Annotated in this window: 46 protein-coding genes (2 of these 46 running past the window's edge); 17 read left to right on the forward strand and 29 right to left on the reverse strand. The window is 53.2% G+C overall.

Annotated features, from left to right (window positions below):
• The 3 genes from ACYVAD_RS04100 to ACYVAD_RS04110 all read right to left on the reverse strand — a co-directional run.
• Positions 1-1,163: the 5' portion of a TolC family protein gene (locus tag ACYVAD_RS04100; protein ID WP_461138184.1), read on the reverse strand. It extends 169 nt beyond the left edge of the window; the window shows 1,163 of its 1,332 coding nt (coding positions 1-1,163); it begins with the start codon at positions 1,161-1,163; its stop codon lies off the left edge, out of view.
• Positions 1,164-1,169: 6 nt separating this feature from the next.
• On the reverse strand, positions 1,170-2,774 hold the full coding sequence (locus tag ACYVAD_RS04105) for a DHA2 family efflux MFS transporter permease subunit (RefSeq protein ID WP_461138185.1): 1,605 nt from the start codon (positions 2,772-2,774) through the stop codon (positions 1,170-1,172).
• A 96-nt stretch (positions 2,775-2,870) separates the two neighbouring features.
• Positions 2,871-3,983 (reverse strand): HlyD family secretion protein, encoded by a 1,113-nt coding sequence (locus ACYVAD_RS04110; RefSeq protein ID WP_461138186.1) that lies wholly within the window; start codon positions 3,981-3,983, stop codon positions 2,871-2,873.
• A gap of 195 nt (positions 3,984-4,178) precedes the next feature.
• Here ACYVAD_RS04110 and ACYVAD_RS04115 point away from each other — a divergent pair, with 195 nt between their 5' ends.
• Positions 4,179-4,658 (forward strand): MarR family winged helix-turn-helix transcriptional regulator, encoded by a 480-nt coding sequence (locus tag ACYVAD_RS04115; protein ID WP_461138187.1) that lies wholly within the window; start codon positions 4,179-4,181, stop codon positions 4,656-4,658.
• Positions 4,659-4,707: 49 nt separating this feature from the next.
• Complete coding sequence (locus ACYVAD_RS04120; RefSeq protein WP_461138188.1) at positions 4,708-6,090, forward strand: NAD-dependent succinate-semialdehyde dehydrogenase; 1,383 nt, start codon at positions 4,708-4,710, stop codon at positions 6,088-6,090.
• A gap of 124 nt (positions 6,091-6,214) precedes the next feature.
• Here the strand turns inward: ACYVAD_RS04120 and treY are convergent, their stop codons facing one another.
• Complete coding sequence (gene treY, locus ACYVAD_RS04125; protein ID WP_461138189.1) at positions 6,215-8,935, reverse strand: malto-oligosyltrehalose synthase; 2,721 nt, start codon at positions 8,933-8,935, stop codon at positions 6,215-6,217.
• Positions 8,928-10,793, reverse strand: coding sequence for a malto-oligosyltrehalose trehalohydrolase (treZ, locus tag ACYVAD_RS04130; protein WP_461138190.1), 1,866 nt, complete (start codon positions 10,791-10,793; stop codon positions 8,928-8,930). The genes treY and treZ overlap by 8 nt, the downstream gene beginning before the upstream one ends.
• A gap of 229 nt (positions 10,794-11,022) precedes the next feature.
• Here treZ and ACYVAD_RS04135 point away from each other — a divergent pair, with 229 nt between their 5' ends.
• Genes ACYVAD_RS04135 through ACYVAD_RS04145 form a run of 3 tightly spaced genes read left to right on the forward strand, consistent with a single transcriptional unit; the run spans position 11,023 to position 14,774 of the window.
• On the forward strand, positions 11,023-11,544 hold the full coding sequence (locus ACYVAD_RS04135; RefSeq protein WP_461138191.1) for a (2Fe-2S)-binding protein: 522 nt from the start codon (positions 11,023-11,025) through the stop codon (positions 11,542-11,544).
• Positions 11,545-11,547: 3 nt separating this feature from the next.
• Positions 11,548-12,543 carry an FAD binding domain-containing protein gene (locus ACYVAD_RS04140; protein ID WP_461138192.1) on the forward strand — a complete coding sequence of 332 codons (996 nt, stop codon included), beginning with the start codon at positions 11,548-11,550 and terminating at the stop codon, positions 12,541-12,543.
• On the forward strand, positions 12,540-14,774 hold the full coding sequence (locus ACYVAD_RS04145; protein ID WP_461138193.1) for a xanthine dehydrogenase family protein molybdopterin-binding subunit: 2,235 nt from the start codon (positions 12,540-12,542) through the stop codon (positions 14,772-14,774). Before ACYVAD_RS04140 ends, ACYVAD_RS04145 begins: the two co-directional genes overlap by 4 nt.
• 69 nt (positions 14,775-14,843) lie before the next feature.
• Here ACYVAD_RS04145 and ACYVAD_RS04150 read toward each other — a convergent pair whose 3' ends face one another.
• Together ACYVAD_RS04150 and ACYVAD_RS04155 are read right to left on the reverse strand one after the other, a co-directional pair.
• Positions 14,844-15,713 carry a methylated-DNA--[protein]-cysteine S-methyltransferase gene (locus tag ACYVAD_RS04150; RefSeq protein WP_461138194.1) on the reverse strand — a complete coding sequence of 290 codons (870 nt, stop codon included), beginning with the start codon at positions 15,711-15,713 and terminating at the stop codon, positions 14,844-14,846.
• Between the two features lie 281 nt (positions 15,714-15,994).
• A complete protein-coding gene (locus tag ACYVAD_RS04155) occupies positions 15,995-16,291 on the reverse strand; it encodes an SCP2 sterol-binding domain-containing protein (RefSeq protein ID WP_176564720.1) in 297 nt (98 codons plus the stop codon).
• 123 nt (positions 16,292-16,414) lie between these two features.
• Between ACYVAD_RS04155 and ACYVAD_RS04160 the strand changes: the two genes are divergently transcribed.
• Entirely contained in the window at positions 16,415-16,867 is a 453-nt protein-coding gene (locus tag ACYVAD_RS04160) for a hypothetical protein (RefSeq protein ID WP_461138195.1), read from the forward strand.
• Here ACYVAD_RS04160 and ACYVAD_RS04165 read toward each other — a convergent pair.
• Complete coding sequence (locus ACYVAD_RS04165; protein WP_461138196.1) at positions 16,864-17,487, reverse strand: HAD family hydrolase; 624 nt, start codon at positions 17,485-17,487, stop codon at positions 16,864-16,866. The two genes, ACYVAD_RS04160 and ACYVAD_RS04165, sit on opposite strands and share 4 nt — an antisense overlap.
• Before the next feature lie 81 nt (positions 17,488-17,568).
• Here ACYVAD_RS04165 and ACYVAD_RS04170 point away from each other — a divergent pair, with 81 nt between their 5' ends.
• The 5 genes from ACYVAD_RS04170 to ACYVAD_RS04190 all read left to right on the forward strand — a co-directional run bounded on the left by ACYVAD_RS04170 (position 17,569) and on the right by ACYVAD_RS04190 (position 22,646).
• Positions 17,569-18,507: a hypothetical protein gene (locus tag ACYVAD_RS04170; RefSeq protein ID WP_461138197.1), complete on the forward strand. Its 939-nt coding sequence runs from the start codon at positions 17,569-17,571 to the stop codon at positions 18,505-18,507.
• Between the two features lie 107 nt (positions 18,508-18,614).
• Positions 18,615-18,986, forward strand: coding sequence for a BlaI/MecI/CopY family transcriptional regulator (locus tag ACYVAD_RS04175; protein ID WP_461138198.1), 372 nt, complete (start codon positions 18,615-18,617; stop codon positions 18,984-18,986).
• A complete protein-coding gene (locus tag ACYVAD_RS04180; RefSeq protein ID WP_461138199.1) occupies positions 18,983-20,428 on the forward strand; it encodes a carboxypeptidase-like regulatory domain-containing protein in 1,446 nt (481 codons plus the stop codon). The genes ACYVAD_RS04175 and ACYVAD_RS04180 overlap by 4 nt, the downstream gene beginning before the upstream one ends.
• Positions 20,425-21,894, forward strand: a complete 1,470-nt coding sequence (locus tag ACYVAD_RS04185; protein ID WP_461138200.1) for a M56 family metallopeptidase — start codon at positions 20,425-20,427, stop codon at positions 21,892-21,894. Before ACYVAD_RS04180 ends, ACYVAD_RS04185 begins: the two co-directional genes overlap by 4 nt.
• A 74-nt stretch (positions 21,895-21,968) precedes the next feature.
• Entirely contained in the window at positions 21,969-22,646 is a 678-nt protein-coding gene (locus ACYVAD_RS04190; RefSeq protein WP_461138201.1) for an energy transducer TonB, read from the forward strand.
• A 21-nt stretch (positions 22,647-22,667) separates the two neighbouring features.
• Here the strand turns inward: ACYVAD_RS04190 and ACYVAD_RS04195 are convergent, their stop codons facing one another.
• Positions 22,668-23,171 carry a phosphoglycerate mutase family protein gene (locus ACYVAD_RS04195; protein WP_461138202.1) on the reverse strand — a complete coding sequence of 168 codons (504 nt, stop codon included), beginning with the start codon at positions 23,169-23,171 and terminating at the stop codon, positions 22,668-22,670.
• Between the two features lie 297 nt (positions 23,172-23,468).
• Here ACYVAD_RS04195 and ACYVAD_RS04200 point away from each other — a divergent pair, with 297 nt between their 5' ends.
• Positions 23,469-24,170 carry a redoxin domain-containing protein gene (locus tag ACYVAD_RS04200; RefSeq protein ID WP_461138203.1) on the forward strand — a complete coding sequence of 234 codons (702 nt, stop codon included), beginning with the start codon at positions 23,469-23,471 and terminating at the stop codon, positions 24,168-24,170.
• Positions 24,171-24,244: 74 nt separating this feature from the next.
• A complete protein-coding gene (locus ACYVAD_RS04205) occupies positions 24,245-24,673 on the forward strand; it encodes an RrF2 family transcriptional regulator (RefSeq protein WP_461138204.1) in 429 nt (142 codons plus the stop codon).
• 142 nt (positions 24,674-24,815) lie between these two features.
• On the opposite strand, the gene ACYVAD_RS04210 is transcribed toward ACYVAD_RS04205, so the two are convergent.
• Positions 24,816-24,962: a hypothetical protein gene (locus ACYVAD_RS04210; RefSeq protein ID WP_461138205.1), complete on the reverse strand. Its 147-nt coding sequence runs from the start codon at positions 24,960-24,962 to the stop codon at positions 24,816-24,818.
• Positions 24,963-25,575: 613 nt separating this feature from the next.
• Here ACYVAD_RS04210 and ACYVAD_RS04215 point away from each other — a divergent pair.
• Positions 25,576-31,794 carry a beta strand repeat-containing protein gene (locus ACYVAD_RS04215; protein WP_461138206.1) on the forward strand — a complete coding sequence of 2,073 codons (6,219 nt, stop codon included), beginning with the start codon at positions 25,576-25,578 and terminating at the stop codon, positions 31,792-31,794.
• 91 nt (positions 31,795-31,885) lie between these two features.
• Here the strand turns inward: ACYVAD_RS04215 and ACYVAD_RS04220 are convergent, their stop codons facing one another.
• The 13 genes from ACYVAD_RS04220 to ACYVAD_RS04280 all read right to left on the reverse strand — a co-directional run bounded on the left by ACYVAD_RS04220 (position 31,886) and on the right by ACYVAD_RS04280 (position 49,718).
• A complete protein-coding gene (locus ACYVAD_RS04220) occupies positions 31,886-33,310 on the reverse strand; it encodes a phytoene desaturase family protein (protein ID WP_461138207.1) in 1,425 nt (474 codons plus the stop codon).
• 55 nt (positions 33,311-33,365) lie between these two features.
• A complete protein-coding gene (soxC, locus tag ACYVAD_RS04225) occupies positions 33,366-34,589 on the reverse strand; it encodes a sulfite dehydrogenase (protein WP_461138208.1) in 1,224 nt (407 codons plus the stop codon).
• An 18-nt stretch (positions 34,590-34,607) separates the two neighbouring features.
• The gene (locus tag ACYVAD_RS04230) at positions 34,608-35,057 is read right to left on the reverse strand and encodes a c-type cytochrome (protein WP_461138521.1); all 450 of its coding nucleotides are present in this window, start codon (positions 35,055-35,057) and stop codon (positions 34,608-34,610) included.
• Positions 35,058-35,374: 317 nt separating this feature from the next.
• Positions 35,375-36,250 carry a DUF1684 domain-containing protein gene (locus ACYVAD_RS04235; protein WP_461138209.1) on the reverse strand — a complete coding sequence of 292 codons (876 nt, stop codon included), beginning with the start codon at positions 36,248-36,250 and terminating at the stop codon, positions 35,375-35,377.
• A 65-nt stretch (positions 36,251-36,315) separates the two neighbouring features.
• A complete protein-coding gene (locus ACYVAD_RS04240; protein WP_461138210.1) occupies positions 36,316-37,920 on the reverse strand; it encodes a hypothetical protein in 1,605 nt (534 codons plus the stop codon).
• Between the two features lie 12 nt (positions 37,921-37,932).
• Complete coding sequence (locus ACYVAD_RS04245) at positions 37,933-39,360, reverse strand: DoxX family protein (RefSeq protein ID WP_461138211.1); 1,428 nt, start codon at positions 39,358-39,360, stop codon at positions 37,933-37,935.
• A gap of 11 nt (positions 39,361-39,371) precedes the next feature.
• Positions 39,372-40,658 (reverse strand): O-acetylhomoserine aminocarboxypropyltransferase/cysteine synthase family protein, encoded by a 1,287-nt coding sequence (locus ACYVAD_RS04250; protein ID WP_461138212.1) that lies wholly within the window; start codon positions 40,656-40,658, stop codon positions 39,372-39,374.
• A 204-nt stretch (positions 40,659-40,862) separates the two neighbouring features.
• Positions 40,863-41,789: a cyanophycinase gene (locus tag ACYVAD_RS04255; protein WP_461138213.1), complete on the reverse strand. Its 927-nt coding sequence runs from the start codon at positions 41,787-41,789 to the stop codon at positions 40,863-40,865.
• 10 nt (positions 41,790-41,799) lie between these two features.
• Positions 41,800-43,146, reverse strand: coding sequence for a RagB/SusD family nutrient uptake outer membrane protein (locus tag ACYVAD_RS04260; RefSeq protein WP_461138214.1), 1,347 nt, complete (start codon positions 43,144-43,146; stop codon positions 41,800-41,802).
• A gap of 70 nt (positions 43,147-43,216) precedes the next feature.
• Positions 43,217-46,264, reverse strand: a complete 3,048-nt coding sequence (locus ACYVAD_RS04265; RefSeq protein WP_461138215.1) for a SusC/RagA family TonB-linked outer membrane protein — start codon at positions 46,262-46,264, stop codon at positions 43,217-43,219.
• Between the two features lie 133 nt (positions 46,265-46,397).
• Positions 46,398-46,691: a hypothetical protein gene (locus ACYVAD_RS04270; RefSeq protein ID WP_461138216.1), complete on the reverse strand. Its 294-nt coding sequence runs from the start codon at positions 46,689-46,691 to the stop codon at positions 46,398-46,400.
• A gap of 705 nt (positions 46,692-47,396) precedes the next feature.
• Complete coding sequence (locus tag ACYVAD_RS04275; RefSeq protein WP_461138217.1) at positions 47,397-48,203, reverse strand: 3-keto-disaccharide hydrolase; 807 nt, start codon at positions 48,201-48,203, stop codon at positions 47,397-47,399.
• 111 nt (positions 48,204-48,314) lie between these two features.
• Positions 48,315-49,718, reverse strand: coding sequence for a glycoside hydrolase family 30 protein (locus ACYVAD_RS04280; RefSeq protein WP_461138218.1), 1,404 nt, complete (start codon positions 49,716-49,718; stop codon positions 48,315-48,317).
• Positions 49,719-49,949: 231 nt separating this feature from the next.
• On the opposite strand from ACYVAD_RS04280, the gene ACYVAD_RS04285 reads away from it, so the two are divergent.
• Positions 49,950-50,555 carry a hypothetical protein gene (locus ACYVAD_RS04285; protein WP_461138219.1) on the forward strand — a complete coding sequence of 202 codons (606 nt, stop codon included), beginning with the start codon at positions 49,950-49,952 and terminating at the stop codon, positions 50,553-50,555.
• A 14-nt stretch (positions 50,556-50,569) separates the two neighbouring features.
• Here ACYVAD_RS04285 and ACYVAD_RS04290 read toward each other — a convergent pair whose 3' ends face one another.
• The 3 genes from ACYVAD_RS04290 to egtB all read right to left on the reverse strand — a co-directional run bounded on the left by ACYVAD_RS04290 (position 50,570) and on the right by egtB (position 53,339).
• A complete protein-coding gene (locus ACYVAD_RS04290) occupies positions 50,570-50,962 on the reverse strand; it encodes a response regulator (protein ID WP_461138220.1) in 393 nt (130 codons plus the stop codon).
• 191 nt (positions 50,963-51,153) lie between these two features.
• Positions 51,154-52,122, reverse strand: a complete 969-nt coding sequence (egtD, locus tag ACYVAD_RS04295; protein WP_461138522.1) for an L-histidine N(alpha)-methyltransferase — start codon at positions 52,120-52,122, stop codon at positions 51,154-51,156.
• A gap of 44 nt (positions 52,123-52,166) precedes the next feature.
• A complete protein-coding gene (gene egtB, locus ACYVAD_RS04300; protein ID WP_461138221.1) occupies positions 52,167-53,339 on the reverse strand; it encodes an ergothioneine biosynthesis protein EgtB in 1,173 nt (390 codons plus the stop codon).
• Positions 53,340-53,566: 227 nt separating this feature from the next.
• On the opposite strand from egtB, the gene ACYVAD_RS04305 reads away from it, so the two are divergent.
• Positions 53,567-54,088 (forward strand): putative immunity protein, encoded by a 522-nt coding sequence (locus ACYVAD_RS04305; protein ID WP_461138222.1) that lies wholly within the window; start codon positions 53,567-53,569, stop codon positions 54,086-54,088.
• A 10-nt stretch (positions 54,089-54,098) separates the two neighbouring features.
• On the opposite strand, the gene ACYVAD_RS04310 is transcribed toward ACYVAD_RS04305, so the two are convergent.
• Genes ACYVAD_RS04310 through ACYVAD_RS04320 form a run of 3 tightly spaced genes read right to left on the reverse strand, consistent with a single transcriptional unit; the run spans position 54,099 to position 57,490 of the window.
• The gene (locus ACYVAD_RS04310; RefSeq protein WP_461138223.1) at positions 54,099-54,362 is read right to left on the reverse strand and encodes a UBP-type zinc finger domain-containing protein; all 264 of its coding nucleotides are present in this window, start codon (positions 54,360-54,362) and stop codon (positions 54,099-54,101) included.
• Between the two features lie 44 nt (positions 54,363-54,406).
• Entirely contained in the window at positions 54,407-56,068 is a 1,662-nt protein-coding gene (locus ACYVAD_RS04315; RefSeq protein ID WP_461138224.1) for an FAD-dependent oxidoreductase, read from the reverse strand.
• A gap of 6 nt (positions 56,069-56,074) precedes the next feature.
• Positions 56,075-57,490 (reverse strand): ATP-binding protein, encoded by a 1,416-nt coding sequence (locus ACYVAD_RS04320; protein ID WP_461138225.1) that lies wholly within the window; start codon positions 57,488-57,490, stop codon positions 56,075-56,077.
• Positions 57,491-57,574: 84 nt separating this feature from the next.
• Here ACYVAD_RS04320 and ACYVAD_RS04325 point away from each other — a divergent pair, with 84 nt between their 5' ends.
• On the forward strand, positions 57,575-57,671 hold the beginning of the coding sequence (locus tag ACYVAD_RS04325; protein ID WP_461138226.1) for a ChaN family lipoprotein. 797 nt of this gene lie beyond the right edge of the window; the window shows 97 of its 894 coding nt (coding positions 1-97); the start codon lies at positions 57,575-57,577; the stop codon falls past the right edge of the window.

Consider the following 57,671-nt stretch of genomic DNA (forward strand, 5'->3'; position numbering starts at 1 on the left):
TGCAACGCCTGACGAGATTGCAGCACCTGCGTTTCCAGGTTAGCCAGCCGCGTCTGATTGCTACGGATATCCGCGTTCAACTGGGCGATAGTCTGGCGGAGCTGCGCGTTGGCGTTCTCGACGGCGTAGCGGCTGGCGTTCAGGTTAAGCTGAGCCGCCTGGTTCTGCAACTGATAGCGCTTTCCCGAGTAGATGGGAACGTTCAGCGCTACTCCGGCTGCTACGTTGAATCTAGGCGTATTGATCTCGGGCAAATAGCCGTTCCGATATCCCGCTGATCCGGTAAAACTCAGGCTCGGGCGACCAGCCAGGTTGTTAACGATAATATCTGTTTCGGCCTGCCGAACGCGATCCTGTGCCAATAGGACATCTTTGTTTCCCACAAGCCCAGATACGTCGCCAGTCAGACTGTAAGGCTGCGTTGGGCTGCTGCCCGTTGCTTCCAGATTAAACTGACTCGTTGCCTGGCTGACATCGGGGTTTTCGCTGCCGGTCAGGTACTGCAACTGCGCCAGCTGACGCTCTAACTGATTCTGGATTTCAATCTTACGGTTCTGAGCCGCCTTTACCCGCACCTGCTGCGTCAGTACGTCGTACTGGAGCGCGTCGCCATTTTGCAACCGGGTACTTAGCAACTGGACGTTGGCACCCGCCGTTTTGATCACCGAATCCTGAACGGCCAGACTCTGCCGCAGAAACCCGATTCCATAATACGTAGCAGCAACCTGGTAGGCCAGAGTCTGTTGCGTAATTTCCTGCGTCCGGCGCAGCACCTGTACGTTATCTTCAGCCTGCTTTACGGCGGCATTGGTCCGGCCCCAGTCGTAGATCGTCTGCCCGATGCCGACGTAGGCGTTAACGTTATGGTTTGGCTGGAACTGCAACGTCCGAGGAACCCCATCAACGGGCAGCGTTGCTTTCGCGACCGGATTCAGGTATTGGTACGAGGCATTCCCATTGATATTAGGGCGCAAACTCGCCCGGGCAATATCGGACCGTAACTCACCGGCCTGAATCTGCTGTTGCTGCTGTTTCAGCACCGGATAGTTCGCGTTGGCCTGCTGCACCAGCGCCCGCAGGTTGCTGGAAACCGGGGCCGGTTGCTGCGCCTGCGCAACACCAGCCACCAGCAGTGATATAAGGATTGAAATGGTTGATTTCATGTCAGATTAGTGAGCGGCATCGGCAACGGCTTTGGCCGTAGCAGCGTCCATTTTTTTGCTTTTCAGTAAGAACAACAGCGGGAACGAGACAACGAAGAACAGCGCTGCCAGCCGGAACGTATCCAGGTACGACAGCATCAGGGCCTGCCGCGAAACAATCCCGTCAAGAACTTTATAAGCCCCCGATACGGCATCCATGGCGTTAACCCCCTTGGCAATCAGTCCCTGCGTCAGTGCCGTTACCCGTTCGTCGGTGATCATGTCCCCCGTCTGTATATTCGATACCAGTTCGGTACGGTGGTAGGCTGTGCGCTGGGTCACGTAAGTATTCGTAATCGCTATACCAAAGGCGCCCCCCAGTTGCCGCATCATGTTCACCAGGGCAATACCGGTGGGAAGCTGACGAGGTTCCAAGGTTGACACCGACTGGTTGATGAGGGGTACGTTTGTGAAAGCCAGCCCCGCCCCGCGAAGAATAAGCGCTACGGCAAAGAAGGTGCCCGCCGTTTCCGCATTGAAGGTCGACATCACCATACAGAACGCAGCAAACGCTACGTATCCCGCCATCACAAGTATCCGGGGCGACACGCCCTTGGCCAGCAGCCGCCCAACGATAGCGAACATCGGCAGCATGGCCAGACCACCCGGAATCAGCAGCTGCCCCGTGATGGTGGCCGTGAAGCCAACGATCCGCTGCGCAAACAGTGGGTACAGCAATACAGAGGTGAACAGACCGTACCCGACGACCACGATCAGCAGAGAGCCGACAGTCAGGTTTCGATTTTTCAGTACCCGTAGGTCCACCACCGGGTCTTTCGTGCCCCGTAGTTCCCACCAGATAAAGAGCGGAATGCAAACGGCCGCAAATCCTGTCAGCCAGCGGATGATACTGTCATCAAACCAGTCATCGGCTTCCCCCCGTTCCAGTACGTATTGTAGGCTGCCAATGCCGACGGCTAGCAGCAGAATACCAAACTGATCGATTGGAATCGTGCGCCGGTCGATGTTGTACTCTTCCGGCTTCTTATCGATAAATGACAGGCTCAGAAGCACGGCGATAATACCAATCGGTACGTTGATGTAGAACATCCAGCTCCAATGGTAGTTGTCGATGATGAAGCCCCCCAGCACCGGGCCCAGCGTTGGTCCCAGTACGATACCCATACCGAACAGGGCCGACGCCAGTGGGCGCTGCTCAGGCGGAAAGGCGTCAAACATCAAGCCCTGCGAGGTCGACAGCAAGGCACCACCGCCTACGCCCTGCAGGAAACGAAAAGCAACCAGTGTCCATAAATCATCGGCAAATCCGCAGCCGTACGAGGCCAGCGTAAACAGAATAATGGACCCGATGTAGTAGTTTTTCCGACCGAAGTAACGCTGCAGAAAACCCGTCATCGGAATGACGATTACGTTCGCAATGGCGTAGGCCGTTACCACCCAGGAAACGTCTTCGATCGTTACACCCAAGTTACCCGCAATATCGGTTAGTCCAACGTTGATGATGGACGTATCGATCAGCTCAATAATTGCCGCCGAGATGGCTGTGATGACCACAATCCACCGGCGAAAGCCCGTTGGCACGGCCGCAGGAGCCGCTATTTGAGTTGCCATAAATTAAAAGGGAGATAAGAATGAAAGTGGACTGAAGCCAGGGCGCTACCGGGCTCAGCCCTCCGCCTTGTGTCCTTACCTGCTTTCTTCCTTGAATTAGTTCGCCACCCGCACTTCAGCGTCAACGCTCAGGCCCGCCCGCAGTTGATTTTTGTATTTTTCCGGATTGATGATATCAATCTTCACCGGAACGCGTTGGGTGATCTTCACGAAGTTACCCGATGAGTTGTCGGGGGGCAGCAGCGCAAACCGGGCGCCCGTAGCTTCCGACAGGGATGAAACCTTACCTTTGATCGCCAGATCTGGATAGGCGTCTACCTTGATATCAACTTCCTGTCCTAGCTGCATTTTTTCCAGCTGCGTTTCTTTGAAGTTGGCCACGATCCAGAACGTCGAGTCGGCAACAATCGTCATCAGGTTCTGGCCCGGCTGGACGTACTGACCAACGACAACGTTTTTCCGACCAAGTTTTCCGGAGATTGGCGCTACCAGATTGGCGTAACCCAGGCGCAGTTTGGCGTTATCGATAACCGCCTGTTTCACCTTCAGAACCGCCTGAATTTTCTGGATGTTCGACTGAGCTTTAGCGATGCCCGCCTGCGCCACATCCTGCGACGTTTTCGCCAGATTAATCTGCGCTACGTTAGCTGTGTACTGACGAGCCTGCACGTCGGCTACATTCCGCGAATCCTCCAGTTGTTTCTGGGTCAGCGACTGGGCTGCGTATAAGTTCTGATCCCGTTTCAGGTCGTTTTGTGCTTTATCCCGACGGGATGCCTGCACCTCGGCATTCGACTGGGCAACGCGCAGGTTCTGCACGACGTTGCGGGCGTTTGCCTGAGCATTCTGTAAGTCAGCCTGGGCGGTGGCCAGATCGGCTACGGTTTGCTGATAATCGGCTTCGGCCTGCGCCAAGGCTACATCGTACTCCTGCGGATCGATCGTCACCAGCGTCTGCCCCTGCTTTACCGTTGCGTAATCATTGACGGTTACTGATTTTACGTAGCCCGCTACGCGAGCCAGGACCGGTGCGGTATTGCCTTCAATCTGTGCGTTGTCCGTTGATTCATACTGCTGGCTGTGGCGAAACGCTTTGAAGCCAAAATAGCCGCCAACGATCAGTACGAGACCAATAATGATGCGGGGTAAGTACGTACTAAGTGCGCTTTTCTCTTCCATTACTTGCTGAGTTGCCGTAGTCGTTGCCATTTTTTTTATGGTTTTCAGGCAATTTGTTACTGATAAATGTTTGTAAATAATCGGGGATTATAACCCAGCTCTGGTTTTTTCGAAACCGGCTCGCAAAAGTAAACTAGGTTGACTATAAAGTCAAACAAGTTGACTATATTTGTACAAAATTCAGTTATCAATTGTTTCTTAATAATTGGTCTTTGCTTTAGAATCGTGGAAATAGATAAGAAGCCCTTTGATTTTGAACAATACCGCCTGAATCGGGAGCGGGCAGTTGGTCGACTCTTCTGGCGGTTAAAGCGTTACGTTAACAATGCTGTGGAGCCAAAGCTGCATGAGCTCGGTTACGAGAACTTTAAAATGAGCTATCTGATGCTGCTATCTCACATCGAGGAAGAAGGCACCACCAATAACGAACTGGCCAAACGGTCGGGGGTGAGCAAGCAGATGATGAGCAAAATCGTCGGCCTACTGGAGAAGGATGGCTACATCTACACGCAGAAGAACCCCAATGATTCTCGATCCAGCATTATTTTCCTGAATGATCGCGGTAAAGAGCTGTTCGTTGCGCTAAAGGACTGCATGCAGCAGGTACGCGAAAAGTTCGATAACATTGTCGGACACGCGGAGATGGAACAGGTGATCAGTACCATGGCCCGGTTATTATCCGAATTGGACAAAGAGGAACAGTAGACCCGGCCTGCTGGTTAATTACGTAGCTTACGTTTAACCAGTGCTTCCTATGCCGTTTCAGTCCATTAACCCGTTCACGCAGCAGCCTCTCGAAACGTACCCAGCTGACAGCGACGAAACCATCGAGCGAAAACTTCAACAAGCCGACCGGGCCTTTGCCGACTGGTCGGCTTTGTCTATTCGGGAGCGAATAACTTACCTCTTACGCGTGGGCGAACAACTCACGGCCGATAAAGAACAGCTGAGTGAGCTGATTACGGCCGAGATGGGCAAAACCCGGAAGGAAGCGATTTCAGAAGTTGAGAAGTGTGCCGACTGCTGTACCTTCTACGCTGAACACGCCGAGCAATTTCTGGCGGACCAGACTATTAAGTCGGATGCGCTTCGCAGTTACGTTTCGTATCAACCGTTGGGCCCCGTACTGGCCATCATGCCATGGAATTTTCCGTTCTGGCAGGTTTTCCGGTTTGCCATTCCTGGTCTGATCGCGGGTAATGTTGGTCTGCTCAAACACGCTCCTAACGTATTTGGCTGTTCGCTGGCGATCGACGACGTATTCCGAAAAGCGGGGCTACCGGATGGTGTTTTTCAATCATTACTCATCGACGTAGCGCCGGTCGAAGGCTTGCTCAAGGATAAGCGTGTTAAGGCGGTTACGTTGACAGGCAGCGGCCGGGCGGGTGCATCTGTAGCTGGTATTGCCGGTAGTCAAATCAAGAAATCAGTACTGGAATTGGGTGGATCGGATGCGCTGGTCGTACTGGCCGACGCCGATCTGGAAAAAGCTGCGGAAGTAGCCGTCAAATCCCGCATGCAAAATGCCGGACAAAGCTGCATTGCCGCCAAGCGATTTATTATTGACAAACAGGTGAAGGCACAGTTCACCGAGCTGGTTCTTCAGCACATTCAGCAAATTCGTCAGGGCGATCCGCTGGATGACGCTACTACGATGGGACCGATGGCCCGCATGGATCTGGCCGATTCGATCGAGCGCCAGTACCACGAGTCTGTCGCAAAAGGAGCCAAGTCCCTGGCGGGCGGGGACCAAACCAGTATTCGTCGCTCGGGGTGCAACGTTCAGCCGATACTTTTGGACAACGTAACGCCTGGTATGGTGGCTTTTGATGAAGAAACCTTCGGGCCACTAGCGGTTCTGATCGAAGCCAAAGACGAAGCCGATGCCATCCGACTCGCCAATCAGTCTGATTTTGGTCTCGGCTCAGCCATCTGGACGCAGGATTTGGAGAAGGGTGCTCGGTTAGCCAGCCAGCTTCAGGCGGGGTCAGTCTTTATCAATGGCCTTATGCGCTCCGATGCACGGGTTCCTTTCGGCGGCATCAAGCAGTCGGGCTTCGGCCGCGAGTTGTCAGAGGTTGGTATTCGGGAATTCGTTAACGTCAAAACTGTCTGGATCGACAAACCAGGCGCTTAGAGCAGTGAAGGATTTCGATCCAGCTCGGCTGATTCATACTTTTTGTCATTCCGACCGGGGCGCGTAGCCGGTCGGAATGACAAAACATTCTTGATTAACCGTTAAAAGAAGTCATAATCACCTTTTACCGGTTCGTCAGCAGCGCTACGGGTAGGGTCTCAAACAACGTTTTAACGGGCAGTACACCGCCGTCCGATTCAATGGCTGATTCGGCCAGGCAACGGGTCCACTGCGCTGGCGCGTCAGCGGGTAGCACCAACTGCGTATCCTGCCAATCCAGCTCCATAATCGTTGTCCCCTGCTGCTGGCAGAGTTGCGCAGTATGCAGCGGTAAGATTACAATATACCAGCTTGATTCGTAACGACGGGCAAATGCCAGAACGTGGCCCCGGTACGTCCCCTCAATGGTCAGCGGCAGGTATTCTCCCTTCGCGAAAACGTCTGCATGTTCGTCACGTTCCTGCAGCAGGAACCGGGTTAGCCACTGTTTGATACGTCCATCCCAGCGCTGCTCCCACAGATCTGCCCAGATACGTTGGTCGCCAGCCTCCTGCCGGGAAATCAGTTCGTCGAGGTCGTTGCAAAGCCGGTCGAAATTCACGGGCCGTCGGTTATCAGGATCGACCAGACTCAGATCCCAGTTTTCGCCCCCCTGATAAACATCCGGTACACCTGGACAGGTACATTTCAGCGTCACTTGTACCAGCGAATTCGTAATGCCTAAATCCGCGATCTGGCGGTGATAATGCTGGAATCGGGTCCAGAATGGACGCTCTTCGTCAAAAAGCCCATCGACAAAGGTCGACACGGCGTCAAAGTAGTCGGAGTCTATTTCATATCCCGTCGTATGGCGTTTGGCTTCCTGCAAGGCCTTTTCTACGTACTGTTGCATCCGGTTCGGAAAATCATCCTCGTCCTGCTTCGGCATGGGGTAAGCTCCCAGCAGATTCTGATAGATAAAGTACTCATCGTTCTTATCCAACCGGTTTTCCAGGTGCATATCCGCGTTAAGATCCTGCCAAACCCGTACTTCCTGTAACCATCCGTCGGCTAACTCGGTCAGTACGTTCAGCCGCGCCCGAACATCTTCCCCTCGTTTGGTATCGTGGGTAGCTGTTGTGCTCTGCGCCAGCGGCCACAGTTTCAGACGATCCTGCATGATCTGGTGAAACCCATCCGTCGATAACCCGAATCGTTCGGGCGAGTCACCCACCTCGTTGTGTCCCACGAAGCAGTTGTATGTATACAGCAAGGTATCTTCGACGCCCTTCGCCATCAGCGGGCTGGTAAACTGCATGAGCCGTTGGTAAAACAGTAACGCACGCGCGTTGTAACTGGCGTCGCCTTCCTGCGGCTGAATCAGCAGCGCTTTTTCCAGTGCATCCAGCGCGTCGTTGAGTTCAGGTTTTGTTTCTCGAATGGACGCAATCAGCCCAGTGATGATACCTGCCTCCTCAACGGGCAACGGCATTTCGTTGGCGTAGTAGCGATACACGGGACATTGAATCAGCAGCTCGCCGATGGCAACTTTCAGATTTCCGGTCTGAACACTAGCCAGCGCTTCGTCGTCAATTATGCGCTGAGCCATGAAATACTGGTACAAATTTTCCAGCTCCCCCCCCATCCGCTGGTAAAGCATATACGCCTTACGGTAAGCGATTCGCGTCCGCAGGTCCGTATCCGTTTCAATCAGCGCCTGGTAGAAGTCCCGGAAAGTCTGTTCGTTTTTGGCATCAGTGAGCAGGTTGTTGACGTGCGCCAGAAAATCGTAGCCACTTGTTCCTTCGATCGGCCAGTCGGTTGGCAACGGCTCGTCGACCTGCAGAATTTTCTCGACAGAAATGTAGGCTTCCGGTCCGAGTAAGGTCCGTAGGCGTTCGAGGTATTGCTTTGGATCATACAGCCCATCGACGTGATCCACCCGTACACCCTGAAAGACACCGTCTTTGACAAGTTTGTCGGTCAGCTGATGAACCGCCATGAAGACGTTCTCTTCCTGCGTTGACAGACAGATTAACCCGTTGATGGTAAAAAACCGTCGGTAGCTCATAATCTGACGACTTTCCGGTTCCATACAAAACCGGTAATACTGGCTGTCGGCAATTTCCTCCAGTAACGCGGGATCATTGTTTACAGCGTTAATAGCGGCTTGCAGGCGACTTTCGAACGTATCGTTTTTCATCAGCGACGTCAGCTGCTGCTGAAATTCACGCCAGGCCTGAGCGTTTGCAACGGGTTCGTCGATGCGGTGAACCTGGCCCAACTCATCCAGCAGAACCTTAATACTATCATCCGTTGCCCCGGCGGCCTGGAATACCCGCTCGTAACTGGCTAGCTTCAGCGGCATGGAGTTACCACTCACCTGCAATACCAGCCGACCCTGATCGTAGGCCAGCACCAGATCCCCGTTGGCAATGGTTTCATTCAACGGAGCAGGCAGAAAAGCGGCCATGATCCGACCCTGAAAGAACGAAGTCGCCAGCGCCGTATCGAAGTAATTCGCGTAGCAGGACAGGTCTCCTTTCTCAAACACATCCATCAGCCACGAATTATTGGCGTGGTAAGCCATGTGGTTGGGAACGATGTCCTGCAACCAGCCCATGCCAGCTTCTTTTAGCTGACTGCTGAGGGTCCTCAGTTGCTCCTCGGTACCTATTTCTGGATTGATCCGATTTGGATCAACGCCATCGTAGCCGTGCGTACTCCCAGGGGTAGATTCAAAAATCGGCGATGCGTAAACAGTTCGAATACCCAGCTTCTGCAAATACGGGATCAACGTATCGAGCTTTGCCAGGGGAAAATCTTTGTTAAATTGAAAGCGATACGTAGCAACTGGGTTATACATGATGACTTGTGTAGATTAAAATCGATTCAGGTTGTACTAATACGTTTGCGCCACTGATCAGTGTTTCGGGCGCGGCCATAGCGCCCAGCCATTTCGGATCGGCGGAATCGAATAATAGTGACCAGGTATGCCCGTCGTCGGGCACCATCATGAGTTGGGCGATGCTGGCAAAGTTCATCAGACAGATCAGAATCGTTCCGTCCGCCCCGTTGCCCTGGTGCTGCCGTTGTAGCATCAGCGTCTGATGTACGTCGTCCACAATAACGGCCACCGACTCCCGGTCTGGATGCCGCAGCGCCGACTCTTTCCGAAGTTTCAGCAGCGTCTGGTAATAGCGGAACATGACCTGATGCGTGGGCTGATCCAGGCGACTCCAGCTCAGTTTCGACTGCTGAAATGTTTCTTCTGCCTGCGGATCGGGGGCTTCGACCGTTGTTTGAAAGGCTGCGAACTCGGCTTTACGTCCCTCCCGAACGGCTTCGACCAAATCAGGGTCCGAATGGCTCACGAAATACATAAATGGATTTTGCTCGCTCCACTCCTCACCCATAAATAACATCGGCACATACGGACTACTGAGCACAGCTCCGGCCATTAGTTTCTGCATGGAGAAGCTAACTAGTTGGCTGGGCCGCTCACCCAGCATCCGATTGCCAATCTGATCGTGATTCTGCGAGAACACAACGAACTGCTGGCCGGGATACCCCTTCGTTGGGCTCCCTACGATGCATGACCGGCGGGGCATGTATAGGCCATCGTATACGTAAGCGTCCTTGTACGATTTTGCCAGGTGGTTGATACCATTGTAATCAGCGTAGTACCCGTGGCGCTCTCCCCCGGCCGTTACGCGCAGGGCATGGTGGAATTCATCGTTCCACTGCGCATCCATACCGTATCCCTGATTTTCGAGCGGGCTGATGTACCGGGTTTCATTGAGATCCAGCTCGACAATCAGGTGGTGCGGCTTACCCGTTTCCACCATCAGGATATCGACGTATTCCTTGATCTCACGCAGAATGTGTTTGTCACTCTCGTCGCGGATAGCGTGAACGGCATCCAGCCGTAACGTATCGATGTGGAAGTCCCGGAACCACATCAGCACGTTTTCAATTACATACCGCCGAACGCTGTCGCTGTAGTCGTCGTCGAAGTTGACTGCTTCGCCCCAGGGGGTCCGATACTTAGCAGTAAAGTAAGGGCCATAAGCGGGCAGATAATTACCTTCGGGACCAATGTGGTTGTAGACAACGTCGAGAATTACGGCCAGCCCTTTGCCGTGGCAGGCATTCACCAGGCGCTGCAAACCGGCGGCACCACCGTAGGAGTACTGTACCGCAAACGGAAAAACACCATCGTACCCCCAGTTACGTTCGCCCGGAAACTGCGCAACGGGCATAATTTCAATCGCATTAATACCCAGTTCTACCAGGTAATCCAGTTTGCTTTCAATACCAGCGAAGGTTCCTTCAGACGTGAACGTGCCCGTGTGCAGCTCGTAGAGCAGATAGTCCTTCAGGGGTATACCCTGCCAGGCGTCATCAGTCCACGCAAACGCGCTGGTGTCAACAACCTGCGAGGGACCATGTACCCCCTGCGGCTGGGCCATCGAAACCGGGTCGGGCAGGCTGCGATCCTTATTCAGAATAAACGTGTATAGATCTCCGACTTTGATCTGGCTGGTCGTTGTTTGCCAGTAGCCCGGCACTTTATTTTCGAGCGGAAGAATCAGATCGCCATCACGGAGCCGAATGTCCACGGTTTCGGCATACGGAGCCCAAACCAATACACGGGCTTCACCATCGGGCGCAAACGTAACGCCCAACTGACGCTGGTCAATTAGTTGTTCCAATTGTTGCATAAAACGGAATGGAGTTTCAGATTTTCAGTGATCCTCTAAAAAAAGAACCGATTGACAGCGCTTCTGTTAGGATAAAAACGGAAAAACTGGCTTACACCCTCTCTGAGCCACGAATGGCAGGCTGTCTACCTAGCCCCCTATTTCTCCACTAGGCCGCTGGATAATAATCACTTTTCCTACAGGCCCGTTCTACTGCATATCAGTTAAATAAAAAACCTGTTTGACCGATATGCTAGCTGAACCCAAAAGTTTTACCGATAAGATGGCTTCGCTGCCCGAAACCCGCGTGGTAACGCTAACCGTTAACGGCACCGAGCATCAAGTAAAAATTGCCCCCTGGACAACCTTATTGGACGCACTCAGGGAGTATCTCAATCTGACAGGCACCAAAAAGGGATGCGATCATGGCCAATGTGGCTCCTGTACGGTGCTGGTCGATGGCAAACGAATTAATTCCTGCCTGACGCTGGCCGTGATGAAAGAAGGCGCTGACATCACGACTATTGAAGGCCTGGCCGACAATGACACCATGCATCCCCTTCAAACGGCCTTCATCGAACACGATGCTTTCCAGTGTGGGTACTGCACACCCGGGCAAATCTGCTCGGCGGTGGGGCTGATCAACGAAGGACGTGTGCGTACCACCGCCGACATCCGTGAGCTAATGAGTGGTAATATCTGCCGCTGCGGTGCTTACCCGCACATTGTCGATGCCATTAACGAGGTGCTTCAAGTTCCTAAAAAAGCTTAACCCATGAATAGTTTCTCTTACTCAAAACCGGGTTCCGTGGCCGACGCCGTGGGCGAACTGACGACCGACGACCGGGGCAAGTTCATCGCGGGCGGTACTAACCTCATCGATCTGATGAAGGAAAACGTTGAGCGCCCCGACCGGCTGGTTGATATCAATCATCTCCCTCTAGCCGCTATCGAAGATACCGAAGACGGTGGCCTGCGCCTGGGGGCCCTGGTGACCAACGCGGATACGGCCTACCACGAGCAGGTCGAAAAACGGTATCCGCTGCTAGCGCAGACGATACTAGCAGGTGCCTCACCCCAGCTGCGAAACATGGCGACGAATGGTGGTAATCTATTCCAGCGTACCCGCTGTTATTACTTCTATGATACGGCGACGCCCTGCAATAAACGGGAACCGGGTTCAGGCTGCGGGGCCTTTCACGGCTATAATCGTATCCATGCTATTCTTGGTACGAGCAACCAGTGTATCGCTACGCATCCATCGGATATGTGCGTTGCGCTGGCAGCTTTGGACGCTACAGTACAGGTGTCGGGGCCCAACGGCGACCGTACCATTCCCATTGCTGATTTTCACCGCTTGCCCGGTGACGAACCCCAGTACGACAACACGGTGCAGCCTGACGAGTTGGTAACGGCTATCGACCTTCCAGCCAAAGGTTTTTCCGAATACCACACGTACCTGAAGTTACGTGATCGGGCCTCGTATGCGTTCGCGCTGGTATCGGTAGCCGCTGCGCTGGAACTGGATGGCGATACGGTAACCGACGCGCGTGTAGCCCTGGGCGGAGTAGCCCACAAGCCCTGGCGCAAACCCGAAGCCGAAGCGTTATTGATCGGCAAGACGGCGACGAAAGAAAATTACCAGCTTGTGGCCGAAAAACTGCTGGAAGGCGCCAAAGGCTTCGGACACAATACGTTTAAGATCGAACTGGCTAAACGCGCCATTGTCCGGGCGTTGGGAATAGCTGCTAAACAGGAACCAACCGAATGAGCAATCTAATAGGAAAAGGCGTTAGCCGCGTTGACGGCAAAGCTAAAGTTACTGGCGCGGCCAAGTACGCGGGCGAATTCAACGTGCCTGATCTGACGTACGGCTACGTCGTGTCGAGTGCAATTGCCAAAGGGCGGATTGTCCGGATTGACGATAGTAAAGCGATGGCGTTAGAGGGCGTTCTGAAAGTGTTTACGCACGAAAATCGACCTCAGACCGCCCGTTTTGACTTCCGTTATAACGACCAGGATGCTCCTCCAGGATCACCGTTCCGGCCGCTGTACGATGACGAAATCAAATTCAGTGCCCAGCCCGTAGCGCTGGTCGTTGCCGAAACGTTTGAAGTGGCCCGGTTCGCGTCTACCCTCATCGATATTACGTACGAAGAGGCCGATCACGACACGGATCTGCTCGTCAATCTGGAAAAGGCACACAAACCCAAGTCGGGGCTGGCTAGTCTGCTCAAGCCACCACCGCCAAAACCAAAAGGAGACTTTAAGCAGGCCTACCGGGAAGCCCCCTTCAAGATGGCGTCTACGTATGTCCACGCCGTTGAGCACCACAACCCCATGGAGTTGTTCACGACGACGATCACGTACGAACAGGGTGATAAACTGACTATCTACGACAAAACGCAGGGCGTCACGAACAGCAAAATGTACGTAACGCAGGTGTTTGGCCTGTCGGGCGACAAAGTTCGGGTTATGTCGCCGTACATGGGCGGTGGTTTTGGGTCCGGTCTGCGGCCGCAGTACCAGTTGTTTATGGCCACGATGGCGGCCCTGGACCTGAAACGATCGGTCCGGGTTACGCTGACCCGCCAGCAGATGTTTACGTTCGGGCACCGTCCCAATACGGTTCAGCATATCGCGCTGGGCGCAACGGACGAAGGAAAAATGAACGCCATTTTTCATGATGCCGTCGCCGAAACGTCGCAGATGGAAGATTACACCGAAGTTGTTGTCAACTGGGGTGGTATGCTTTATCCGGCCGAAAACGTGACGCTTGATTACAAACTTGTTTCCCTCGACGTGAACAGTCCGCTCGATATGCGGGCGCCGGGTGGGGTAACGGGTATATCAGCCTTAGAGTGTGCGGTCGACGAGCTGGCTTATAACGCTGGTATTGATCCGCTCGAGTTCCGGCTCATGAACTACGCCGAACGGAACGAGCTGGAAGACAAACCGTACTCCAGCAAGGAGCTTCGGGAATGTTTCCGGCAGGGAGCCGAGCGATTTGGCTGGTCGAAACGAAGCCTTGAACCTCGCTCCATGAAAGACGGGCATAACCTCATCGGCTGGGGGATGGCCACCGGTATCTGGGACGCCAATCAGATGTTTGCCAGTGCCGAAGCGACGCTTACCGTCAACGGCAAACTGCGGGTAACCTGTGCCACGGCTGACATCGGTACGGGAACGTATACCATCATGACGCAGATTGCCGCTCAGACAATGGGTCTACCCATGGACGATGTTATCTTCCGACTGGGTGACACCGACATGCCTTTTTCACTCATTTCGGGTGGGTCCTGGACGGCAGCTACGGTCGGCTCCGCGGTGAAGAAAGTTTGCGAAGAACTCAGCAAGAAGCTCTTCAAGCTGGCGAAGAATATGCCGCATTCCCCATTCGCCAAAGTGAAGTTTGAGGACGTTGTCTTCGTGGATAAAACCATGCGGTTAGCGTCAGATGCGTCAGTTGCTATTTCGTTACAGGCGATCGTCGATCAAAACGGCGGTCGGGCCGTAATGGAATCCGCTACGTCGCTGCCCAATTTGCTGAAGCAAAGCAAATTCGCCCGCTCTACGCACTCGGCGGTGTTTGTTGAGGTAAAAGTTGACGAAGACCTGGGAACAGTAAGCGTTACGCGGGCGGTCACGGCCGTTGCTGCCGGACGTATCCTGAACCCAAAAACCGCCCGGAGCCAGATTATTGGTGGCATGGTGTGGGGAATCAGCAAAGCGCTGGAAGAAGAAACCGTCCTAGATCACAACATCGGTCGGTTTATGAACCATAGCCTAGCTGAATACCACGTCGCCGTCAACGCCGATATTCACGATTTGGACGTCATCTTCGTGGAGGAGCACGATGAAATTATTAATCCGCTCGGCGTAAAAGGTGTCGGTGAGATTGGTATCGTTGGAATGCCAGCAGCCATTGCCAATGCTATTTTCCACGCAACCGGCAAGCGGATCAATGAGATGCCAATTACGCTGGACAAAATTATCGGCTAATACCTGAGGAAACACAACCGGTCGTTAACGGAGTAACGTATTGATGTTACTCCGTTAACGACCGGTTCTTTATTGACGATCTAGTTCAACGGCCAGGTTGGCGTATACTCTGGCAGACTCCCAGCCGATAATCGCTTCTTTTCGGGCGCTCCCCCAGTGATAGTTGCCCAGGTCTCCCGTGGCTTTAATTACTCGATGGCAAGGAATCAGGAACGCTACGGGGTTGCTCCCGATGGCCGTCCCGACAGCCCGATAAGCCGCAGGATTAGCTGTTTTGCTGGCAATATTGGCATAGGTAGCCAGTTGACCGGCCGGTACGTTCAGCAAGGCCTCCCAGACTTTCAATTGAAAGGGCGTTCCTTTAAGGTGTAATCTGACTGAGCCAGGGTCTTCCCCACCATGCTTAAACACGGCCAGTGCCGCTGTATGCATCGCGTCGGCCTCCCTGACAAACCGGGCGTTGGGAAACTTCGCCTGCAAACCCAGGAAAGCGGCTTCTTGCCCGGCATCGGCAAACACCAGATAACAAATCCCCTTAGGCGTTGATGCAACGATGACTTCCCCAAAGGGCGTGTCAACGAAGCTGTACTTGATAGTTAATGCTTCGCCCCCGTTCTTGTACTCACCGGGGGTCATGCCGTCAACTTTGACGAAAAGATCGTGCAGCCGCCCCGTTCCCGACAGGCCGGTTGCATCAGCCGCTTCTGCCAGCGTAGCCCGTTGTTTCAGAATTTTACGGGCGTGGTCAATGGTCAAGTATTCCAGGAATTGCTTGGGGGTAACACCGGCCCATTCTTTGAACAGACGCTGAAAATAAAAGGGACTCAGATTGACCTGTTCGGCCGCATGATCCAGTGAAGGCTGCTCCCTGAAGTTTTTCTTTAAATAGCTGATGGCCTCAGCTATTCGCTGGTAATTAATTGCCTGTTGCGTCTCCATAGCTGGCTTCGTTATGAAACCAAAAATACCATCGGACCCAAGTCTTCGAAACCCGTTTCTTGCTCAGTTAACTAGTCTTCACAGATACGTTTCGGCTTTCCGCTCATCTTGGGAAATAGACTTTCTACACTGTCCTCACTGGGTATCATGCGTGAGCAAACTACGCCGTATTACAGGTTAGTGGTAATCTATTAGCTAACCCGCTAACATAAAAGCATCCCTACCAATAGGAATGCTTTTATGTTAGCTCTGTAAGCACAGAGGCAACGAATACGTAACCCCTACGCCATAACCTGGCCCATTTTCATAGCGATACCCATATCGCCTTTAACTTTGAGTTTGCCCGACATGAAGGCCATCATAGGGTTCAGATTGCCCGTTCCCATTTTCACTAAATTATCCACACTAACGTGCAGATCACAGTCGGCGGGCTTGTCTTCGTTCGAAACGGTCACGGGCGACTGGGTAGCATCGATGTAAACAATTCCCTGATCGGTGACGAGTTTGGCAGTCGCATTTAGAGATTCAGCTTTAGCGGCTTTGGTACGGATCTGATCAGTTAATTCCTGTAAGGTCATATTATTTGGGGTTTGCTACATGAAACTATGTCGCTAAAATAAGGTTTTACCGGACCGCAGACAGGCACTAATTCAATAATAACCGACTTATTTTGCGTATTAAATCGGCTAATCGGCCTTACTATGCGCTCTCAATTTCTGACTATACTCTGCATCCTGACGTTTATTGGCTGTGCCATTAGCCTGGTCGATGCCATGGTTTCTCTTACGCAAACTCAGGCCGTCGCCGAAACCACGTATGTCAAGCCTAACTACACGCCCGAAGAACTCAAGAGCCGACCTAAGCAGTATTTTGAGGATCGTTCGTCTGGCGACCAGCCCATGCCTGAGGATACCGACGAGATTCGATCATTAGCTGTTGCGCAGTTGGTCTACGCTCTGCTGACGCTCGTTGGCGCCATTCTGATGTTTAATCTGCGCCGAATCGGTTTCTGGGTTTACGTAGCTGGCGTTGTCGTTGGTGCGATCCTGCCGATCGGTTTAGCCGGCATCGGGGCCATCAACACATCGTTTGGCGTTGTGTTCAGTTTTCTGTTCGTGGGACTCTACTGGCTCAACGTCAAGGACATGCATTAATCGGCCAGTGTTAGCCCCAGCGCGGCTAACTTACTCCGGGTCGTTACGTAGTCAGTGTGCTGAATACAGTGCATCCCCTGCGTCCGGGCCACCTGCACGAACATCAACCGATCGTCGATATAGGCCACCTGTTCCGGTTCGACCTGCGCAATGTCCAGGGCCAGCCGGTACAGATCGGCGTCGGGTTTGCGAAGATGGGCATAACAGGACGACACAAACGCATCGAAGAACGTATCGAGGCCAAATTTCCGGATTCGGTGCGCGTTGATTTCCCGTCCTTCGTTATTCACGGCCACTAGTTTCAAATTATGTTGCTGCCTGAGCTGCTTCATCAGGTCGATCATATCCGGAAACGGCTGCGACTGCTCCATGATGAAGCGAGTCAGTTCCAGCGGAGAAAAGGAGCGCTTTTCGTAAAAGACAATCCGCTTCAGGTAGTCATCCAGCGTCAGTTTACCGGACTCGTACGTATCAAATGTCAGATGGTGGCGTTCGTCGAGCTGCGCGTAATCCAGATTGAACAGCTCGGCCGCGCGCCGACGGGCGTGCCGGTCCCAGCCGTTCGTCAGCAGCACCCCACCAATATCCAGGAATAAGGCTTTGATTGGTTGATTATCCACTAGCAGTAGCGAAGATGATTTATTTCTTCAACCAAAAGTCATTGCTTAAGTTTTGCCTTTACTATGGCTATTCACTCGTTCATGAAACCACTTCTAGTTACTTCGGCCTTTTTCTGCCTGCTGATTCTGTTAAGTTCCTGTGGGAGCAATCGCTCCATTATACGGGGCAATCTAAGTGATAGCTTCTGCGACCCAGCACTGGCCTACACTTACGATTCGACGTATCTGCCCCGGCCCTCCATCCAGCCCTTCCTACAGGCCAACCCGATATTACGTCAGCGGTACAGCCAGCACGATCTGCTGCTGGCTAACGCAACAGGCACCTTGTCGCTTTTACGGGAATTGCACCAATTAGAAACGAACTCATCCGTCGATACGCAGCAGGAGCAACTCACGAAACGACAGCAGATTCTTCACCGATTACTTCTGGCCTCCACCGAGATCTCCAGTTTAGCCGCCGAACTGGACTGCGAAGGTGAACGCGCCGACCAGCTGGCCGAGTACCTGGACCAGCGCGATGACCGTCGGGTACGTCGGCTGACGATTCTATCGATTGTTGTCGGTGCCGTAACGACCGTAGTGAGTACGCTGATTCAGGCTGATACACCCGACAAGGTGATTGGTATTGGGGGCGGGGTAGCCAGTGCGGCCCTGGGTGGACTGGCGGCTTTTTCCTCGCAGCAAACGGTATCCTATCAGCACCCCCGCAATCTACTGACCGACGTCTGGAGGCAGCGTAAGGCCTCATCGGTCTACCCGCCTTTTGTCTGGTACGTGCTGAACGAACCCGCTTTCAGCAACAGTGGCCAGCGATCCATCAGCGCCAATATCCGGCAGCGGTGGCTTGAGTACGTTCTCCCCCAGCCCAGCCCAGAACAGGAAAAGCTTTTCTTCGGTACGGGCGGAGCTTACCAAGCCGACGATCTGCACACGCGGGCCAATATGCTGAATCAATTGCAGTCGTCCGTGCGCTCCATCGATCAGAACTTACAGGGACTTATCCTGACACTCTCGAATTAATTTCGGCCTGATCATCACTTATTTCTGACGAAATACCATTTACCGGAAACATAATAACTAATAGATTAGTTGTAAAACTAACACATTAGTAATACCTTGCTCCCACTATGGAACTTCGAGAACTTACCAAGGCTGAAGAAGAGATTATGCGTGTCCTCTGGCAGCTGAAAAAAGGCTTTGTCAAGGACGTACTGGCCGAACTGCCAGAACCGAAACCTGCCTATAATACGGTATCAACCATCATCCGGATACTGGAAAAGAAAGGCATGGTGGATTACACGGCTTATGGAAAAACGCACGAGTACTACCCGCTTATTACGGAAGAGGCTTACCGACGTTTCCAGACCGAACAGCTGATGAGCAATTATTTCGATAATTCGCTCAAAAAACTGGTCTCGTTTTTCGTGCAGGACAAAAACATCAGCCTGAACGAGGCCGACGAAATCATCAAGCTTCTTAACCACAAAAAAGACAAATGAACGCGCTCGACTATCTCCTAAAAGCCAACCTATACGGTCTGCTGTTCGCGGGCTGTTACATGCTGCTCCTGCGTCGGCATACCTTTTTTGGCCTGAACCGGGCCTATCTGCTCGCATCAGTCGTTCTGTCGCTGGTTTTGCCACTGGTAACCTTGCCCAGCCAGGCTCCCGAGACACTACCGATTCCGACGGGTGTGCTTACGCTTCCACCAGCGGCCGCACCCGTTGAAACCGGACCGGATTGGGGGGCTTGGGTGTACGCTGCCGTTTCGCTGATGCTTCTGGTAGTATTGGCAACCCGCGTTCTGGGTCTGTTACGGATCATCCGGCAATCGCCAAAAGTGAGTCACGATGGCTACACGCTGGCCTTACCGACCGATTCGACGATTCCGACTTTCTCCTTTTTTGGGTACGTTGTACTGAATCCCGCCGATCGCGATAATACGCTGATTCTTCGGCACGAACTGGTTCACGTTCGCCAGTGGCACAGCATTGACGTGCTGGCGCTGCAGTTGTTACGTGTTGTTTTCTGGGGATGCCCCGCACTCTGGTTACTGGAACGGGCGCTCCGGCAGGTGCACGAGTTTCTGGCCGATCAGCAGGCCTCGGCGCATGAACAGAATTACGCCCGTCTGCTAGTCAATTACAGTTTCGGGCTCCAACCCGTGTCGCTGGCTAATGGCTTCATCAACCCGTCGCTTCTCAAACAACGTATTCAGATGCTTCAGCAACGGGCGACTAGCCGCTGGGCGTTGGGCAAATACGTCCTGATTGCTCCGCTGGCGTTGAGTTTGCTGGCGATGACAACCGCGCGGGACGAGATAGCCGAAGTCGTCATCAGTCAAACGACAAGCAACGCGAAGGTTATATCCGGAAAAGTAGTCAGCGCCGTCGATGGGAAAGTCCTGCCGGGAGCCACGATCATTGTTAAAGGTGTAGAAAGGGGCACAACGACAGATGCAAAAGGCGAATACAAAATCAATACATCGCCATCGGAATCCCTGATTTTCAGTTTTGTTGGCTTCAAATCTCAGGTTATCAAAGTGGCCAATCGATCTGTCATCAACGTAGCCCTGGCGATGGAATCTCCGGCTTCCAATAAAAAGAAAATAACGACCGCTCCCGATACTAAGCAGTCTAAATTACGCACGCCTATCGCTTATGATAATAGCAAAAACGCTCGTTTCGGTCTCTACAACGATGCAAACCCTCGTACGTTTCCCCTACCCGATTCGATACGAAAAACAAAGGTCTCGGTGCATAACCTTTCAGGCGCAAAGCCTCTGTACATCATCGATGGCGTTGAGCAGCTCGGTCAGGGAATCGATGCGTTAGACAAGAATACGATTGAGTCGATTGACGTACTGAAAGGCGACCATACCGCTACGTATGGTGTAAAAGGTAAAGACGGAGTAATTCTTATAACCACGAAAAAGAAATGAGCCCCTTCCCTTATTTCCTGACCGCCAGCCTCTGCCTGGTTCTGTTCTACGGCTGCTACGTGCTGTTCCTACGCCGAAACACGTTCTTCGGCCTAAATCGTGCTTACCTGCTTCTTGGTATCCCGGTATCCCTACTGCTACCGCTGATCGAGCTACCGACCCAGGCCGCCAAATCCTTACCTATTGGTACCGTTACGTTACCTGTGTTCAATGTGGGTACGCACGAAGCGCCGGCAACGGATAGCTTTTCGCTGGATCAGTGGCTATGGCTGGTATACGGGATTGGCGTTGCCGTAATGCTCATTCGACTGGCCATTAATTTACGTAACGTTTTGGTGCTTATCCGGACGGGCACGGTTGAGTCATGGAATGGGCTCCGACTCGTTCAACTCCCTGACGATACGACGCCATCGTTCTCGTTTGGCCGGTATCTGGTACTGAATAAAAGCGATTCGATGTTCCGACCAGAGATGCTGTTGCGCCATGAGGTTGCCCATATTCAACAGCGTCATACCGCCGATGTCCTGTTCGTCGAGTTGGTACGTGCGGCCTTCTGGTTCAACCCCGTACTCTATTTCTACAAGCAGTCGCTTCAGGAAGTCCACGAGTTCCTGGCCGATCAGGCTGCCGTCGGCCGGGCGATTGATGCCCCCGATCCATCGTCCGACTACGCCCGACAACTGGTTGCTTACGCACTCCAGGTATCACCCAGTACGCTTATTACGCCTTTTGCCTCCTTATCAACTCTTAAACAACGTATCGTTATGCTACAAAAGCCCGCGTCCAATCGCTCTGCGCTGCTACGCTATGCGCTCGTGCTACCCGTTGCTGCCCTCCTCATCATGTGTACCCAGCCCGACAAGGAACTGGTTCAGGTAGAGAAAAAGAACGATGTCATCATCGACATTCCGAAGGCTAATCAATTTAAAGGTGTGCAGGGTGAAGTGTACACCGTCGTTGAAAATCAACCTGAGTTTCCAGGTGGTATGGCAGCACTTGGCAGCTACTTAGAAAAAAATCTGAAGTATCCAATGCCCGCTCAGCGTGCTAACGTTAGTGGTCGGGTATTTCTCAGCTTCATCGTGACAACCGCTGGCGAAATCAAAAATGTGGAAGTGCTGAAAGGCATTGGCTTCGGTACGGACGAAGAAGCCCTCCGCGTGGTAGCCGCCATGCCCCGCTGGAAACCAGGATCGCAAGATGGAGTACCGGTCAACGTCAAATATAACCTGCCTATCAACTTTGAACTGGAAGAAGGAGACACCGATCGCCGGATGAACGAAGATGTCCGGAAGACGTACACTTCATTCATTGTCAATGGTAAATCTGTTGGGTATGACGGTTACCAAAAGGCAATGCAGTACGTTACCGACATGGAAAAGAAGGGCTATAAGGTAGGCGTAGAAGGAAACTTCGACAGAAAAACCGGCGTCGCACAACTACAAGTTGATAAGTACAATCCTTGAGGATCATCATGCTTTATCCACCCTATTGAAACCTACAGTATTGATCCCCCTCAATCTCCAAACAACGTATTGCCATGAAACAAAATCACATTTCTAGTCGCTCGGCACTGTTACGTTATGTGTTCGCACTACCCGTTGCCGCCCTCCTTACGATGTGTACACAAGCGGAGAAGGATATTACTAAAGCCGACAAGAACAGTTCTCTGTCTGGCGATCAGGCCGTCCTGTCGTTCCCGGACAAGGTTCAGGGCGTTGACGGTACGGTGTATACCGTCGTCGAAGATCAGCCCCAATTTCCGGGAGGCATGCAGCAATTGGGAAGTTACCTATCGACTAATTTGAAGTACCCATCGGCCGCCGAAAAAGCCAACGTTGGTGGCCGAGTATTTGTCAACTTCGTTGTGACGAAAACCGGCGAAATCAAGGACGTCCGGGTGCTTAAAGGTATTGGCTTTGGCGCGGACGAAGAAGCCGTCCGTGTGGTAGCGGCCATGCCCCGCTGGAAACCAGGGTTACAGGGCGGCTCCCCCGTCAATGTGCGCTACAACCTGCCGATCAACTTTGCGCTCGAAGACGATAAATCTACTTCCGGAAAGAATCGCGCCGACGTAGATTTTCTGAAAGGCATTGATCATATCACGGTCAATGGCAAAGAAGTCACGAAGGAAGAGTTCAAAAAAGTAGATCCGAACGTCATTGTGCGGATGGACGTCAACAAAGACCAGGGCACCGTTGCCATTACAACAAAGTAAAGTGTCAACAGTCAGTTGCCATTACTTCGTCGGCGCGCCGTACGTCAGCTCAGTCAGCTTGACGGACGTACCAAATGGTTTGCGTTTAATACGTACCTGAAACAGGTTATCAAAATCATCCGATCCGATTTTCGTAAGCGAGGGCTGGGCATCCAGCCCTTTTACGATTTCCAGAATCGTGTTGCTGTGCCCAACCACCAGCACCGTTTTCCCCTTGATGACGTTGATACGCTGCGTGACAGCGCTGATTGGCTTGGCCGGGTAATCACGCATAGGAACCGATAAACGCTTGGCCAGTGGTTCAGCCGTTTGCCGGGTTCGTCGGTAGGGTGTTGTGAAAATGGAATCGATGGACTCGTTTCCCAATTTATCCGCCAGCGCTGCGGCCCGTGTGAATCCCGCCGGACTCAGATCCGTCGAGTCAGTTTCGGATACTTTCTCGGCATGACGTACTACATAGACAGTCGTGGTTGAACAGGCACTCAGACAGAGTAGAGAAAGCAGGCAAATGATAGATTGGCGCATAGGTAGCAGAGAAATGTTGGCAAGGTAGTTACAGTCCGGATACAATTTATCACGTAACATTTTTGCGTTTGTCAGGATCAATTACCAACTTTGCCTATCAATCTAGTAGCTTGATAGATATTTAACACCAGTACAGTAACAGCCGATTTGAGTTAATTCTTTACTAATCAGAGAATTTTCAACGAAATAGCCGGTGTGTGCGGTTAAATCTTCGCTAACACGATGTACCGATAACCCACTGTATTTGCCGCATCTATTAAACTACTAAGTCAATAGAATAAGTAAACAATGGTATTTATGACGCTCGAATTCACGAATGAACTAGGCGATATCCGCCCCGTCCAAGTAAAGCCTCGCCATAAATCAAACGCAGTTTCTCCATTAGTCACGGGCGACACGGCTCCATTTTTTAGTCTGTCGAGTGCCGGTGGAGAATGGCGTTCTTCCTTATTTAATCACGCTCAGCCCGCTACGTCGGTTTCGTTGCTGGGTCTGGTCGCGACCAAACCGGTAGTCGTTAGTTTTTACTGCCCTTGCTGGGGTGCTTACGCCGAACCCCATCTGGACGCCCTGATTCAGTTAAACGATGAGCTACAGAAAAGCGGAGCTGAGTTGATCGTACTGTCTAACGAGTCGCCCAAAGCGCTGCAACGCCAGGGCAAAGCAGTCGACTTTTTGTTTGCTTACGATGCCGATTGGCAGGTTGCGCGCCAGTTTGGAGTATATAGTGAAGACAACCCTATATGGGATCGGGTATCAGGGATTTCTGAAGAAGCTTTTGTTCCGGCGCTGTACGTCGTTGGGCCGGGTCGCCAGATTATCTACCATGAGATCGACGAAAACTTTGATTCGCTCCTGGATACGGAAGCCGTTCTGGAAGCTGTTGACTCCGTATCAGCAGCGACACCGGATTTGGTAGACACGGTCCCGTTTAATCCTTATTCGCTGGGATTTTTCGGTCTGTGGCTGGCAGGCCTGATTGCAGCGGTCGCTGCGTAGCCCGCCCCTATATAGCGTAAAGGCTTGCTAAAGCGAGCGCCCTGTTTTCCTTTTCTAAACTATGTAGCTATTTCATGATCTCGAAGAAAGCAAAATACGCGATGAAGGCCCTGAAAACCCTGACCGAAGAATACGGCCGGGGCCCGGTGTTGATTGCTCAGATTTCAGCACAGGAAAACATCCCCCGGAAGTTCCTGGAAATCATTCTGCTGGAACTACGTAATCACGGTATTCTGCAAAGTCAGAAAGGAAAAGGGGGCGGTTATATGTTACGCGTTGATCCCGAACGGATTACGCTGGCGCAGGTACTACGGGTTATCGATGGCCCGATTGCGCCAACCCCCTGCGTATCGCTCAATTTTTACGTTCGTTGCGACGATTGCGAAGATGAGATAACCTGCGCCATCCGACCAATTATGGAGCGGGTGCGCGACGCTAACCTGGCGGTTTACGAAAAAACGACGCTCAAGGCCTTTGTTCAACACGAACTAGTCCTCAACTAACCCGGCTTTTTTTGGGTGCTGACGCTGCCGTACGCAAAAACGTCCAAGCATTGGCCTTCGCTCAGCTATCTTTTGTTTTGTAAATCGAATTTGACCATAGCGTTCAGATTGGCTCATCCCCGACCTGAACGCTTTTTGATTTTTACTTGATTAGTTTACCCAGCCGGTGATCGAATGGCGTTTTGCTACCAGCATGTTTCGGCTGGTAATCACCCGTGATGAGCGGAATGCCATCACCCGTCGGCGGCTCTGAGCACCCGGATAAGAGGATTGTTCCACCCGATGCCATAAGCTTCCGTTGTGAATGGTCAATTCACCAGCTTGAATACCCCAGATTCTACACACTCAAGCTCCCGAAGAAAGAGCTGAACACCTTCCGGCTCAACAAATCACTTAAGCTGTATATATACATTTTTAGTAAAGAAAGCCACCTATTCGCAGTCAGAACGTCGTTTGACGACACGTGGAATTGAGACAACGCTATCATTCTTGATCTGTTTTCGGTGTTCAGCTCTCAAGAGTGCGAATCGAATACGTTACAGATAAAATATACAATCTACTAATTAAGTAGTTTGATAGCAATTAATAGTCAATACCTACTCTAATAATCTACTAGTCAGCTATTTACTGTAATCATATATCTCTGTAGAAGCCACATAAGAGAAGAACGTATGAAGGAAAAGTTCAAACGAATTTTCTCATATGATAACGCAAAATTTGTAACCATGGCCTAAATTTTGCTACCTAATAATCTGTATTTTTCTGTTAAAGGCTGCCTATCAATAGAAAACTGCTCCCGGCAATCCACCAAATACACAGTGGATTTCTACCTACTACTGACATCCGTGTATAGAGAGTACATGTCCACCGTATCACTAACTATCCTGAAAAAGCGTTCAGCTATGAACGTACCTTTCATGCCTCATATATGCCACAAGAAGCTTGTCGGCTTTCTACTTATTGTTTCATACTGGCTAAGTGCAAGCGTTGCAACCTGGGCGCAGACAGGATATATCTATCTACACAATAGATCTTTCAACGAAGAATCAGGCGTCAATTTTACGTACTCGGTATCGGGGGGGCCAACAACCGTTTCATCCCTTACGCTCAATGACCAGGCGACTACACTGACTCCGATCAGCGGACTGGGTGGAGGGGCCGGCGGTGGCCTGTGGGCACTGGCCGACGCAGCAGATGCCAACGGTAACTATGCCGTCTATTACCGCGCTCCCAATACAAGTGCCTGGGTATCCAGAACCGGACGTCTTTCCAACATTGATGGGGGGGCAACTGGTGCGCGGATTGGTATTGCAACAATTAGCAATCGTGGTTATATCTATTACGACAATGGAACGACTGAAACGGATGTAACTGGTAACTTATCAGTATCAGTTACCGATGTTTCTGACAACTGGCAGGGGATTCAATACGCGGTACTTAGCAATAATCAGGTATGGCGACGCTCTACCACCTCAACTAGCCCAGTCACTTGGACACTGGTTAGCGGCATTAGCGCACGCAGTGTAGACGCTATTCCCAATACAACAAATCAGTTCATTTATAAAAGTGTAACGACTGAAGACATCATTCGAGTTAACGGTGACGGGACGAGCACAAATCTTGGCTTTCCAGCTAATGCAGGGTCAGGAACTGAAATAGCGGCCACAGAGAACGGAACAATTTTCGCCAGATTTGGCGATTTTACGTACCGATATACGGGTACAGGCTGGGTTGTAGAATCAACGTCACAGCTCTTAGGTTTTTTGACAGGTGGCCCACTTTCGCAGATATGGGCCAGGCTACCTAATTTTGCGGGCGGCATGAGAGATCGGATATATTCACGCACAGAAACAGGTATTTTTCTGAGTGATGAGAACGTCCGAACCAGCCCAAATGACAACTCGGCGCTTATCGCTGTTGCCGCCGGTACCTATACGATAACAGAAGCTGCGGTACAAGGATGGGACCTTAACGGCATCACATTTTACGAAAGTCGCACGCCTTCTTCCTCTAATGTAGCCACAAATACAGCGTCGGTTGTAGTCAGTGCCGGAGAGGTTGTGCACGTAGTTTTTGAGAATGCTTTAGTGCAAACCACCCCTATCAGCAATGTGTGTAGCACGTCAGCTACGTTTACCGAAACGTTCGGTACAGGTACAGGATACGGAGGGCCACTGCTTGGGTTGACTGGGTACCACTATGCCTCTGGTGGATATGGTTTTGGCTATTACTCGCTGGCCAATACAACCTCGCTGATGGGTGGGTACGCGGGTAATTTCACAGATCATACTGGAAATACCAACGGACGAATGCTGGCAGTCGACGCTACCAGCGAACCAGGCGTTTTTTACCGGCGTCGATTCACAGGTCTGTTGACAGGTGGCGTTTATACGTTTTCAGCCTGGGCGATGAACGTTAACACACAGGGAGCTCCCGATCTCCCGAATATATCATTTGAAGTCTACGATCCCGATAGTGGTACACTAATCAGCTCAGGAAACTCCGGCAATATCAGTGCGGTCGGCGTCTGGCAACAGACAAGTCTGCTCTTTACGGCAAACCAGAGCATGGTCGATTTAGTACTACGTAACAACACCACAGGTACATCCGGTAATGACCTGGCTATCGATGATATCAGCTTTGGAGTTGCCATTCCTCAACCGACTGTTCAGAAAACCGACGCCACCTGCTCAACGGCAGGATCGCTTACTATTGCCTCACCAGTAAGCACCGGTTATGAGTATAGTATTAATGGCTCTACATATCAAACGAGTCCTGTCTTTACCAACGTGGCACCAGGTAGCTATTCAGTGACTGCTCGTTACACCAGTTCGACAGGTTGTGTGTCCCCCATCAGAGCCGTGACGATTGCCGTTACTAACCAGTCGTCTTTTACAACAGCGCTGACCAGCGCAACAATCACCAACGGCAACAGCGCGACGCTGACGACCAGCAGTAACGGCACCATCGGCAGTTATCGGTTCAGCACTGGCCTGACAAACACGACCGGAACGCTAATTGTCAGCCCGACAACGCTTGGTTCTAACCCATACTCAGTCACGGCAACCTCAAGTCAGGGTTGCTCGGCCACTGCCTCGGCGACGGTCACAGTTGTCGTAGCACCTGTACCAACCAGTTTGACTATCAGTGGGCAACCTAATCCCGGCGGCACCGTCGGCGTTGCTGTGCCGCCGATGAGCTTCACCGGCACCATTTCCAGTGGTACTATTTCTACCGTGCGCTACACCGAATTCCCCACCAACGTTAGTAGTATTACCATCGGCACGACCGTCTATACTAGTACCAATTTTCCCGCAGGGGGCGTCACGGCACCAGTTGGTACCAGTGTACTCATTGATCCCATTGATGGAGCGACAACAGCAACTATTCCCTTCCGCCTTATAAGCAGCGCTGGAGGAGAAAGTACGACTACCGGGACAGTTGGCGTACCCTTTTTAGTAGTAACCGACTTCTGCAACTCCCAGATTCTCTTCTTTAACGAAGACTTTGGCGCCGGAACCGGTTTTGGCCCGCCCTTTTCAACAACGGCGACGGTACCTGGCTATACATATAGGAATACGGATCCCATTAACGACGGACAATACGGCATTGTCAACAACCCTGACCAAGGAGACGACTTCGGTGGAGCTAGCAACAATGTATGGTTACATGGCCCTGACCACACAGGTAATCCTAACGGACGCATGCTGCTCATTAATGGGTCCAACCCTGGACAGACCGCTTACTCCCAGACTATAAACGGACTCACTATTGGGCGAGCTTATGCGGTACGTGCTTATATCACCAACCTTATTAATCCAGCTGTCATTCCTAACTCTGTCCTACCCAACCTCATCTTTCAAGTCACCAGTAGTGCATCGGCCAACAGTACTACCCTAGCCCAGAACAACACGGGTGATATAGCCACTACCAACACGCTAACCTGGATTCCGTACTCACTTAGCTTTACAGCCACTACTAATAGCGTCAATTTCCGACTTATTAGTAGTGCACCAGCCGCTAATGGTAACGACTTCGCCCTGGATGACATTCAGTTCTTTGAAGTCATCCAGCCCGTACTCAGCACGACGGCGATTACGTCGACTTGCCCCACTACCAGCGCCAGCCTTGCCGGTATAACAACCTCCAACCAGCCCGCATCCACCACACTCACCTGGCATTCTAGCGTCAGCGCCACCGCCGGAAACCGCATCGCCGACGTAACAGCTCTGACCTCGGGCACCTACTATGCGGCCTTCTTCGATGGCACCTGCTTCACTAAAACATCGCCCTTCGTGGTGCTCATCGTGCCCTGTGCCAATCCCGATGCAGGCTTGACCATCAGTGCGGGCACCAGCGGAACGGTCGTGGCCAACATCGCGGCCAATGATTTTGTCAACGGTCAACCTGCCACACTGGGCACTAACGGTAACGCCACAGTAGCTCAGATAGGTACCTATCCTACCGGCGTCACACTCAATACCACTACCGGTTCGCTTTCGGTAGCTGCCGGTACCACACCGGGTTCGTACACAGTAACCTATCAGCTCTGCGACAAGCTCAGCCCGGTTAACTGCACAACGGCCCTAGCTACCTTCACGGTTAGCCCGACCCTGTCTGGAACGGTCTACAACGATGGAAACGGATTGACCAACAACCTCATTGATGGTACCGGGACGAACGCAGGTGGCCTTTATGTCATTCTGACCAACTCAGCGTCAACGTCAGTGCTGGCCAACGCGCTTGTTAGCACCGCTGGTACCTACAGCTTCACTGGCCTTACGGCGGGTACGTACTCCGTACGACTGAGCACAACTTCCGCTGTCGTGGGTACTACTCCGCCCGCAGCGTCGATTCCTAGCGCTTATACTTTCGTCGGCGAAGGCACTGCTGCGGCAGGCGACGGTACGCCCAACGGTATTACTGCCGTGACCCTGACGGCCACGGCCAGCCTGACCAGTGTCAATTTCGGCCTTGATCAGATACCCGTTTCCACATCAATCACCCTCACATCTCAGATCAACCCAGGAGGGTTAACCAGCGTAACGATTCCACCAGCCAGCTTCACTGGCACCGACGCGGACGGTTCGATAACGACGATTCATTTCACGGCTTTTCCGTCCAATGCCAACAGTATCACCATCGGCGGCACTACGTACCTACTGAACATTGGTATTGGTATACCAGGAACACTGCTGTTTCCTACCAGTGGTGGTGTCACTGTCGCAGCAGGAACGGCAGTAAGTGTTGACCCCATCGATGGTAATGTGACTGTAGTGATCCCATTCCGGGTTATCGACAATGCTGGCGTGGAGAGTACCACAACCGGTGCCGTTTCGGTACCCTTTACCGGACTGTCCGTAACGGGTACTATTTTCAACGACGGTAACGGCTTATCCGACAATACGATCAGCGGTACAGGCACGAACGCCGGCGGCCTGTTCGTTAATTTGGTCAACACTTCGGGCAACGTAGTCGCCTTTCAGGCTGTACCTGCTACAGGCGTTTACAGCTTCACCGGCGTTGCCGCTAGCACCTACAGCGTTCGACTAAGCACCACCACAGCCGCTATTGGCAGCACCGCCCCAACGGTCAGCGTACCAACAGGCTGGACATTTACGGGAGAGGGAACCACGGCCGCTGGCGATGGCACGCCCAACGGTATCATTTCGGTCACAGTGGCCACGGCGAGTATAACAAACGCCAATTTCGGCCTCGATCAATTGCCCGTACCTACCAGCAGTACGCTGGCCGCTCAGGCTAATCCCGGTGGTACTAACGCCGTCAGCGTCCCCCCAGCCAGCTTCACCGGCACGGATGCCGATGGTACTATCAATGCGATTCGATACACTACCTTCCCTACCAACGTTACGTCATTGACTATTGGCACCACTACGTACACTTCCTTTCCGGCAGGCGGAGTAACTGCGGCCGCGGGTAGTGCGGTGCGTATCGATCCTGTTGACAGGGCTGTCACGGTCAGCATCGACTTCCGGGCCATTGATAATGCAGGACAGGAAAGTACAGCTACCGGTACAGTCAGTGTCCCGTTCACCTACGTCATAACGGCGAATCCCGACGCGGGCACCGTCAGCGCCGGCACGGGTGGTACGCCAGTAGCTAACGTAGCGGGCAATGACTTTGTCAACGGACAAGCCGCTAACCTGACTACCAATGCCACCGTCAGCCCGCTAGGCACCTATCCTACCGGCGTCACACTCAATACCACTACCGGTTCACTTTCGGTGGCTGCTGGCACCGCCCCGGGCTCCTACACGGTGGCCTATCAGCTCTGCGACCGACTCAGCCCGCCCACCTGCGCCACCGCACTGGTCAGCTTCACCGTTACGCCAGGTATTGGCGGTACCGTAGTGAATGATGTCAACGGGCTTACCGATAACACAATCAACGGAACCGGTACCAATGCCGGGGGCTTATTCGCCATTCTGATCAATAGTGCCAACACCGTCGTCGCATCGCTCAGCGTTTCGCCGGCGGGCCTCTACCGTTTCGACAATGTTGCTCCCGGCATTTACGGCGTACAGCTTAGCACCGCGGCAGGAACAATAGGTAGCGCCCCACCAGCCATTAGCCTTCCTACCAACTGGACCTCAACGGGCGAAGGAATAACCGCTGCTGGCGATGGTCTGGCGAACGGTATTACATCAGTCACCGTCGGTAGTGGCGAAGTCACTGGTGTCAACTTTGGGGTTGAGCAGTTACCTACGTCAATCTCGGCTACGTTGGCGGCTCAGGCTAACCCGGGCGGTACCAACGCTATAGCCATCCCTTCATCCAGCTTTGCTGGTACCGACCCCGATGGCACGGTCGTAGCGATTCGCTATGTAAGCTTCCCCACTAACGTCACCACGATGTACATCGACGGCGTTGCGTACACCTCGGTCACATTCCCACCCGGAGGAGTTACCGCAGCGACTAACGTCTCTGTTTATATAGATCCCGTTGATGGTACGGGGGGAGTGGTAATCCCAGTGATACCGTTCCGGGTCGTCGATAACGCGGGCATGGCAAGTGCTACAGTAGCTACGGTTACGGTACCGTTCACGTGTTACGTTGCTCTTTGCCCGCCAGTGACAGGTCAGAAAATAATGATCAGATAGCCCTGCTTAGCCAGTCATCAGCATACTAAAGCGGGATGCTCCAGATAGATTTACCTGGGGCATCCCGCTTTAGTGTAAGCTCAAATTATTTCTAGTGAAACAGATCGGCCATCGCCTGTTTGGCAGCATGGAAGCCACACATACCGTGTACTCCCCCTCCCGGCGGTGTCGACGACGAACAAACGTAGATTCCCTTGGCGGAAGTTTTGTACGGCGACAAACTTATAACAGGCCGGGTGTAAAGCTGGGTAATGTCGATAATACCACCGTTGATATCGCCCCCGATGTAATTTGGGTTGTACGCTTCGACTTCCTGGGTATTCATCGTATGCCGAGCTAAAATCAGGTCGCGGAAGCCGGGCGCAAATCGCTCGATCTGGCGCTCGATGGCTTCCGTCCGATCCTCGGTCGAACCATTCGGCACATGGCAATACGCCCAGGCCGTGTGCTTTCCGGCGGGCGCGCGGCTATCGTCGAACAGACTTTGCTGGGCCAACAGGACAAAGGGTTTATCGGGGTGTTTCCCGTCTGATGTCTGCTGTTCGGCAATCGTGATTTCTTCCAGCGTGCCGCCAATGTGGACCGTACCCGCCTGTCGGCACTCGGGCGCAGTGAACGGAATCGGTCCATCCAGCGCCCAGTCGATCTTGAACACGCCCATACCATAACGGTAGCGTTCCAGCTGTTTCCGGTAAACAGGCGAAAACCGATCACCTGCCAGCGCCAGCATCTGTTTGGGCGTTACGTCGAGTAGGATGGCTCGCGCGGGGGGTAACTCATTCAGCGATTTAACAAACCAGTTGGTGATGATCGTGCCGCCAATTGATTGAAAATACGACGCCATTGCATCCGCAATTTTAGTCGAGCCACCCAGCGGCACCGGCCAATTCTGCAAATGTCCAACTGCCGTTAGTACCAGCGCAATGGCTGAAGTTGTCAGATTCGTTAGGGGCTGAATGGAGTGAGCGGCCATACCAGCCAGGAGCGCACGCGCTTCAGGAGTTTTAAACCGCCTGGCTAGTAGCGTAATCGGTTGTAAGGCATTCAGTCCGAAAGCGGCCAGATCGATTGGGTGTTTTGGAAACCGTAGTGGTCCCAGTACGTCGGGAGCCAATCCCGGCCAGCTCTTGACCAGCGGCCCCAGCAAATTCGTATAAGCGTCCGCATCAATACCCAACGTCCGGGCCGTATCCGCAACCGATCCCTGCAAGGCAGCGGCCTTGCCCCCGTCTAGCGGATGCGCAGCGGCTACGGGCGGATTCACGAACGTCAGTCCGTATTCAGCGAGCGGTAGAGTTTTGAAAAATGGCGAGCCAGCCGCCATCGGGTGAATAGCGGAGCAGATGTCATGCACGAAGCCCGGCAGCATCAGTTCCGCTGAGCGCAGTCCTCCGCCAATCGTCGGCTTGCCTTCGATCACGAGAACCGATAGGCCCTGTTGCTGCAACGTAATGGCCGCGGCTAGGCCATTTGGCCCGGATCCCACCACCACGGCATCGTACGTTGATTGCCCCACTTTTCAATTGTGTTTAAGGATGCACCATTCATAACCCCAAACGATGCATCAATGATTAACTTTTTTCGGGCCGGTGCAGCACGCGGCCATCCTGTTTGATCTGCCAGGCTGTTACGGGATTCATGTGATAGCCGCTGTTGCCACCCCGCGCGTCGAGCAACTGCCGGAACGTTGGCTGCACGTACCCCGTACTATCAACAGCCCGACTCATGATTTCAGTTTCCGTACCGTCCCAATGCCACAACAGCCGAAACCGAGTGTGCGATTTGTCCATCACCGGCTGCTGAAGCGCGGCCATCTGCCAGCTTTTCCCCGCGTCGGTACTCACCTCAACGCGCTCGATGGTGCCCCGTCCGCTCCAGGCTAATCCACGAATCTCGATCCAGCCCCGCTGCACGGGTGCCGGATACGCCGGAAACGTAATGATTGACCGGGCGTCAATGTCGAAACTGAACTGCCGGATTTTTCCATCGCCCACGGCTTCCGTGTACTTCGACGTTTCTTCGCGGGTCATGTACGGCTGGTCGGACAGCTCGAGCCGACGCAGCCATTTTACACTGGTATTCCCCTCCCAACCCGGCAGAAACAGCCGTACCGGATAACCCTGTTCGGGACGTAACGCTTCGCCGTTCTGGGCGTAGGCAATGATGGCGTCGTCCCAGCCTTTTTGTACGGGGATGCTCCGTGTCATCAGGGCAGCATCGCCCCCCTCGGCCAGAAACCAGCGCGCACCGGGCTTAACGCCTACCTCCCGAAACAGCGTCGCCAGCGACACGCCCGTCCACTCGCTCTGGCTCGTCAGACCACAAATATCCTGCGGACTCAGTGTTTCCTTACCCGTTCGGAAATTGCCAGAGCACTCCAGAAAGGCGATGCGCGACACCGACGGAAAGCGTTTCAGGTCGGCGAGCGTAAACGTGAGCGGTTTATCGACCATGCCATGTATGATCAGTTCGTAGGTTGTCGGATCGATGGCGGGAACGCCGTTGTGGTGCCGCTCGAAATGTAGATCGGAAGGCGTCAGGATGCCGTGTAAATCCTGCAACGGGGTTCGGGACGACGTATCCGACGGACTTTTTAACAGCTTTTCAAACGGCGAACGCGTTCCGACCTGCCCCGGCGATACACCGGGCTGCTTTGTCGGATCAGCCGGGTCATCTTTCCAAAACCGTTCTATCGGAATGCCTACCTGAACTGCTTTCGCCGTAGCCGTCTGCGCAATGGCTACAGCGGCCGTTGCAGTTCCACTCAGCCAGGTTCGGCGATTTACTTTTTTCATAATCAGGAAACGAGTGGCTTACCGGATTTCGGGGCCACCCCGTCGATCATCCGGGATAAATAGTTTCTGGGCGGGCATGATCACTTTCGGCAACGTTTCCGCAGTCACGACGGCTTTCTCGTCGATGATCCCATTCGCGTGCAACAGGTAAGCCGTTAAGTTATAGACCTCCTCATTTGTCAGCGAACCGGGTTCGCTGAACGGCATAGCCCGGCGAATGTAGTCGAATACCGTTGTGGCGTAAGGCCAGTAGTTGCCGATCGTTTTTTCGGGTCGTTTACCGGCTATCACGGTCGTTGTCACCAGTGAACCGTTAGGACCTCCTACACCACCCGCTCCGTGGCAAACCGCACACTTGGTCGCAAAAATTGCTTTTCCGCGCACGGCCGTTCCTGTCCCGGCGGGAAGTCCTTCCCCATCGGGACGCACGTCGATATCCAGTCGGGTTATTTCAGCGGCTGTCGCCATTCGACCAAAGCCGAAGCGGGGTGGTGCGGGTATGGTATCGGCTGAACTCGTTCGAGGTGTGGTTGTGAGCCGTAACCGTACATTCGGGCGAAAACCAGCGGCCAGCCCGATCATACTTAGTAGAAAACCGGCCCGCCAATACGTTCTATTCATCAGTAAGTAGTTGAGCGAGTTCACCGCAGACTTTACATTAGCCTTTTATCATGCTGAGGTACGAAGCATCTTCGGTAATCGACAAAGGGTTGCTTCCGGAGATGCTTCGTACCTCAGCATGACAAAAAATAGTTAGTGTATTTACTTTCTTAGCAACAACCCGATTAGTGATCGCCTTTGTATTGCTCTCCCGCCCGAATGGCCACCGTCAGCCGGTTTTCTTTGGGGGGTGTTGGGCAGGTTGCGTAGGGCGTAAAGGCGCAGGGTGGGTTATAGGCTTTGTTGAAATCCAGATCGACTATCCCGTTCGCATCGGGGCCGTCGAGGTTCAGGAAGCGGCCACCACCGTAGGTTTCGTGCCGGGTCGTCTGGTCGGCAAAGACCACAAACAGGTGTTCCTTGTTACCCGTTGGAACCAGCACCTGCTCCTTTCCGTCCACGGTAAACACCAGCTTACCCGGCGAATCTTCCTGCGATACCCGCCCCGTAATATCGACAACCCGGATTTTCTCCCCCACTGTCGGCACAAACTTCGCTTTCACGCGCCACTGTTCGTTGATGGGAAAAGCCGGGATTCCCGCGAATGATTTTACGTCGGGGCTTTCCAGGTCGCGCAGCCGCACCGCGTACTGATCGCCCCGCTTAATCACGAACCAACGTAACGACTGGTGTTCCAGCACTACCGGTTTTGTGTACGGGAAGACCTCCTGTTTCGCTACCGGCTGCCCCGCCACCGATACCGCGGCATCGGGAGCCCCTTCGAACGTAACAGTACCTTTTTTCAGCACCAGCTTTCCTAATGACGCCTTGCTGTGATCGGAGGGGAAAACGATACTGTTTTTGTCGCTGCCCCCCAGCGTATTTACGCCTTCTTTGAGCCAGAACAGCCCAGCCAGATTCAGCCAGCCGTCTTCACTTTTCAGGATTTCAACCCGTTTTTTCTGCCAGGCCCGGATCGATTCTTCGTAGGGCGTGTCGGCGGTGAAGGCAAGCGCGGGCAGGAGAGCCAGCAGAAATGCAGATTTACGTAGTGATTTCATGGTTCGAATGGATTGATGCGTCCGTATGTCCAAATAGAGTATTTGCCTGACAACCAAGTTTTTACTCAATAAACCCCCGCATTGAGGGTACTTTCTGATAAAGCGTAATTCCGTTGTACGCGGTCAAGCACGACCCAGATCGAGTCGTTTATTTCGTTGACACCCGTCAATACGACCCGCGAACCGTCAGTGGTCTGGTAGCGTAGCACCATGTGCTTCCGTTTGCCGTCTTCCCGGTCGGCTTCCGATTTGATACCCTTGGTGCGTCGAGTGCTGCGGGCGATAGCGTCGATTTTACCGTCTTCCTCACCGATACGGGCGCGGGCGTCGGCGGGAATCCAGTCGGGTGCGGGCTTCTTCGCCTTTTTAGGTTTGTCCCGCACGAGATCTGCCGACAGTCGTTCGCTCCGGTCCAACTGCGGGCGGTATTTGTCCTGCAGATACAGTACGTGGTTCACCGAATCGGCATCGTAGTAGAATACCCGCTGCCCCCCGGCAACACCCGTCAGTTCGAACGTCCGATTGATGTCGCGCATGGGCGAGCCGCCCCCGTTCGACAGGTCGAGCGGGGTAGCGCGGTTGACTTTAAACGTCAGCGTCGACCAATTCTCGAACGTGGCTTCCTGCCAGCGTACCGTGTCCGACGGCGACTCCGGAATCAGCTGGTTATTCAACCGAAACTCCGTCACGGCGTAGTTGCCGCGCAGGTCGTGTACGCCTTTCTGGGCGGGTTGCTTGTACGGATCGTAGCGAAAATTGACGTATTGCACCCAACCCAGCAGCACCAGAAAAATACCGATCGCGGCCGTTTTCAGCGTAACGCGGCTTATCTGCTGCCAGCCGCTGAACCGGGGCGCGAAGTAGTGCGGCACCGTCAGCCGTTCCCGAATCAGCAGGTTGTAGAGATCGGGAACGTAATAAGCTAGCAGGAAGCCCGCCAGTAGCACGAAGTACGAACTGTAAACATGGACGCCCCCATCGTAGGCCAAGTTAACATATACAATGTCGGCCAGCGCACCGAACAGCAGCACCGCCCCCCAGAACGTCGTCGCCCGGAAGAACAGCAGCGCTCCGGCCAGCACCTCGACTACCCCGGCAAACACCTCGTACCAGGGCACAATACCGATGGACAGCCAGTAAATTTTCTGGGCCGTCAGATCGCCGAAGTTGGTATTCAGCAAACCCAGCGAGGGGTACGGCAACTGCGTCGGCATCAGTTTGGTGAAGCCAAAGCCGATGATGCCAATACCCGCCCGGTATCGTACCAGCACCCGCAGCCAATAATAGAGCGTTTCGTAGTTGGCGGGTTCCGCCTTACGTTGCCGGACAATGGCCGTCCAGATCAGACCGCCCACCGTAGACACCAGCAGCAGGAACACCCACTCGCCGTAACCCAACCAGACCGGCCACCACGACACGCGACCCAGGATGTTCGGCTGGAAGCGGGCAATGTCGTACAAGTCGCGGTAGTGCGGATGCAGCCAGTCGAAGGTAAACAGGTTTTTGTACCACTCCGCACTGGTCGGAACCGAGACAAGCACGAAGAAGATGAACGCAATGCGAAACACTATTTTCTGCGTCGACGTCCAGGATTGGCTCGTGGGGCTGGCTACCGAAACTCGTCGTTTATTTACCAAATTATCCGATCGATTTAGTGGAATAGTTGACATAAAAAAGATCAGTTAAAGCGTGAGTGCACCGCGTCGGCCTGCCTTGGCCGCTTCGTCGAGTAGGTATTTTTTTGCTTGTTTGTCCAGGACAACGTACACCGAGTCGCGGTCTTCGTTTATACCCGACAGTGTAATGCGCTGTGCCGTTGGCCGGTCGTAGTGCAGCCGTAGGGTCTCGCGGGCGTGGTTCGGGTTCTGGTTTGTCAGGGTTAATAGGTGGCTGGTCGAGTCGATCTGGTACTGGTAATAGTGCCGTCCCTGCGACCCGGCCTGTTCGTACGTCCGGTCGGCGTCAGCGGCAGAAATTTCTTCGGTATTACGTTGATCAAGCCGAACCGGTCGATTTGATTTGACGCTGATCGTGTTCCAGGTTTCAAACACGACATCCTGCCAGCGTACCGAGTCCCGCCGGGCGTATGGAATCGTCTGGCCTCTCAGTTTAAATTCGGTCACAGTGTACACGCCAGCCGCGCCCGGTAAACCCGCCGACTGCGGAAACTGGTACGGCCCGTGCGTATAGGCTGCGTAGGTTTTGTAGCCATAGACACCGACCAGAAACACGATAAACATGCTTTTGGCGACCAGCCGGGCGGTACGTTGCCAGCTGGTGAATACGGGCCGGTACCGCGCCGGAGCGGCTGCTATTTCCAGCGACACGAGCCGGAATAACCGCACAGCATCGAAGGCAAACAGGGCCAGCGCGAACGTAATCAGCAGGAAGCTGTAGATGTGTTCGCCCCCCTCGTAAGCCAGATTCGAGACAAACACGTTGCCCAGAAACGGAATGATAATCAGCAGGCCGATGGGGGTGGTCCGGCGATTCAGCAGCAACAGACCGCCCAGCACTTCGACCAGCCCCAGGAACGATTCGTAGGACGGTACCACGCCCAGACTCAGCGAGAATAATTTCCAGGCCGAGAAATCACCGTAGGCCGTGTTCAGGTTGCTGATAGACGGATAGGGAGCCTGCAACGGAAACAGCTTGATGAAACCGTAGGCCAGCACGCCAAACGCCAGCCGGTAGCGCAGGACTACCCGCAGGACGTAATACAGCCCATCGTAATTCACCTGTTTTTTGGCCCGCCAGCTCCAGAGCAGCGTACCGACCAGGGCGATCTGCGCTACGATGGCCCAATCGGCGAACGTATCGGCCGCGATTCCTTGACCAAAAAACCGGGGAGCATAGCGTGACAGATTGAATACATCCCGGTAGAAAATGTCGCCCCAGTTCAGCGCGATTAAGTCGCGGTAGAAACGCCAGTCCAGTGGAACGGCCTGCAAGGTAAAATACAGGAAAAAGAACCGGAACAGAATACGTTCTGTCGGTGTCCAGCCACCCGTATCTGACTGCCTGACAGCGGTGCCGGAGCGCTGAATTGGTGCGCGCGTTTCCCAGGTGGGGTGCCAGTCGGGCGTGACGGTGCTAGTGAGTTTGTTCATGCGACAGCGGTTTAGAGAGCAGCCAGAGCCTGCTCAATATCTTCTTTGATGTCGTCAATATGCTCGAGACCAACGGAGAGCCGCAGGGCCGTTGGGGCCACGCCCGCACCAGACTGTTCCTCTTCGTTCAGTTGGGAATGCGTAGTCGACGCCGGGTGGATAATCAGCGTTTTGGAGTCGCCCACGTTAGCCAGGTGGCTAATGAGTCTCAGGCTGTTCACAAACTTTTCGGCGCGGGCTTTGTCGCCTTTCAGCTCGAACGACAGCACACCGCCGAAGCCGCGTTGCAGGTATTTTTTCGCCAGCGTATGGTACGGATTATCGGTCAGACCCAGGTAGTTTACGCTGGCCACCTGCGGATGCTGTTGGAGCCACTGCGCCAGTTCCAGCGCGTTCTGGGTTGTCCGCTCGATACGTAACGTCAGCGTTTCCAGCCCCTGCAACAGCAGAAACGAGTTGAACGGACTCTGCGACGGCCCCCAGTCGCGCAAGCCTTCCACCCGCGCCCGGATGATGAACTGGATGTTACCGAACGGACCGCCGACACCGAATACATCGTTCAGGACCAGGCCGTGGTAGCTCGGCGACGGATCGGTAAACTGACGGTACTTCCCGTTGCCCCAGTTGTACTTGCCGGAATCCACGATTACGCCCCCGATGGTGGTACCGTGGCCGCCAATCCACTTCGTCGCCGACTCCACAATGATATGCGCACCGTAGTCGATGGGTCGGGCGATGGCCCCGGCCGCGCCGAACGTATTATCAACGATTAACGGCAGATCATATTTTTCGGCCAGTCGGGCAAAGGCTTCGAAATCGGGCACGTTGAAACCGGGATTCCCGATGGTTTCCAGATACAGAAACTTCGTCCGCTCATCGATCAGCTTTTCAAAACTCTCGACCTTGTCTCCGTCGGCAAAGCGCGCTTCGACGCCGATGTTTTTGAACGAGTTTTTGAACTGATTGTACGAACCACCGTAGAGATAAGTTGTCGTCACGAAGTTGTCGCCAACGGTCGTGATGTTGTTGATCGCGATGAACTGTGCCGCGTGCCCGGACGCAACCGCTAATGCCGCGACGCCCCCTTCCAGCTCGGCGATCCGCTTTTCGAACACCTCGTTGGTGGGGTTCATGATACGGCTGTAGATGTTACCGAATTCTTTCAGGGCGAATAGATTAGCACCGTGCGTCGTGTCGTTGAAGGCGTAAGACGTCGTCTGGTAGATTGGCACCGCTCTGGCATTGGTGGTTGGATCAACCTGCTGGCCACCGTGGAGTTGAATCGTTTCGAAGCGCATAGATTAGTGGATTTTGAAGATTGTTTTTTTAGTTGACTTTGATGACCTCACCCCCGGCCCCTCTCCTAAAACAGGAGAGGGGAGGTATCAACGACAAGCAATAGTATGTCGCACAGCTTTGCAGGAGTAGGCAGAATAAAAGATTAATTTGCTGCTAGTCACCCCCTCTCCTGTTTTAGGAGAGGGGGCTGGGGGGTGAGGTTATTATTTTGCCGGTTCGTTCGGCCGCTGGGAAGCGCGCGAAATCACCGTACGGGTTTGCAAATCAAATTTTTGCCCTTTGCCTAGGTAGTAGAATGGACCACCGGTGCTGTTCTGTCCAGACGGGTACTGTGCGCTGCTGGCGATCTGTTTGGCGTCGTAGATGCCGACATAGGAAGCGCCTAGCACCTCGAACGCGTTCTGCTGTACCACTACCGCCGTGCCCTCGTCGATACCAAGCCCCAGCAGTTCCGGCCGGGCTTTGATTACTTCGATCAGATCGAACTGCCGGTTCCGGCGCATGACGTGCTGATCGATCGTTACGTTGTGGATGAAGTCCAGCCCCTGCGTGTGGTCGCCGATCATGATGGCGTTGCCTTTCGTATCGCCCCGCACCATGAACGAGCCCTGAATCGTTGCCCCCGCCGACGTACCACCAATCACCCCACCCCGACTCAGCAGGGCGTTGAATTCCTTGTGGGCCAGCGTATTCAGGTAGGAGTCCGTCAGTCGCCAGTGACGCCCGCCCACGAACCAGATACCCGTCGCCTGTTTCAACGGGGCCACAAAGGCTTCGGTATTGGCTACTTTCGGATCGCGGGTGTGCAGCAGCGTCAGCTTCGTTACGCCCAGCTTCTTCAGCGTTTCAAACTCGCGCGGGGTACCATTCGCCGACGAGTCCTCCCCCGCCGTTGGAATGACGACGATGTTGGCGGCTGCTTTACCACCGGCCAGTTCCACGAAGCGGTTCCAGATGTCGGGCGTAATAGCCCCGCCCCCGACGATCACCAGTGCGCCTTTTTCAGGACCGACGAATTTGGGTTGTGCCGCTCTGGACGGAGAGCCCCCGGACAGACTCGTTGGCGATTGCGCCCGACCAAACAAGGCGATACTTAGCAGGAGACTAAGGATGAATAGTTGCTTTTTCATGCGTTTCGGATTAGTACCCTGCGTTCTGCGTCAGGGCTTTGTCGGCCAGAAGTTCGCTGTTTGGAATGGGAAATACGTATTTTTTCGTGTCGGTGATGCCCAGTACGGTAGCGACCCGCCCGGTGCGGACCAGATCGAACCAGCGGTCAGTCTCGAAGGGAAATTCGACCCGGCGTTCGTCGCTGATAGCTACGAGCAGGGCGTCTTTCGTCGCGGCTGTCGACGCGGCAACACTGGCCCGACTACGTACCGCATTGAGGTCGGCCAGGGCGAGCGTGGTTTTGCCCAGCTGTGCCCGCGCTTCGGCCCGGATCAGGTACAGTTCCGCAATCCGGATGATGTAGGCCGGGTCAGTGCCCAGCGGAATGCGGTAGTACAGTTTGCCGTACCAGAGATTTCCCGGCGCAGCCGTCTGTGCAATAAGGTCTTTCCGGTTGCCGCCCACAGTTGCGTCGTTCAGCGATTTTACGAGCGCGTCGTTGGGTGCCCATTCCCGCCGACCGCTCAGCGCCGGGGGTAGCCACCAGTTATAATGCCCGTTTTTGAACGAGTTGCTATAGGCAATTTCAAACACCGACTCGGTCGTGGCAACGGCGTTATTAGCAAAAAACGCGCTGTAGGGTGACACCAGCTTATAGTTCGTATCGTCTATGAGTTTGCTGGCGTAGCTTTCAGCCTGCTCCCACTCCTGCCGGTACAGGTGATACCGTGCTCGTAGTGCCCAGACCGTCTTACGGGTAATCCGGTTGCGGTTGGTGGTGTTACTTAGTAGCGGTTCGGCCGCGGTCAGGTCCTTTAGCACCTGCGCGTAGGTATCCGCCAAGCTACTGCGTGGAATGCCCGTATTGTCCGATGGCGTATAGGTGGCTTTCAGAATCAACTGCACCCCGCCCCAGCCCCGCGCCAGATCAAAGTACGACAGCGCCCGGATGGTATAGGCTTCGCCCTGAATCTGATTTTTACGGTCAGCCGTCAGTTGCGGGTCCGACAGGTTGGGGACGGTTTCGAGCAGGTAGTTGGCCGCCAGCACCGTTCGGTAGATAGCTGCCCAGGCCGAACCGACGTAGCCGTTGGTCGACGTAACGCGCCGGGCGAAGATTTCCTGTGGGGCCGTCTGCGAACCCGTCCAGTTGATGTCGCCCCCCGACAAGTACGACAAGGCCGGGAAGTTCGAGCCGTAATAGCTGTCGTTCCCAAGTCGGTTATACATGCCGTTAACAGCGGCTTCAGCCGTACTGGCATTGGTAATAGCCTGCGACTGGTCGACCTGCAAATCAGGCTGAACGTCGAGGAATTGCTGGCAACTGCTGGTGAGTAGCAGAACGACCGGGAGTATATAATACGCTAATTTTTTCATGATGATAATGGAGCAACTCGGCTAAAGCAACGTGCTGAAATTGACCGTGTACGTAGTAGCGTCCGTCAATTTAGAGGGTAACATTCAGACCAAACTGAGCGGTGCGCGGCTGTGGTGGCGTACCCAGATCGTAGCCCTGCGTAGTCGGGTTCGCCGTTACGTTCACCTCCGGATCAGGCCCCTGGTAGCGGCTGAGCAGCCACAGGTTCGAGCCACTGTAATAGACGCGGGCCGACGCAATGCCTATCTTGCTCAGGATTACCTTGGGAATGGTGTAGCCAATCACCAGCGAGTTCAGGCGCAGAAACGAACCGTCTTCCACGAACCGGCTAATCGGGCTCAGGTTGTAGTTAGTGCCGATGGTCGTTACGCGGGGAACGTCCGTGATGTCACCCGGCTTCTGCCAGCGGGTCAGCTGATTTTTGTTAATCGCCCGGCGTTCGTCACGCGTGCCGCCCGACTCGTGGAAGAATCGGTTGCTGTTGAAGACCTTGTTGCCCGTCTGGAAATTGAAGAAGATCGACAGATCGAAGCATTTGTACGACAGCGTGTTATTTAATCCACCAAACAGGGTTGGTAATGCGCTACCGTAAAACTGCCGGTCGTCGGCCGTAATTTGCCCGTCTTTATTGATATCCTCGTAAACCGCGTTGCCGGTTTGCGGATCAACGTAAAGTTGTTTGTAGACGTAGTACGCGTGGAACGGCTGGCCCTGCTGCATCCGCTCGACCGAGTAACTGGCATCAACCGGGATGGATAGCTGTTCAATCCGGCTGATGTTTGTGGCGATGTTGAAACTTGTGTTCCACTGCAACCCGCCCCGGTTGATGTTCAACGAGTTGACGGCAAACTCAAGTCCCCGGTTACTGACGGCCCCGTTGTTCTGGTAGATCGACGCGAAGCCTGTGCTCTGCGCCAGCGGTACCTGCAACAGCAGATCGTAGGTGTACTTGTGGTAGGCATTCAGTTCGAGACCGATGCGGTTATTGATCAGGCCGATGTTCAGCCCGACGTTGGCCTGACGCGTGGTTTCCCACCGCAGGTTCGGGTTGGCAAGTTGCACGGGGAACGTACCGGGATTGTCCTGGTAGTTAAAGCCACCGCCCCACAGCCCACGGGATGCGTAGTTGTCGATACCGTTCTGGTTACCGGTGTAGCCCACACTGGCCCGCAGTTTAAGGTCGCTCAGGAAGCCTACATCTTTCAGGAAGTTCTCCTGTTTCAACTGCCAGGCGACTCCCACCGACGGAAAACACCCCCATCGATTGCCCTCCGCGAATTTGGACGAGGCATCGGCGCGCAGGCTGGCTTCGAGGAAGTATTTCCGCGCAAAACTGTAATCGACCCGCCCGAAAAACGAGGTTAGGTTGTAGGCGTAGCGATTCGAGGACGCCGTCGTCACCGAGGCCGACGTGATCTGCCGGAACGCATCCGAGGGGAAGTTGGTCCCCTGCGCCAGCGTCTGGGTCGATACGTTGCCTTGTAGCGTATTACCCAGCAAGGCACTGAACGTGTGCTGTCCACCAAATGCCTTGCGGTAGTTCAGCGTCTGCTCGTTGATCCAGATCGTGTTGTTGCTGATACTCGACGTAGCCAGGCCCTTACTCGCGCTGCCCCGGTTGGTCAGCGTGTTCCAGTATTCGTATTCGTCGTAATTGTTGTAGTCCAGACTCCAGCTACTACGCAGTTTTAGCCCCTTGACGATCTCGTATTCGCCATAGATATTGCCGATGTAGCGCGTGCTGGTCGAGTTCATATCAGTGTTGTTGATCAGCACATCGAGGTTGTCGAAGCCCGCCCATTTGGCGTACGTCCCGTCGTCATTGAACTTGGGCAGGTATGTCGGTGTGTGCAGGGCCGCCTGCAAAATACCCCCCTGCGGCCCGTCGCCAACACGGGCGTTGGTGCGCTTCGACTGCGAGAGAATGTTGCTTGTCCCAATCTTGATCTTGTCGGTAATATCCTGATCCAGATTTACTTTGAAGCTGGCCCGGTTGAAATCGTTGGTACGTAACGTGGCCTGCTGACTGGTGTAACCCCCGCCGATGTAATAGCGGGTGTTCGCGTTGCCGCCCGCCACCGACAGGTCGTAGTTCTGTAAAGCCCCCGTACGGAATATATCGCCTAACCGGTCGTAGGTGGGTTGTTCTTCGGGGAGTCCCCGGCCGCCTTCCGATTTGGGCCGGAACGGGCGCGTCGCGGCTGATTTGCCGTCGTTGATCCAGGCTTCGTTGATGATCGTTGCGTGTTCGGGTCCAGTAGTCAGGTCCCAGAGCTTGGGTGCCCACGCCTGCCCCAGCGACGTGTTGAGCGTAACCTTGGGTTTGGCGTTATAGGCCCCCCGTTTGGTCGTAATCAGCACCACGCCGTTCGCGGCCCGTGCCCCGTAGATGGCCGTGGCTTCGGCATCTTTCAGGATCGAAATCGACTCAATATCCGCTGGATTGATATCGGCCAGCGGGTTATTGGCCTGCCCCTGCGTGGTGATCTTCTGAAGCGACTGGTTGTTGACGAACACCCCGTCGACTACGTAAAGCGGGTCGTTGCTAGCGTTGATGGACGTAGTACCCCGGATACGGAAGTAAATACCATCACCCGGTACGCCCGTGTTGGCGGCTACCTGCACCCCGGCCGCCCGACCCTGCAGCTGCTGATCGAAGCTGGCAACGGGCCGATTTTTAATTTCCTCAGCGTTTACCTGCGACACCGAACCAACCAGCTCTTTCCGGTCCTGGGTTCCGTAGCCAACGACGACGACTTCATTCAGTTGCGAAGCCACTTCGGTCAACGTAACAGTAAGCGTTGGCTGGTTGCCAACAGTAACTTCGGTCGTCTGGTAGCCGATGGCTGAAATGACTAGCACATCACCCGCTTTAGCGTCCAGCGTGAATTCACCTTTCCCGTCCGTAGAGGTTCCGCGCGTTTGTCCTTTAAATACAATGTTGGAACCGGGCAATACATCGCCCGCTTTAGCGCGGACAACGCCCGTTAAGCGACGCTCGGCTGATGACTGTGCCCGTAATTCATGAATACTGATTAGCCAGACTAATCCACCAAGGATAGTCAGGCCAATCGTGCGGTAGTTGGCAGCATACCGTACGGATAAACGTTTTTGCATTACTTTAGTAGTGGTTATATGAAAATGAGGCCTGGCAGGGCCTTGTTGTTAACCGGCCGGAACGGTGGCAGCCGTTCCGGCCTTTTTTTGACAATTCAGCAACTGGCAGGTCGCTTCCTTATCCTCTCTCTTCCTATCTGGCCATAACCTGTTCGACATTAACGACACCCTGCACCGAACGAAGCCGCTCGTACAGGGTTGATGTTTGATATTGATTGGCCGACCGAACCGTTATCCGGCCTCCCGCCCGTATACCATCGCATTCAAAATGCAGGTCTAAAACGGGTTTACTCCCATCGAGCGTTACCGCCTGAATGATATCGCTCACGAACTGAATCCGGTCAAATCCAGTCACGTGGTACGTGATGGGCGCATTATCGAGCGAACGAGTCAAGTCATTGCCCGATGATTGTTTGATGGAATACATGATTCGTTTGTTGGTTGATGTAATCGACACGCTGATCGTATTTTAAAACGCTGACAAACTTGCTACTCTAAGCCATTTGCTCATATATTCTATATACTTAATAGATTTATAAACTATAGACATAGTGCCTTTTCATCGTACAATCTCTTAAGTCAACTGGCTTAGGCGTAACAGAAACAAAAACTACTAACTGATCAATGCAGTCCTAACAACAGGGCGTCATTAATCGCATTTGCCGCATCAGCGTCGACAGAGAAGACATACTGAGTGTCGCTCGAAACTGGGGCTGTTGCTGGTCGGTATTCATTGATACAGTAGTGGCCTGCTATGTAGTACTCTGGCTCCTTGGTGGACAAAGTTGATTGCCCGATTTTACATTTCCAAGAAAAACATAAAAAAATGATTATCAGCCAATTACGGCAATAGTCTATCGGTTTTTAGGTCTATTCAGTGCTGCGCTAGCTAAAAATCAAATTCTATTCGTCAGCACTGATCTGGTTAGTTCACGGGCTTTCAATGGGTTACTATCGAGCTATGCCATTTAGTTCTGGTAGTATTATTGGTAAGAATACTCATATAGCAACGGTTCCAACCAGACAAAATTAACTGCGCATACCAGGTCTACACGACTGACAGAATTGGACAATACGACAAAAGCCCCCGGCGCTACACCGGGGGCTTTTGCAAAGAATATACGCTTATAATTTACAGCGGCCGTACCCAGATGTTACGGAAGCCAACAGGGTTGCCGTGATCCTGGAGCAGGATTGGACCCGCACCATGAGGCTGAACTTTTGGATAACCAATGTATTCGGTCGTACCGCGGATGGCTGCGTGGTTCTGTACCACGATACCGTTCAGCAGAACCGTTACGTACGCATAATCCGTCATCATACCAGCTTTGTTGAACTTAGGCGCCTGATAGACTACGTCGTAGGTCTGCCATTCACCGGGCTTACGGCTGGGGTTGGCCAATGGAATCGACTGCTTGTAGATCGAGCCAACCATACCGTCAACATAAGTTGGGTTGTTGTAATTGTCCAGTACCTGCAATTCGTACCGGCCTTGCAGGAACACCCCGCTATTGCCCCGGCCCTGGCTATTTCCTTCTACTTTCTCGGGTGTTTTAAACTCTAGGTGAAGCTGGAAATCGTTGAACTCCTGCTTCGACCGGGCCGAAAAACCTTTGGTTGAGTACATCACCCCGTCGGTTACGGGCCACTTCAGCGGGCCTTCGTTTTTCTTTTCCCAGTTTTCGGGAGAGTAGCCTCTGATAGCTACCCACTGATCAGTGTTTTTGCCATCGAACAGGACAATAGCATCGGATGGTGGCGTGTTACCCGTTGCGTTGGCCGATGGGTTACCCGGTGTTACTACAGGAGGAACAGGTTCCCAGATTTCGGTTGATTCAGGTGTTTGTTTGCTGGGTTGGGTTTGGGCCGTAGCCGATTGTGCTAGCAGCAAGCCAAGCAACCCCGCGCAACAGGCTAGGGAAAGCGGAACGTTTTTCATTGAAAACTAATCGGGTTAATCGTGCGTAAGAGAATTTGTTCAAAGATAGCAAATGCGGGATTACATTCTTTTGGCGGGAAAAAATGGTAGTAATTCCACCGTATTTTTTCACTACCAAACATATGTTCCTACTGCCCCGGCCGGCAGGGCTGCCTGGATTAGCTTTGCCCCCTGCTGCACCGAAAATGGCTGCGTAGACTCGCTGGTATTCAGCACCACTAGCGCAATATGGCCGTCGGGAGTTTTGAAAGCGACATTAGGCAACGTCTCGCCGGTATTCGATTCAATCCGCACCGAACCCGGCCGCACGAATTTTGACATAATCGCTACGTTAAAGTAAGCCGGATTGCGTGTTACGTTGCTTCCGTCAATCGTCAGAGCACCCAGACAACGGTCGCAGCCCCCGGGCGTATGCGGTTTCTGGTTAGGGTCGGCAGCCAGATTCCATTCCAGCACCGTCCGGCTCCAGTTGCGGGTGGCCCCGATCATCAGCGTCTTGACGTGCCAGTTCAGGTCGGTTTTCATATTGCCCGGCGCCCCAATCCACTGCTCGGTGAAATACACGTTCTTGTCGGGATGAGCATCGTGAACTTTACTCAGCGCGTCAATGGGTCCCGCGTAGAGGTGAAAGGCCGAACCATCTACGTATTTCTTCGCATCCGGATCGTCCAGAATGGAGGTAGCGTATTCGGGATGGTCGGCGTTATGATCGTACAGCCAGATCTTCGTATTGATCTTGGCAGCTTTGAACGCCGGTCCGAGGTGATTCTTGATGAACGTTGCCTGCTCAGCCGACAGCATCAGCAGACTGGGGTTGTTGCCGGGATGCAGCGGTTCATTCTGAATTGTAATGGCGTCAAGCGGAATCCCTTCCTTTGCCATTCCCTGAATGTATTTCACGAAATATTGGGCGTATGCATCGTAAAATCCAGGCTTCAGACTTCCCCCTTTCGAGTTGCCGTTGGTCTTCATCCAGGTAGGTGGCGACCAGGGAGACCCCAAGATTTTTAGTTTCGGGTTGATCGCCAGAATCTCTTTCAGTACCGGAATAAGGTGTTCCTGATCGGGCTGAAGGCTGAAGTTAGTCAGCTTAGGGTCAGTCTCGCCAGCAGGTAAATCGTCATACGAAAATACCTCAGCGTCCAGGTCCGACGCACCAATACTCACCCGTAGGTAACTAACGCCAATACTTTTCCCTGACGTAGCGAATAACTCGTTTAGAAGTTGCTTCCGGGCGTTGGCGTCCATTTTGTGAATCAGCATGGCACTCCCGCCCGTTAACGTATAGCCAAAACCGTCGATGGCCTGGTACGTTTTGCCCGCATTGACGGTGATCGTTGGCGACTTCCCGTTGGCGGCACTCAATGCCAGCGGTTTTTGCTGCACAAACAGCACATTATTACCGGGATCGGTAAGCCAATAGTCTACTTGCTTCGCTTTCTGACCAAAACTGGGATTGGTCACCAGTAGAGCCAGCGCACAAATGCCAGCGTATTTGTTGATTGATAAGCTCATAGTAGGCTCTGCTCTCTTTCTAAAATGACTAAAGACAGTTTGCGGCTGTCTTTAGTCATCTGTGCGGATAATTTTCGAATACTAACGGGCCTATACGCATTGGATCTTCCGTGAAGACCGTAACGGAACAGCTGAGCCGCTATAGGAACACTGTCGAATTTAACGCGTTAAGCTGGCACTATCTCCGGCGTATTTATCTGATTTTTTGCTCATTAACTCTGCTCGACGACCATGAAACTAAAGAAGGCATACGATCAGCTTAGCCACGAGGCAAAGGCCTTGCAGGGCGCCGAAGTAAAACATAAGACGTATTCCAGCCAGCAAGTACTTCCCGACGAGGCAGCGGCCCAGCAACTATTCAGCCAGGCCGTTCAGCGCCTTCTCGACGTCAATAGTTGGTCGGAGATCTCGGCCTTGACTTCCGATTTTTCACTGCACGATGCTACTGGGCAGCCTAAGCAAGGGAGTACGGTGCAACTGGGCGATTACATAAAGATCGTACTGCCGGGGCCAGTTCCCGAAAACTGGGTACATGTTACGTCCTTGTCGCTGGAGACTACTATCGCTGAGTTTACGGTACATCCCAGTCAGGCGCCAAACAGTCAGCAAACAGCAACCAGACACTTTTTTCGCAAGGAATCCAGCAGTACGTTTCGGGTAGAGAGACAGGGAAATGCCGTCATCGCCAGTGAGATTGGCCGTGATGAGCGGATTAATAACGAAGGGGAACAGGCGGGCGACCATGCCTTGATCAATACAGCAATTGCTGAAATGGGCTGGCTTTTCTATCAGAAAATTCAGTGGAAATCGCTTACGGATTACCTGGTGGCGCGTTGAAAATTTCCAGGTTGTTACAGCCACTTGTTTGTTACCCAACTCAACAACCCCTTTGTTGTTTCCAGACTGGTTGGTTTCACGCGGTAATCCGTTGCTCCCATCAGCATCGCTTTTTCCCGATCCTGCTGGTCAGCCGACGTAGTTAATACGACTACGGAAATATCTTTGTAAGCGGGTTGGTTGCGCAACCGGCGAAGTACTCTGAAACCATCCAGTCGCCGTGTGTGTAGATCTAACAGCACCACTTTTGGTAGCTGAGGTACCTGCCGCAACGAATGCATCATTTCATCACCATCTCGAAAAAAAGTTGGCACGATAAGCGATTTTGATGAACGTAACGCGACGCCCACAATCAAATGATTGTTAGGCTTGTCATCGACTAGCCACAAAGGCGAAAACTGATTCATGCGGATTAAATATATGGGTAGGGCGCGCACTGGCAAATGACTTACAGCCAATTACTACCTGTACGTAACTTTTGTTTACCGTTCGAAAACTTAATTTTTCGATACGCCACAAATACCCCTCTTATTCTATAGTTAAAAACGAAAAAAGACCGGTTATAGCCGGTCTTTTTTCGTTTTTGTATAATAAATAGTTAACGTTCGAACAAAACGTCAGCGAAGTACCCCTTGCAATCTGTCAGCCAGCCAGTTACCGAGAATCCTGTCTGCAGGGCCAGCCCTTCAATATCAGCCCGGGTGAACTTACGCGAAATCTCAGTGTGAATGATCTCACCGTAAGCAAACGGTACGTTCATGTCCAGCGCGTTGATTCGGACGGTCTGCGTTTTCTGGCTGACCAGGTAGCTTCGGGCTTCACCCGTTTCGGGATTATAAGTCTCGTAATGATCGAAAGACGCCAGGTCGAAACGAGCGTCGAGATCCCGGTTCAAACGCCGGAGCAGGTTTAGATTGAACGCCCGTGTCAGGCCCTGCCGATCGTTATAGGCCGCGTGGATGATTGCGGGGTGCTTTTGCAAATCAAACCCCGTTAATACCAGATCACCGGGCCGAAGCCGATCACTGATCTGCTGGTAGAAATCAACGGCTTCTGAAGGGGCAAAATTTCCGATGTTCGACCCGAGGAAAAGTACCACCCGCCGGGCGTTTGACTCGGCAGATAGTTGCTCTAACGCGTTAAAATAGTCGTCGTGTCGGGGGTTGATCCGCATGGCGGGCCATTGCCGCCGAATATCGGCCGCTAAACCATCCAGCGCGTCGGCTGATATATCCACTGGTGCGTACGTGAACGGCACGCCCTGTTCAACGAAATACGACAGGAGCACTTTGGTTTTCAAGCCATCACCCGCGCCCAGTTCTACTAGTTCAAACGGACGTCCATCGGATTGGAATAGACGTAATAACTCGGCCTTCTGCATATCCAGAATTTCGTATTCTGACCGCGTCAGATAGTATTCTGGTGCGTGCATGATTGCCTGAAATATCCGGCTCCCCTCAGCATCGTAAAAAAAACGCGACGACAAGCGTTTTGGCGTTTGCTGTAGACCAGTACGTACCTCTTCGGCCAGCGCGGGGTCTATGTCTGTTTGATCCTCCAGATTCATTACCAACTCATCACTCTGGGTAGCATATACCCTCGGATCAATGGTTACTGATTCACTAAACGTATTCCCGTATACTGCCATCGTTTGTCAGGTTGAAAGAAATTTCGATAGGTTAGTCGGGCATGGCCCTCGGGGGTCGCAATGGATGCTCCCCGGAGTATGATCTGCCCACTCATGAATTTACCATTGTATTCGCCCACAGCTCCTTCGGCGGTGGAAAAGCCGGGATAAGGTAGATAAGCCGAGTTAGTCCACTCCCAGCGCGTCCCCCACGCAAAAGCGCTGTCAGCTTTCGCGGCAGCTTCCCATTCAAATTCGGTGGGCAGCCGTTGTTGTTTCCAGCGGGCGTATGCATCAGCTTCGTACTGGCTGATGTGCGTAACAGCCGCGTCGGGATTAATCCGTTGTAGCCCATCGAAGGTGTAGGTGTACCAAAGGCTTTCGATTTTATGCCAGTACAAGGGCGCCTGAATCTGATTAGCATTCACCCACGCCCAGCCGTCGGAGAGCCAGTAGCGGAAATTTCGATAACCGCCCGCTTCGACGAAGGCCAGGTATTCGGCGTTAGTCACCAGATTACCCGACAGTGTCGTTTCGTTCAGGTATACCTTATGCGGACCAAGCTCATTATCGAAGCAGAACCCATTTCCCTGATAACCGATGGTGTGCACTCCTTCACTGATCGTAACCGGCAGGCTCGATGTCAGCACCGGGTTTTCCTGCACGGGCATATCAATGGCGGGTAATAGCGGATTATTGCCAAGTATATATTTAATATCCGTGATGAGCAGTTCCTGGTGTTGCTGCTCATGGTTCAGCCCCAATTCAATCAGGGCGTGCAACGTATCGGTCAGTTCTACCGTGTCCAGAAAACGCTGCATGTATTTATCCACGTAGGCCCGGTACTGATACACGCCTGTCACCGTCGGACGGCTCAGGTTACCCCGATCCGTACGCAACACCCGCTTGCCTACTGTTTCGTAGTAACTGTTGAATACGTAGCTAAAGTCTTCGTGAAAAGGTTTGTAATCAGGCAGATTTGGGATTAGTAGAAACGTTTCCCAGAACCAGGTTGTATGGCCAATATGCCATTTGGGGGGGCTTACGTCAACAACGGGCTGTACGACGTAATCTTCGGTTTCCAGTCCTCGGCAGATCGCTTCCGAATGGGCGCGCACCCGCAGATACTGGTCAGTCAATGTTTGTTCGGCAATCACGATAAGATGAGGGGGCCAGAAAATGAGGATTCCCTATATAACCAGTTTTGACCGAATAAGTTGTGACTATTACCTTAAAGTAGATAGAGTAATATCGCATATGGAAAACGGAGCGCTGAATGCCATCAGTTTAAGACGAATAGCAAGCGATTTCTGCTCCTGAATGGCTACAGATAAGCCTGTTTAACTAAGTATCTAACCAACAAACGTAACGAAGCAATCAGCCGATGATATTACCGAAAGAAAGAGATCCCAGATTTATCACAATCAGGCGCGGTGGTACCCTAACGGCCTCAGACCATCATTTGCTGGCGTTGTGGGCTGCTGCCTGCGCCGAACACGTACTGCACCTGTTTGAGCAAGCCAACCCCGACGACAAACGTCCAAGGCAAGCCATTGAGTTGACACAAGCCTGGGTACAAGGGAAGATACCCATGAAACAGGCGCACCAGGCGGCTTTCGCAGCCAACGCTGCGGCTAAAGGCATGCCTGACGCAGCTAAATTTGCGGCTCTGGCAGCCGGTCAGGCAGTGGCCGTGGCTCACGTAGCGGCCCATGAGTTGGGTGCCGCAGCCTACGCGATCAGGGCCGTTCGGGCGTCCGTCTCCGAAGATGAAAAAGATTTAGTGGCCGACAACGAATGTCAGTGGCAGCGCGCCCAACTGCCCGATCCTATTCGCGAGCTTGTTCTTGATGACCAAAAACTACGCAATCACCTGTGCTGGTTTGCCTTTACTGACGTAACGTAAAATTGCGGGATCAATACCGCGCCATTTCTTCGTCGGCGTAACACCAGAGCCAGCGCTCGTTTGGTTCGGCGGAGGCAACAACCGGATGCTCCGTTTTATGAAAATGCTTCGTCGCATGCTGGTTCGGCGATGAATCGCAGCAGAGCGTAGTACCGCAGGTCTGGCAGGTACGCAGATGCACCCAGACACCATCCATTTGAATGCACTCCTCGCAGACGGCGGGCTGATCAGGCAGTTGAACCGCCGTTAATTCGGAAAGATGAGGACAAGGCATAGTAGATGTGTTTAGACGATATACAACTGGCTATCACCAATTTGTTACGTTTCTGCCAGGTACTTGTGCACAAAGCTAACAGCCATGGCGCCCTCGCCTACTGCTGACGCCACGCGGTTCATCGCCCCAGCCCGTACGTCGCCCGCGGCAAATACACCAATGCTGCATGTTTCGAGGAGGTAAGGTTCCCGTTCGTACCGCCAGACCTTCTTGAAGTCGGCATATCTGGCCAGATCCCGACCGGTAGCAATGAAGCCTTTAGGGTCTTTAATGATGTCCATCTCGATCCAGTCCGTCAGCGGTTTGGCACCAATGAAGATGAACAGCGCGCCTGCTTGTACAGTCTGTTTGGTATCGTTATCCAGGTCTTCCAGTACCAACTCTTCCAGGTGGTCATCGCCTTTGCCTTCCACGACTTCTGTACAGCCCAGCACGGTAATGTTCGGGGTCCGGTCGATCTGGTCGATCAAATACTGCGACATGGTTTCGCTCAGGTCGCGCCGGTGCACGCAGATAAATACTTCGGCGGCCGTGCGGGAGAGATACATAGCCCCCTGCCCGGCCGAGTTGCCACCGCCAACGATGTAAACCGGCTTGTCTTTGAAAGCGTACGCTTCGGTAGTAGCCGCGCCATAATACACACCCGCCCCGGTGAATTTATGCAGGCTTTCGTTCTCCAGTTGTCGGTACGAAACCCCCGTGCTCAACAGGATTGCACGGGCTACCACCTGACTTCCGTCGGCCATATTAATGGTTTTGTACTGCCCACTGGACGTAATAGAAACCACTTCCTGCGGAGCGAGAAACTCAACGCCGAAGCGCGTTGCCTGCGAAATAGCCCGGCGTGTCAGGTCGGCCCCACTCAAGCCGTTTGGAAAACCCAGGTAATTTTCGATTCGGGAGCTGGTTCCGGCCTGGCCACCCGGTGCCCGTTTGTCGATCAGAATAGTTTTGAGTCCTTCTGAGCCGCCATACACCGCTGCTGCCAGACCAGCGGGACCTGCCCCAACAATGGCCAGGTCATACAATTCTGCTTTGGCCTTGGGTTGCAACCCAAGCTTAGTACCCAGGTCACTTAGACTCGGATGCGACAGCACCGTCCCGTCGGCAAACGAAACGACGGGTAGATCATCTCGACAGAGGCTATTTTGATTGAGCAGTTCCTCTCCTCTGGGATCACTTTCAATATCGAGCCATTGGTAAGGGAACAGATTCCCCGCCAGAAAATCCTTCAATTCGTGCGACTGGGGCGAAAACTGATACCCAACCAGCTGTAGTCCTTCGTAGCTGGGCCGATATGTCGATTGCCAGTCACTCAAGAGGTCGTCAAGTACGGGATATAGCTTTTCTTCGGGTGGATTCCAGGGCTTGCCGATGTAGTAATCCAGTTGCACCTCGTTGATCGCGCGAATGGCAGCTTCGGTATCGGAATAGGCCGTTAGTAGCGCCCGTTTAGCGTTGGGAAATAGCTTTTTGGCTTTGGACAGAAAATCGACGCCTGTCATGCCCGGCATTCGCTGATCGGACAAGAATAACGCAACCTGCTCCTTCTTCCGGGCCAGATCGGGCAGAGCATCCAGTGCTTCCTGCGCTGACTCCGTACACAGAATCCGGTATTGCTTTCGGTAATGTTGACGAAGGTCATGCTGGATAGCCTGAAGCACCTGCGGATCATCATCAATGGCAAAAATAATCGGGAGCTTCATAGAGGACTAGTTGGTTGGCAGGCATACACAGAACTCTGTCCGGCCCGGTTCCGATTCGAATTTAATAGATCCGTTGTGCTGTTTGACAATACCCCGCACAATATCGAGTCCCAGACCGGTTCCTTTGCCAATTTCTTTCGTTGTGAAAAACGGCTCGAATAGCTTATCCCGAATGTCGTCGGGGATGCCGCTACCGTTATCAATTATTTTTGTCTGTAAGAATTCTTCTCCGTCGGCGCGTCGATCCACTTCACTGCTAATCGTGAGCATTCCCCCGTCGTCCATTGCGTCGATAGCGTTGTCGATCAGATTAGTCCAGACCTGATTCAATTCGCCCTGACGCCCGCAAACAGCAGGTAAATCGTCCGGCATATCGACAGTCAGTTGAATATGCTTGCTTTTGAGCTTGTGCCCCAGCAGCGTCAGCGTACTCTGGACGCCATCAGCCAGCCGGAAGGAGTCCCGCCCCGAACTTCGGTCCATGTGCGTATAATTCTTGATCGACGTAACTAACGTAGCAATCCGCTCCGACGCCTGGCCAATGTCGTTGACCAGGCGCTCGGTCATAAGGTTGTCGACAAGCCAGCGAATTCCTCCAGACAGGTTGTCTTCTCCAACCTGCTCCAGCAGCGTATCCAGTTCATCGACCGTAAAGTCGTATTCCGCTAATGGACCCGCTACATCTGTAGACGCGCTGGCCTGGTCGTCGCTCAATCCATGATCGTCAAGCCAGTCCAGCAGCTCATCTTCCCGGCTGCTACGCTCCATCATGGACAGCGGCTTTCGGTCGGTCTGACTGGTTTTCTGCCGGAATAATTCACTGATTGCGTTCACCTGCGCGTCGTCAAGATTCAGCCGCATCATGGCTTTGAACACATCCGGCGCCACGCATCGGTAGTCGCGTAACGTTTCAGCCGAACGGGAAACGGCTGAGACAGGATTGTTCAACTCGTGTGCCAGCCCCGCCGACAACCGACCCAGCGAAGCCATTTTATCTTCCTGCTGGGTCTGCCGGGTCATGTCCCGAACGCGAGTTGTCATTTGCTGGACCAGAGCTTCCGTCAGCTCGTAACAGGTCTGCGTCATGTCCCGGAACTGATCACGATGAAGCCGTAGTACATAGGCAGGCTGCTCAACAATTACGCGGTTACTAGACTGTTTCATCCGCGAAAAAGGCAGTAATCCCATTATGGAGTAAGGACCGTAAGTAATGAGATCATCGTCGGGCCCAGGATGGCCAGAATCAATCACAATAACTCCTTCCAGGATCAGCGTCAGATAATCGACGGGTTCTCCAGGTTTCGTTATTACGTGATTGACGGGGTAACGTTCTTCCTGCGCCCGATCCAGTAACCATTGCAGTTGCTGATCGGGAACGACCGCGAAAAATGAAAACTGGCGTAAGGTTTCTAACAGCGTCATACCGTAATTTCAACAGCTTAACTCAAACGGGTAACTAATGCTGAACCGGATTGGTTACAGCGGTACGTACTCGACTTTCCAACCATGCGCGCGGTTCTCCTTCTGCTTTGCCTTGTCGGATTTGCCTTTCAGCCCGACAAACCAGCCTACCAGCTTTATACAGCCAACCTGAAATCCACTA

The organism is Spirosoma pomorum (assembly GCF_054776615.1).

Excerpts from the sequence above, each read along its gene's own strand:
- ACYVAD_RS04260 (WP_461138214.1), bottom strand. The coding sequence starts at position 43,146 with ATGAAAAAATTAGCGTATTATATACTCCCGGTCGTTCTGCTACTCACC.
- ACYVAD_RS04170 (WP_461138197.1), top strand. The coding sequence starts at position 17,569 with ATGAAACCACTTCTAGTTACTTCGGCCTTTTTCTGCCTGCTGATTCTG.
- ACYVAD_RS04200 (WP_461138203.1), top strand. The coding sequence starts at position 23,469 with ATGACGCTCGAATTCACGAATGAACTAGGCGATATCCGCCCCGTCCAA.
- ACYVAD_RS04110 (WP_461138186.1), bottom strand. The coding sequence starts at position 3,983 with ATGGCAACGACTACGGCAACTCAGCAAGTAATGGAAGAGAAAAGCGCA.
- ACYVAD_RS04135 (WP_461138191.1), top strand. The coding sequence starts at position 11,023 with ATGCTAGCTGAACCCAAAAGTTTTACCGATAAGATGGCTTCGCTGCCC.
- treZ (WP_461138190.1), bottom strand. The coding sequence starts at position 10,793 with ATGCAACAATTGGAACAACTAATTGACCAGCGTCAGTTGGGCGTTACG.
- ACYVAD_RS04155 (WP_176564720.1), bottom strand. The coding sequence starts at position 16,291 with ATGACCTTACAGGAATTAACTGATCAGATCCGTACCAAAGCCGCTAAA.
- ACYVAD_RS04210 (WP_461138205.1), bottom strand. The coding sequence starts at position 24,962 with ATGGCATCGGGTGGAACAATCCTCTTATCCGGGTGCTCAGAGCCGCCG.
- ACYVAD_RS04245 (WP_461138211.1), bottom strand. The coding sequence starts at position 39,360 with ATGAACAAACTCACTAGCACCGTCACGCCCGACTGGCACCCCACCTGG.
- ACYVAD_RS04145 (WP_461138193.1), top strand. The coding sequence starts at position 12,540 with ATGAGCAATCTAATAGGAAAAGGCGTTAGCCGCGTTGACGGCAAAGCT.
- egtD (WP_461138522.1), bottom strand. The coding sequence starts at position 52,122 with ATGAATCTGGAGGATCAAACAGACATAGACCCCGCGCTGGCCGAAGAG.
- ACYVAD_RS04230 (WP_461138521.1), bottom strand. The coding sequence starts at position 35,057 with ATGGCGACAGCCGCTGAAATAACCCGACTGGATATCGACGTGCGTCCC.
- ACYVAD_RS04285 (WP_461138219.1), top strand. The coding sequence starts at position 49,950 with ATGAAACTAAAGAAGGCATACGATCAGCTTAGCCACGAGGCAAAGGCC.
- ACYVAD_RS04215 (WP_461138206.1), top strand. The coding sequence starts at position 25,576 with ATGAACGTACCTTTCATGCCTCATATATGCCACAAGAAGCTTGTCGGC.
- ACYVAD_RS04140 (WP_461138192.1), top strand. The coding sequence starts at position 11,548 with ATGAATAGTTTCTCTTACTCAAAACCGGGTTCCGTGGCCGACGCCGTG.
- ACYVAD_RS04265 (WP_461138215.1), bottom strand. The coding sequence starts at position 46,264 with ATGCAAAAACGTTTATCCGTACGGTATGCTGCCAACTACCGCACGATT.
- ACYVAD_RS04150 (WP_461138194.1), bottom strand. The coding sequence starts at position 15,713 with ATGGAGACGCAACAGGCAATTAATTACCAGCGAATAGCTGAGGCCATC.
- ACYVAD_RS04290 (WP_461138220.1), bottom strand. The coding sequence starts at position 50,962 with ATGAATCAGTTTTCGCCTTTGTGGCTAGTCGATGACAAGCCTAACAAT.
- treY (WP_461138189.1), bottom strand. The coding sequence starts at position 8,935 with ATGTATAACCCAGTTGCTACGTATCGCTTTCAATTTAACAAAGATTTT.
- ACYVAD_RS04160 (WP_461138195.1), top strand. The coding sequence starts at position 16,415 with ATGCGCTCTCAATTTCTGACTATACTCTGCATCCTGACGTTTATTGGC.
- ACYVAD_RS04280 (WP_461138218.1), bottom strand. The coding sequence starts at position 49,718 with ATGAGCTTATCAATCAACAAATACGCTGGCATTTGTGCGCTGGCTCTA.
- ACYVAD_RS04305 (WP_461138222.1), top strand. The coding sequence starts at position 53,567 with ATGATATTACCGAAAGAAAGAGATCCCAGATTTATCACAATCAGGCGC.
- ACYVAD_RS04190 (WP_461138201.1), top strand. The coding sequence starts at position 21,969 with ATGAAACAAAATCACATTTCTAGTCGCTCGGCACTGTTACGTTATGTG.
- ACYVAD_RS04240 (WP_461138210.1), bottom strand. The coding sequence starts at position 37,920 with ATGTCAACTATTCCACTAAATCGATCGGATAATTTGGTAAATAAACGA.
- ACYVAD_RS04270 (WP_461138216.1), bottom strand. The coding sequence starts at position 46,691 with ATGTATTCCATCAAACAATCATCGGGCAATGACTTGACTCGTTCGCTC.
- ACYVAD_RS04120 (WP_461138188.1), top strand. The coding sequence starts at position 4,708 with ATGCCGTTTCAGTCCATTAACCCGTTCACGCAGCAGCCTCTCGAAACG.
- ACYVAD_RS04275 (WP_461138217.1), bottom strand. The coding sequence starts at position 48,203 with ATGAAAAACGTTCCGCTTTCCCTAGCCTGTTGCGCGGGGTTGCTTGGC.
- ACYVAD_RS04255 (WP_461138213.1), bottom strand. The coding sequence starts at position 41,789 with ATGAAAAAGCAACTATTCATCCTTAGTCTCCTGCTAAGTATCGCCTTG.
- ACYVAD_RS04250 (WP_461138212.1), bottom strand. The coding sequence starts at position 40,658 with ATGCGCTTCGAAACGATTCAACTCCACGGTGGCCAGCAGGTTGATCCA.
- ACYVAD_RS04105 (WP_461138185.1), bottom strand. The coding sequence starts at position 2,774 with ATGGCAACTCAAATAGCGGCTCCTGCGGCCGTGCCAACGGGCTTTCGC.
- ACYVAD_RS04310 (WP_461138223.1), bottom strand. The coding sequence starts at position 54,362 with ATGCCTTGTCCTCATCTTTCCGAATTAACGGCGGTTCAACTGCCTGAT.
- ACYVAD_RS04205 (WP_461138204.1), top strand. The coding sequence starts at position 24,245 with ATGATCTCGAAGAAAGCAAAATACGCGATGAAGGCCCTGAAAACCCTG.
- ACYVAD_RS04320 (WP_461138225.1), bottom strand. The coding sequence starts at position 57,490 with ATGACGCTGTTAGAAACCTTACGCCAGTTTTCATTTTTCGCGGTCGTT.
- ACYVAD_RS04315 (WP_461138224.1), bottom strand. The coding sequence starts at position 56,068 with ATGAAGCTCCCGATTATTTTTGCCATTGATGATGATCCGCAGGTGCTT.
- ACYVAD_RS04195 (WP_461138202.1), bottom strand. The coding sequence starts at position 23,171 with ATGCGCCAATCTATCATTTGCCTGCTTTCTCTACTCTGTCTGAGTGCC.
- ACYVAD_RS04180 (WP_461138199.1), top strand. The coding sequence starts at position 18,983 with ATGAACGCGCTCGACTATCTCCTAAAAGCCAACCTATACGGTCTGCTG.
- soxC (WP_461138208.1), bottom strand. The coding sequence starts at position 34,589 with ATGAAAAAAGTAAATCGCCGAACCTGGCTGAGTGGAACTGCAACGGCC.
- ACYVAD_RS04235 (WP_461138209.1), bottom strand. The coding sequence starts at position 36,250 with ATGAAATCACTACGTAAATCTGCATTTCTGCTGGCTCTCCTGCCCGCG.
- ACYVAD_RS04175 (WP_461138198.1), top strand. The coding sequence starts at position 18,615 with ATGGAACTTCGAGAACTTACCAAGGCTGAAGAAGAGATTATGCGTGTC.
- ACYVAD_RS04185 (WP_461138200.1), top strand. The coding sequence starts at position 20,425 with ATGAGCCCCTTCCCTTATTTCCTGACCGCCAGCCTCTGCCTGGTTCTG.